This window comes from uncultured Lamprocystis sp. (assembly GCF_903933125.1).
In the GTDB taxonomy this organism is placed as follows: domain Bacteria; phylum Pseudomonadota; class Gammaproteobacteria; order Chromatiales; family Chromatiaceae; genus Thiodictyon.
The window spans coordinates 1-57671 of the sequence record NZ_CAIZIZ010000477.1; the positions used below are offsets into that span (position 1 = coordinate 1).

Below are 57671 nucleotides of genomic sequence, written 5' to 3' on the forward strand. Positions count from 1 at the left end.
ATAAAACACTAATTTTATGGTTTTCCTGAGAGTAAGATGTGCGTACAAATATTTTAGTTGAAGTACTTAGTCGTTACCGCGGGCCACCGAACCCGCCCAATCAGGCAGCACTTCAAGTCCGGCGCGCGGCAACCGAGGCGTTGACTGTGAAAACGCTCATAACCATCAAAAGCGAGCAAAGGAACCATGGCCATCAGCATTGCGAAGATCAAGTTCATACTCTTGAAAAGCGGTTTTTCAGAAATGGCGGACAAGAGCAAGCATAAGGAGTTCATCCACACAAGAACAAGCGAAAGCGTCTACTTGAACAAGGCCGAACCGAAGGTCTACTCACACTTGATCGTGCATCCCAGACATCTGAGCGAACGTACGCAACTGATAAACTCTGGCGTCGGCATCGGCAGCAGTAACGATTTTCTATTTGGCGCCGGTTATAGGGCGTTCCCAGAAAGAATCCGCAACGGCACAAAACCCTGCAAGTACGGCGTTCCGTTTGGATTCGATTCAATAGTGAGCTTGAACGCGTTTCTGGGACACATCTTCCCCTAGACACCGTTTCTTAACGCACCGACCACCCGGCAACTCAGGCCGGGTGTCAGGTACAACCATCTAGAGAGAGACACAATGGCCAAGATCATCGGACGGAATGCCTTCAAACGACGTGGCTTGGAACTGCACATCGGCAAGCTCTTTGCGCTGCGTCGTGAACATCACGACGACTCTTTCTTTGAGCCTAGTGGCGCGATTCGTGGATATGCAAGGGAGTATCTGCGCGCTTGGATCCCGATGTGGGAGGGCTATGAAGCGCCAAGAGCAGCTAAGAAACACTTAAGTGCCACCTTCCTCGGTCATGTTACAGAACGAACTGACTGGGAAAACCCGGAGGAGTTGCTATTTCGTGAGGTCCTTGGAGTCCTTCAAGACGACTACCCGCGCTATTATCTATGCGTGGGAGACGGCGATTTCAGCGAGGCACAAGTGGATGAAATACTTGATGCCTACCCCCTGAGCACCGACGTCGTATGGAAAGAAGCCGACGACAACCTGGCGTTTGATAACGTCTATTTTTTCAGCAAGCCTATTATTTCGAGAGGAGAGATCTGATGCTAAACGTACGAGATTACGTGAATGAGAACAACTGCCTGATCTCAGTCTCCGCAGAATACAGCCCATTTGACGGAAACCTGACTCCGTACCCCTACGTCACAAAAGAGGACAATTTTGCCGTCTCGCTCAGCGGCAAGTCAAACGAGTCCAAGAACCGCGAGTCATTTGAAGAATTCGTCAAACTTCTCGTTAATCCGTCAAAGCATCCGTATGCCAAAGTCCGGTGCAAACCTAACTATCCAGGAGTCAAGATTCAAGGGGGACGTCTCGTGAGGGAGCTTAATTGGGAGCCGCTTCGGCGCAAACTGATCGAGGATGGTTTTGGGTCACTGGTCGGTGAAACCCCATCCAATGTAGTGACCCCGGCGATCGGAGAGGCTATCGGCGCCATCAGTCCGCCAAAGGCGTCGGGGCATCCAACAGACTACTACACCGTCGATCCTTCCCGTAACGACGAGCGCAAGCGGGTTCTCCGCGAGCAGACAACGCGCCCAGGTCAGCAGCGCTTTCGCCAATCGATTATCGACCTCCACGGCGAGGCGGTGTGCGGGATATCCGGATGCCGCGTCGTCGAGGTCGTACAAGCCGCGCACATTATGCCCTACCTCGGCGATGAAGATAATCACGTCGCAAACGGACTGCTGCTGCGAGCGGACTTGCATATTCTGTTCGACCGCGACCTGCTCGGTATCGATCCCGTCACACTCCAAGTCCACCTGGCCCCGACTGTGCAATGCGATCCGGGATACGCAGCGTTCCACGGTATGACGTTGGGAGTGGCGCACGAAGTCTCGCGACCAGCCCTCCAAGAACGGTGGAATTGGTACCGAGAGCAACTCGACCATTGAGCGGACAGCTACTCCAGTTCGGATGGGGTATTCGCCCCGTCCGCAACCATTTCGCGGAACTCGCGGAGAGCGGCAAGGCCGGGGACAACTTGCGCGGCAAACGCATTCCGGAAGCGCCCGGAGTCAGATGATCGAAGCCGTCTTAGGCCGGCCGCCGCAGCGGCCGTTGGCGTGCGCTGCATCAGCCTTGGCCGTGCTTGTTGTAGCCCTGCCGCCCTGCTTACCGAGCTGGGCCGCCATCCATTGGCGACTTCCGAGAAACCCTTCCAGCAAAGCGGGCAGGTAAAGGTCAGCATCCAGCGTCGGGAAATGCAGGCCCAAACCGGAGGGGCTGATCTCGATGTGCGCCAGATCCGCCGGCTGCGCCGCTTCGAGCCCCTGCGCATCCTGCGGGATGAACGACAGCTCGATGCCGGTGGAGAAGGCGATCACCACGCGGCGCAAAGCCTCGTCGTAGCGAGCGGATATCGCGACCGGGTTGGTCTCGCGGCACTGCATGGCACGGACGTTGGCCTGCTCGAATTCTTCAGCATTGACCATGAATTTCGCTCCAGCGGCTGCAGGCCGTAACCAGTACCGCCGCGATTGCGGCCTTAATGCGGGTCAGCTCTTGCCGCGAGAAACCGTAATTTTCACGCAACTCCGGCGGACCATCTGGGCAGTGTAGGTTGTAAACCGCCTCGCAGCCTCCGCCGACGACATGAACGTGCGCGGGCCTATGGTCGTTCGGATAGATCACCACGCGGAGGTGGTCGAGACGCAGGACCGTGGGCATAGCTACAGTCTATCAAGAACCAAAGCACTTGGGTTGATCCCGCGGGTCGAAAATTACGATGGCATGCGAGAAGGTTAGCCACAAAATCGGGACCTTGATCATCGTTCCGGCCACTGGAGGTCGAGGCTTTAGCCGGTCCGGCGTGCAGGCACCACTGATTTTCTTTAAGATCCGGGGAATCGCCACCAGCTGAAGCCTCGACGTCCAGTTGCGGATAGGCCGCTGGCCGGCACGATGATCAAGGCCGCGCAATCAACCGAGGCGGCTTCTCATTTCCGGATGATGATCAGGTCATCCTGACTGGGGACTGTCGCTGGATAGTTCAACCCCGGGTAGGTTGAATCCAGGTAATTGGAGATAAAGCCGTCGAGCCTGATCGTATCGCAAGGGGCCGCGGACAACGGATTGATGAGACACATTCTGAACAGGACAATCAGATCTTCGCGGCTCGGCACCCGGTCCAGCGGGGTGTCGATGGTATAGATGGTGACTTCCGCTTGTCGACCGGCCAGTGCCTGATAAAAACGCGACTCGTGGCAGCACGCGTGCAAGTCCAGATTTGTCCTCGCTTCCTCCCGGCGCCCTGCCGCCTTCTGGAACCCGATACCGATCAGCGCCATCGGCGCCGCGGGCTGGTTGAGGATGATCGCCAGATGCCCCCCGGGCTTCAGCAGGGTGAGTGCCAACCGGATCTTGTCGCGAATATCATCGAGCCCGTTGAAGTGATACAGCACATGCGAGAGTGTCATCAGATCGAATCCCTGAGGATGATCAGTGGACACCCGATACCGGGCGGACGCGTCCCAGGGGCACGCATACACATCGCTAAACTTTTTCGCCAGGACATCGCAACAGCGAGGATTTGGCTCCAGCACCATCAGCTTTTCGGCATAGGGCCGCATCAAGTCCGGCAAATGGCCTTGTCCGGCACCAATATCCAATATGGAAAAGCCGGCGCGATACACGATGGGTAGCGCGCCCTTGTCCTGCAGTTGCCGAACGGCTTCACTATTTTGAAGTGAATGGCGATGAAACAGGGTGAGCGCTTGCTCAAAAACCTCATAATCCAATTGCATCTTATTGGCGGTACCAGCTCAGCAAAGAGAACACTGTGCGGCCTCGATCAAGATTCCGGCCACCTGGGCTCGTCGGGTGCGTAGTCAGGCCATCCTGGCCTGATACCGTCAGGGCTGGAAGCCCTGACTACGCACGCCGCTGGCCGGGATTACGATTAAGGCCCGCGGTGCGGCGGTTAACGCGGCGAGCGGAAGCATTCTGTCAAACAACCGCCTGCGACGACCAGCCTACCCGGGAATTGAAACTGAACTCAGGAGTCAAGTACCGGCGACCGCCCCAGACGACCGTCCGGATGCCGATAGAGGCGGTCCAGTGTCAAACCCGCGGCATCCTGTAACTCGATATCCAGGGGCATCCGCCCCAGCGCATGGGTGGCACAGGAAAGACAGGGGTCATAGGCGCGGATGGCCACCTCGATCTGGTTCAAGAGCGGTTCGGTCAGTTCCCGCCCGCTAAGGTAATCGGCGGCCACCTGGCGGATGGCGGTGTTCATGGCTTGATTGTTGTTGGTCGTGGAGACGATGAGGTTGGCGCGCGTCACCAGTCCGTCGCCGTCGATTTCATAATGATGAAAGAGCGTGCCGCGAGGAGCCTCCACGACACCGATGCCCTTGCTGCGCATCGCCCCGCTCAGACGTAAGTCCGTGCCCTGCAGGTCCGGATCCGCAAGCAGTTCGCGGATCAGCTCGGCACAGTGCAGCAACTCGATCAGCCTGGCCCAGTGGGTGGCGAGCGCCGCCTGGAGCGGGCGGCCCTCGCCGGCGGCGGCGAAGTCCTGGCGTTCCTGCTCGGCCAGCGGGGTGTGGAAGCAGTCGCAATTGTTGACGCGGGCAAGCGGCCCTACCCGGTACCAGCCGCACTCCGGCCCCAGTTGGGTCAGGAAAGGGAACTTCATGTAGCTCCAGTCCTTGACCTCCTCCTGGATCAGTTGCTCGTAATTGTTGCAGTCCTGGTGATCCATGAGCGTGTCGCCCTGCGGGCCACGCACACGCAGACCCCCGTCATAGAGTTCGAAGGCCCCGTCCGGTCGGATCAGGCTCAGGGTGTTGGCGTCCACGGCCCCGAACCGATAGTGATACTCGGGGTTACGCAGGATGATCCGTTTCATCAACTGAACCGCGCCCTCGGCCCAGTTGCACACCTGATCGATATCGGCCTGGAGCAGATCCCGCTCCTGTGCACTCACATGCTTATTGATCCCGCCGGGCAGCGCACCGGTACCGTGAACCCGCTTGCCGGCCGTGATGCGGATCACCTCCTGTCCGAACTTACGCAGCAGCACGCCCTGCTTCGCGATCTCCGGATGATCCTGGATCAGACCGACGATGTTGCGGTGAGCCACCGGGTCGTCGACACCGAACAAGAGGTCCGGGGATGAGAGATGAAAGAAGTTCAGTGCATGCGATTGCAGCACCTGACCCAGATGCATGAGCCGCCGCACTTTCTCGGCGGTCGGCGTGAGCACATCGACGCCAACCAACTGGTCACAGGCCTTGGCCGCCGCCAGGTGATGGCTGACCGGGCAGATACCGCACAGACGCTGAACCAGCACCGGCAACTCCCAATAAGGCCGGCCCTGGATGAACCGCTCGAACCCGCGAAACTCGACGACATGCAGTCGCGCCTGCCGCACCCGGTTGTCGTCATCCAACAACAGGGTGACCTTGCCGTGCCCCTCGACCCGCGTCAGCGGCTCGATGCAGACTCGCTTCAAGGTCTCCGGATGGCGGGCGGTTTCGAGTGAATCGGTCATGGTTAAGCCTGCAGCGCGCTAATCGTAATGAATCTGCGTATAAGGGAACGCGATCGGCTGCCCCGACAGCCAGGCGGTCAGGAAGGTCCAGAGGGTATCCGCGGAAGGCGGACAGCCGGGCAGAACATAATCGACCTTCACGACCTCATGGATGGGATGAACCCGGTCGAGCAGGAGCGGGATTTCCGGGTCGCGCGGAATGCCCGGATGATAGACCCCGACTCCACGCACATAGCTCTCTTCCAGACACTCACGCAGCGCAAGCGCGTTGCGCATCGCCGGAACTCCGCCGTTGACCGCGCAGGCGCCAACCGCCACCAGGGTCCGGCAGTGTCGGCGGAACGCGCGCAGGACCTCCAGATTCTCGGTGTTGGCCACCCCGCCCTCGATCAGGCCCAGGTCGCAGTCGCCGACCGTCTTGATATCCGTCAGTGGCGAGCGGTCGAAGTCGACCAGATCGACCAGTTGCAGGATGCGCTCATCGATGTCCAAGAGCGACGTGTGACAGCCGAAACAGCCGCACAGTGAAGCGGTCGCGACGCGAGGTTTGGCGGACACGTCACTCACCTCCCGGCTGAGCACGCAGGTCCCCGACCACGCTGATCGGCGCCTGATCATAGAGTCGTTGACCGATCGGCTGCTCATAACCGCGATGCTTGGGGAGAATGGCCCCGGTCGGGCAAACCTGGGCGGCGCGGTCGCTCGCGGCGAAGTGCGAGTCACCGAGCAGGCCGCTGGGCGAGTCGATCACCAGATGGCTCGCCAACCCGCGACCGCTGACGGCAAAGACCCGCTTGTGATCATGATCGCGGCTGGCACGCACGCACAGTTCGCACAGAATGCAGCGGTTGAAGTCGATCATGAAATCCGGGTGCGAGGCATCCACCGGACGCTGGGGAAAGAACTGCGGGAAGTGCGGGCTGAGCATCCCGACGTAATAAGCGACCGCCTGAAGCTGGCAACTGCCGCTGCGCTCGCAGGCCGGGCAGACATGATTGCCCTCGACGAAGAGCATCTGCACGATCGAGCGGCGCGTGGATTGAATCGTCTCGGTGTTCGACTCCACCGTCATGCCATCCAGCGCCGCCGTGGTACAGGCGGAGACCAGCCGTCCGCCGACGCCGACCATGCAGACCCGGCAACTGCCATGGGGTGCATAGTCCGGGTTGTGGCACAGGTGCGGGATATAGATACCGGCGGCCAGCGCCGCATCCATGATGGTCTGGCCGGGAGTGAAGGGAATCGGCCTGCCATCGAGACTCAGGGTCGTGCTCATGCCTCTTCCTCCACATGATCCGCGACACCGTCGCGGCCGGTGAGGGCCCGCGCGGACGCCAGTGCGGCATCCAGGTCGAACGACGGGCTGTAGTCGGCGCTGCGCAGACGCCGCCGATAAATCGCGGGGAACTTGTCCAGTGTATTGAGCACATGGTTCGGTGCCGTGTGCCCGAGGCCGCAGTAACTTGTCTGCCGCATCACCGCGCCGATGTCACGCAACTCCTGAAGATCATGGGCGGACGCCTGACCGGCCGCGACCTTCTCCACCAGATTCCGCAACAGTGCCGTACCCACCCGACAGGGCGTGCAGAAGCCGCAGGACTCATGAGCGAAGAAGGCGGCAAAGTTGCGGACCAAGTCCAGCAGGTCGCGCGAACGGTCGAAAATCATGAATGAACCGGCGGTAGGCAGATCCTCGAACGCGAGCAGACGGTCGAATTCAGCCGGCGCCAAGGTGGTCCCGGCCGCGCCGGACACCTGGACCGCCTGCACCTCCTCCGCCCCGCAGTCGGTCAACACCCGATGCACCGGAGTTCCGAAGGGGTATTCGTAGATTCCGGGCCGGGCACAGTCACCGCTGACGGACAAGATCTTGCTGCCGGCCGACTGATCCGTGCCCTCACCGCGCAGCCAGTAACCGCCCCATTGGACCACCCGGGCGGCGGCCAGAAAGGTCTCCACATTGTTGACCACGGTGGGCCGGTCCTGGTAGCCGCTGATCACCGGGAAGGGCGGACGCTTGCGGGTAACGCCGCGCTTACCCTCCAGCGACTCGATCAGGGCCGACTCCTCACCGCAGATGTAGGCTCCGGCGCCCAGATGAATGGCGATATCGAAATCGAAACCCTGCTGGCCGAGGATGTCCTTGCCGAGCAGCCCCTCGGCACGGCGGCGCGCCAGGACCGATTCCAGATGCGGCACCAGATAGCGATACTCGCCGCGCAGGTAGAGGAACCCCAGACGGGCACCGATCACGCCGGCGCACAGGGTCATCCCCTCGAACACCAGATCGGTATAACTGGTCAGCAAAACCCGATCCTTGAAGGTGCCGGGCTCACCCTCATCCGCGTTGCACACAACGAAGCGCGGCACCGTCCGGTCGCCGCCCTCAGCCTCGCGGCAGAAACGCCACTTCAAGGCCGTGGTGAATCCGGCACCGCCGCGCCCGCGCAGACCCGAGCGCTCCAGTTCAGCCAGCGCCGCATCGGCCCCGCCGTCCAGCAACCGGCGCAGACTCGCCCCGTCGGTCGCCGGATTGCTGAGCAGGAGCCCGCGACGGCGGATATTGTCCTCCACCCGGAAGAATGCGCCCGGCCAGCGCTCCAGCGGCACGCCCTCCTCCACCAGGTCGGCGATGCGATCCACCCGCGCCGCGGTCAGCGCGGTCACCGCTTGACCATTGACCAGGAGCGCCGGTCCCTGATCGCACATGCCGGTGCAGGATGTCAGTCCGATCGTCACCCTTCCATCGGCGCGAGGCGCATCCAATCCCAGACCCAGGCGCTCGGCGAGCAGCCCGACCAGTCGCTGGTTGCCGAGCATCCGATCAGTGATATTGTCCGAAAACAGGATATCGAAGTCGCCGCGGGGCTGATCGTGCAGAAAGGCATAAAAAGCGACCGCCCCGCGCACCTGGGCGTGCGCCACGTCCAGTGCCGCGGCCAGGGCATCGACCGCCGTCGGCGGCACCCAGCCGAATTGCTGCTGGACCGCAATCAGGTGCTGGAGCAGATACTCCGGCGCTTGACCATACAAACCGAGCGACCGGGCGACGAAGGCCTGAACTTTCGAGTCGACGGGTTCGCCCATCACAGCCTCCAGTGGTTGCGGAATGCGTCGGCGTACTCAGGCGATCCCCAAGAATAAAGATCCCGACGGCGCACGCCTGCAAGATCCGTAGAGGCTGTAGGGGCGACTTTAGTCGCCCCCACCCGTCGGTAGACCCTTTCCCGGAAATCACCTAATAGAGTATAGAACGCCGGTCGCTCTGGCGCCCGGCGGCGCGTCGGGGGACAATCAGGATTCCGATTCTCCCAGTACGACCGGCACCCCGACCCGATGGACCCAACACAGCTCGATCATCCAGAGAACACAGATCCCCCTGCGGTGCAGATCGTCTCGTTATGGCGCCGACTCGGCGCCCTGCTCTATGACGGCGTCCTGCTGTGGGCGCTGCTGATACTCGCCACCATCTGCCTGATCATCCCCTATGATCTGCTCGCCACCCGACCCTATCCCCGCGCGGACTGGCTGTATCGGACCCTGTTACAGGCGTATCTGCTGGCGGTGATCGCCGGCTTCTACGTCTATTTCTGGACGCACGGCGGGCAGACGCTGGGGATGCGCAGTTGGCGCGTGCGCGTGGTCCGCGCGGACGGCGGACCGCTGAGCGCCGCCGACGCCCTGCGCCGCTTCGCCTGGGCCGCCCTGAGCCTGCTGCCGCTGGGCCTGGGCCTGTGGTGGTGCCTGATCGACCGCGAACATCTGGCCTGGCATGACCGGGCCTCGGGGACACGGCTGTTGCTCGCCCGGCCAAAGGCCGCGAACCGCTCAATCAAATCTGAGCACGATACGGAACGATTGTCTGTTTCTCGTTTTTCGTTGATGTTTCTCAAGCATCAGGTTACGAAAAACAAGGCAAAAAACCAATAACGACGGTTAAACCACAGTATTCGCGCCAAGAGCAGGAGCAAGTCCATGAGTTGGGGAGAAGGCTATGTCACCGAGATCGAGTACGCGACGGGCTATTTCGCCAAACTGGCGCCCCGATTTACGCAAACCGTCCTGACTCTCCAGGGGGTCGAGACCCGCGGCCTGGAGGCCCCGACCTATCTGGAACTGGGTTTCGGCCAAGGCCTGTCACTCAACCTGCACGCGGCAGCCAACCGCGGCGAATGGTGGGGTACGGACTTCAACCCCTGTCATGTGCTGGGCGCCGCGACGCTGGCGCAGGCCGCGGGCGGCGATCTGCATCTGTTGGACGAGAGTTTCGAGCAGTTCGCGCAACGCGAGGACCTGCCGCAGTTCGACATGATCGGGCTGCACGGCATCTGGTCCTGGATCAGCGAGCGCAATATCGACAACATCGTCGCGATCCTCGCGCGCCGGCTGAAGCCGGGCGGCACCGTCTATCTGTCCTACAACAACCTGACCGGCTGGGCCGCCCTGGCGCCCCTGCGGGAACTCCTGGCGCGGCGCCGCATCCTGCTCGGGGCGGCGGCGAACCCGGTGGCCGACATCAAGGACGGACTGCGGTTTGCACAGACCCTGGTCGCGGCTCAGGCCCACTATTTCGAGGCCGTCCCGATTGCCAAGACCTGGCTGGAACAGTTGACGAACCAGGATCCCAACTACCTGGTTCACGAGTATTTCAACGCCAACTGGAAGCTGATGTCCTTTCCCGAAATCCTGGAGCGGCTGGGCGACGCCAAGCTGGGGTTCGCGGGCACCGCCGATCCACTCAAGGCCATCGAGGAAGTAGCCCTATCCGACGAGGCCCGCAACCTGATGGCGGGACTGGCCAACAATCCGACACTGCGCGAAATGGTGCTGGACTATTTCACCCTGACCCACCTGCGCTCGGACTATTTCCAGCGCGGCGTGCGCGGCATCCCGGCCTGCGATCTCAGCGAACGCCTGGGCGCCTTGCGCTTTATCCCCTGCGCTGACCCGAGCGCAACCCCGATGAAGGTCAAGACGCAACGCGGCGAGGTCCCACTGAATGAGGCCCTCTATGCACCGCTGATCGAATTGCTGGTGAAAAACGGCTGCAGCCCGATCACCTTCGCCGAAATCGCCGCGGCGCTGGCCGGTCACGCCAACGAGATCCAACTCCGTAAGATGCTGCTGACGCTGATCGGGACCGACCGCCTGGCCCCGGCCCACCCCGCGGACATCACCACCGCGGTGACCGAGCGGACCAGGCGCCTCAACAGCCATCTCCTGGAACGCGGCGGCAAGTGGTCCGGCGGCAGCCACCTGGCCTCCCCGGTGACTGGCGGGGGCGTGGGTGTGACGGTCCTCGACCAAGCCTTCCTGAACGCCCGGCAGCAAGGTCTGACCACACCCCGTGAATGGGCAGACGAGGTTTTGACCCGCCTGGAGGCCGCCGGCAGGCGCATCGTTCACCAGGGAGAGGAACTCACGGATCGCGACCGGACCCTGGGCTATCTGATCGCCGAGGCTAACAGCCTTGCCGCCGAGCGGCTGCCGATCCTGGCAGGTTTGGGGATCACCTGATCGCCCACAGCGGGGGCAGCCTCAGCCCACCCGCCGCAACAGCAACATCGCCGCACCGACGAACAGGAGCGGCGGGGCCAATGCCGCTGCCAGCGGACTCAGACCATAAATGAGCGCGAGATAGGAAAAGGTGCGACTGATCAGATAATAGACGATGCCGACCATCACCCCGACGAACATCCGTACGCCGGTCCCGCGGCTGCGCGCGGACCCGAGCAGGATGGGGATGGACACCAGAACCATCGAGAGGGTCAGCAAGGGATAGACCACCTTGCCCCAGAAGATCACCTCATAGTTGCCGGCATCCTGCGCGTTGATGCGCATGAAGCGGATGTATTTCCAGAGCCCCCACACCGGCAGGATGCGCGGATCGACGACCACCACCTCGAGGATTCCTGGGTCCAACATGGAATCCCAGCCGGCGTTCGGGAGGCGTTCGATCCGCACCCCCTCCTGACTGACATGACTGCGCGAAATGCCCTCGAGCACCCATTGACCGTCGACATAGCGCGCGCCCTCGGCGTAAGTCGCGATCAGGGTTCCCGCGGTATTGTCGACCCGGTAAGTCGAGATGGCGCGCAGACTGGTACCGGACAGAATCTCGCGGATGTTCACATAGGCGCCGTCGTCGATCGCCCAGAACCCGGAGTCGGTGCTTTGCGCAACCTCACCGGAGAGCGCCGTGCGCTTGAGCTCAAGCCCATGTTGCTCGGCGACCGGAGCCACCACCTCGCCGACGAACATGGCGATCACGGCCAGCACGATGCCGCCCATGACGCCGGCCCAGGCGATGCGCAAAATCGAGATGCCGGCCGCCCGCATCGCCACCAGCTCCGAGCGGTTGGCCAGTGCCCCCAAGCCGAGCAAGGCACCGATCAGGGTCGCGATCGGAAACACCTGGTAGGCATAACGCGGCAGCGCGAGGACCATGAACAGCAGGGCGTCCTGGATGCGATAGCCGGCCGTACCCACTTGCTCCAGCTCATTGGCGAGGATGAAAAATCCCAGCAACGGCAGGAGCACCCCCAAGGTCAGCAGGGTGCCGCCGATCACCGCCCCGGCCAGATAGCGATCGAGAATTCCAGGGATCATGTAAAGCTCAACGCGGTGGTAGACTCAGAGCCCTTAGGATACTCACCCCGATCGCTCAACGCAGACTGATTCAGACCCGATCCGTCCCCCGAGGTACCCGCTGATGGAGTTCAAGATCAAAACCGGCGATCTCGCCAAACACAAGACCCCCTGCCTGGTGCTGGGTGTCTTCGAGAAACGCAAGCTCGCCGAACCCGCACAGGCCGTTGATCAGGCGAGCGGCGGCCGACTCACCGAGATCCTCAAGCGGGGCGACCTGGACGGCGAGACCGGCCGCACCCTGATGCTCTACGATGTGCCCGGCATCGCGGCAGAGCGAGTGCTGCTCGTGGGCTGCGGCAAGCAAAAGGAGTTCACCCGCGCCAACTACCGTCAGGCGCTGGCGGCCTGCGTGGACGTGCTGCAGCGCACCCATGCCGGCGACGCCATGAGCACCTTGGCCGAGTCGCTTGCGAACGGTCTCACCCCCTATCTGGCGCTACGCGACGCCGTGACCACCACGGCCGACCGGGTCTACCGCTACAGTCAGACCAAGGAAGACAAGCAAGCCCCCAAGACGCCGCTGCGCACCCTCACCCTCTGGGTCGCGACCCGGCAGCAGGTCGACACGGCCGAGCAGGCGGTCCGGCACGGCGCGGCCATCGCCGCCGGGGTGACGCTCGCCAAGGAACTCGGCAACCTGCCGGGGAATCTCTGCACCCCGTCCTATCTGGCCGATCAGGCGGTGGATCTGGCCAGCCGCTTCGAGAAGCTGACGGTCGAGGTCTTGGAAGAGGCGCAGATGGAGGAACTGGGCATGGGCGCCCTGCTCTCGGTTTCCCGCGGCAGCCGACAACCGGCCAAGCTCATCTGCTTCAAGTACCAGGGCGGCATGGAAGACCAGAAACCGGTCGTGCTGGTCGGCAAGGGATTGACCTTCGACGCCGGCGGCATCTCCATCAAGCCGGCCGCCGAAATGGACGAGATGAAGTATGACATGTGCGGCGGTGCCGGGGTCTTCGGCGCCGTCCAGGCGGCCTGCGAACTCGACCTGCCGCTCAACCTGGTGGGCCTGGTCCCGGCCTCGGAGAACCTGCCGGACGGTGCGGCCAACAAGCCCGGCGATATCATCAAGAGCATGTCGGGCCAGACCATCGAGGTCCTCAACACCGACGCCGAGGGCCGCCTGATCCTGTGCGACACCCTCACCTACAGCGAGCGCTTCGACCCCGCGGTGGTGATCGACCTGGCGACCCTCACCGGCGCCTGTGTCGTCGCCTTGGGCAAGCACCCTTCCGGGCTCTTTACCGCGGACGACCGACTCGCCCAGGAAATCCAGGACGCCGGTCACGACGCCTGGGACCGCGTCTGGCGGATGCCCTTGTGGGAGGACTACCAGACCCAGCTCGACAGCAACTTCGCGGACATGGCCAACATCGGCGGGCGCGATGGCGGGGCCATTACCGCCGCCTGCTTCCTGTCACGGTATACGAAAAAATACCGCTGGGCGCATCTGGACATCGCCGGCACCGCCTGGCTGACCGGCAAGGAAAAGGGCGGCACCGGCCGGCCGGTGCCGCTGCTGGTGCAGATCCTGTTGCAGCGTAGCGGCCTGCTCGCGGCGGCCGGCTAGCCCGTGATCGGGGACAAAGCAGATCAGTCGCCGATCAAGGGCAATCGATGGGCCGCCGTTCACGGCACATTCAAGAGCGGATGGCATCCGCAGTTCGGGACACAGTGCGCCCGGCCTCTGCTTATTGAAGCTCGAACGCCCGATTTTTTGGTACTCTCGTCCAAGCCGCCAAACACAAGGGCGTTGACGCCGAGCGGCTGTCACTGGTAAAAGTCCCCGGTCCGTAAAATCGGCCGTCGATAGGGATACGTGTTCGGTCGCTTCGTGTGCGTGCGGCCTTGGATAGACGAACAATCGCTATCGGTCCGATGATTGTGGAGACCCTCGGGTCTGGCGAGGATGCCGTTCGCAAATCGGTATCGCCCAAACAGTAGCCCTGGCATCGCGTCGCGCGCTGCAGAACGCCCGGGACGGCGGATCTGGACGAAAGTTATCGCGGGGACTGCTGCCATGATCGCGCCATCCATCAGGGATCCAGGAGAGCAAAGTCGATGGTGCCCCCGCTTTCGCATCGGGTTGCCGGATGTGTCGAGACGGCGAGCCAGCTGTATCACCGGCTGGTCATCCTCGCGGGTCCACCGCGCTCGGGAAAGACGCGCGCCTTCCGCACGCTCCACGGATCGATGGCTTGGCCGATGGTCAATATCAACTTGGCGCTCTCTGAGAGACTGCTGGAGCTAACCTCGCGCCAACGAGCACTCCGCGCCGCTCGGCTGGTCGACGATATCGTTCGGGAGACTGCCGGGGAGATCGTTCTGCTCGACAACATCGAGATGCTCTTTCATTCCTGCTCGACAACATCGAGATGCTCTTTCATTCGGAGCTGAAACAGGACCCACTGCGGCTTCTCCAGAGTCTCTCGCGCAACCGTACGATCGTGACGACGTGGCGAGGCGTTTACTCGGGCGCGTCACTCACTTACGCGGTACCCGATCATTTTGAATATCGGCGCTATGACGATCCACAGGCGCTCATTGTTTCGTCCGTGGGGACTCACCCCGAAATCGGCGGCGAGACGCTTGCCCAGGAGCATCCGGTTTGAAATACGCGGACCTTATCCAGTTCGACCCCATCGAGACCGTCGTTCAGCTCCGCGAGGCAGATCATGCGGCCAGCGCCCGCCGCCTGGTCGAGACCTTCGTCATCTCCGAGCGCATGGGCGAGCAGCTCGCAGACCTGGTGTTCCCGCAACTCCAGTTCGACACCCCGGCCGATAGCAAGGGTCTCCTCGTCGTCGGCAACTACGGTACCGGTAAGTCGCACCTCATGGCGGTGATCTCCGCGATCGCCGAGCACGCCGAGCTGGCCGACGCGGTGACCAACCCGGCCGTGGCCGACAAAGCAACGCCGATCGCCGGTCGTTTCTTCGTCATCCGGGCGGAGATCAATTCGTCGATGCCGCTGCGTCAGTTTGTCATGGAGACGCTTCAGGATCAGCTTGCCGAACAGGGTGCTCACTTCGATGTGCCGCCCGAGGACCAGGTGAAGAATCACAAGGACGTGCTCGCCTCCATGATGGCTGCGTTCACCGAGCGGTTCCCCGACAAGGGCCTGCTCTTCGTACTCGACGAGCTGCTCGACTACCTCCGCTCCAACCGGGAACAGGAGCTGATGCGCAACCTGAACTTCCTCCGCGCGGTCGGAGAGTTCGCCAAAGGCTCGCGCTTCCGCTTCGTCGCCGGCGTCCAGGAGAGCTTGTTCGACAACCCGCGGTTCCAGTTCGCCGCCGACAGCCTGCGGCGCGTCAAAGACCGCTTCGAGCAGATGCGCATCGCCCGTGAGGATGTGGCTCACGTTGTCGCGGAGCGTCTCCTCAAGAAAGATGCCAAACAGCAAGCGCTTGTGCGCGAGCATCTGATCAAATTCGCGCCGCTCTATGGCACGATGAACGAGCGAATGGACCAGTTCGTCAGGCTCTATCCCGTGCACCCCGCCTATATCGACACCTTCGAGCGCGTCTACGTCGCCGAGAAGCGCGAGGTGCTCAAGACGCTCAGCGCCGCCATCCGCCGCATGCTCACCGAGCACGTCCCGGACGACGCGCCCGGCCTCATCGCCTACGACTCGTACTGGCAGAACCTCAAGGACAACGCGTCCTTCCGCTCGGTCCCCGAGATCCGCGATGTCATCGAGAAGGCCGATGTGCTGGAGGCGCGCATCCAACAAGCCTTCACGCGTCCCCAGTATCGGCCCGCGGCGCTGCGCATCGTCCATGCGTTGTCCGTGCACCGCCTAACCACCAGCGACATCTTCGCCCCGATCGGCGCGACAGCAGAGGAGCTCCGCGACGACCTCTGTATCCTCCTCCCGCTGCCCGAGCGCGACGCAGAGTTCCTCAAAACCGTGGTCGAGACCGTCCTGCGGGAGATCGTCAAGACCGTCAGCGGCCAGTTCTTGTCCTTCAACCGAGAGAATGGCCAGTACTACCTCGATCTGAAGAAGGACATCGACTTCGACTCGCTGATCGAGAAGCGGGCCGAGTCGCTCAGCGACTCCCAACTCGATCGCTACTACTTCGACGGGGTCCGCCGCGTCGTCCTGGAAGACCCCGAAGCGCCCCCCTACGTGTCCGGCTACCGCATCTGGGAGCACGAGATCGAATGGCGGGAACACAGGGCCGGCCGGAGCGGCTATCTCTTCTTCGGCGCGCCGAACGAGCGCTCGACGGCTCAGCCGGCACGCGACTTCTACATCTATTTCATTCAGCCGTTCGAGGCCCCCTATTTCAAGGACGAGCGCAAGCCCGACGAGGTGTTCTTCCGACTCGCCCAGCGGGACGAGGAATTCGACCACGCACTCAGGCTCTACGCCGGTGCCCGGGAGCTCTCCGCCTCGGCCTCGGGCGGGAACAAAAAGAACTACGACGACAAGGCGGGCGCGCATCTGCGGACCATGACCCGCTGGCTGCAAGAGAAGCTTACGACCGCCTATGAGGTTACCTGTCAGGGGAAGACAGGGTCCCTCGGCGAGCTGCTCCAGACGCTCTTCGCCCGCGCGCCGTCACGGGGCGGCGTACGCGACTATATCGACGTGGCGGCCGCCGTGTCCCTGTCCCCGCACTTCGCGGATCAGGCCCGCCACTATCCGATCTTCGACACGCCCATCACCCGGGCCAACCGGGGGCAGGCCGCCCAGGATGCGCTCCGCTGGATCGCCGGCAGCGTCAAGAGCAAGCTGGGCGCGTCGATCCTTGATGCCCTCGAGATGCTCGACGGCGACCAGCTCCGGCCAAGGAAGTCCCGCTATGCCAAGCACATCGTCGAGCAGCTCGGCACCAAGGGTGAGGGCCAAGTGCTGAACCGCTCCGAGCTGGTGCAGGAAGAGGCAGGCGTCGAGTACTGGACCCGTTTCCGGCTGGAGCCGGAATTTCTCGCCGTCGTCCTGGCCGGACTGGTTCACAGCGGCGATCTGGTGCTGAGCATCACGGGGAAGAAGATCGACGCCGGCGCCATCGACCAGTTCGCGAAGGCCCCCATCGACGATATCGCCCGGTTCAAGCATGTCGAGCGCCCCCGCGACCTACCCCTTGGCGCGCTGCAGGAGCTGTTCGACCTGTTTGGGGTGCCCAAGGGTCTGATCGTCAACCCCGCGAATCGCGACGACGCGGTCACGCAGCTGCAGATCAAAGTGGCGGAGCTGGTCAACAAGGTCGTCCTTGCCCACGCTCGTGTGGGGGACATGATCCTCTGGGGAAAGCCCATCCTCGCCGAGCAGGAGCAGGCAGAGTGGCGCAAGCGCCTCAACGACCTGAAGCGATTCCTGGAGTCGCTCCAGGCATTTAACACCGCGGGGAAACTCAAGAGCTTCCCGCACGATGTCGCCGCCATTCAGGCTCAGGAATCCGGACTCGCGCTGGTGCGCGAGGTCGAGGACCTGGTCGAACTGGTCCAGCAGGTTGGCCCAACGACATCGTATCTGGGGAAGGCGGAAGCCGTACTTCAGGCGGGCCATCCCTGGGTTGACCAAATGCGCGAGCGACGCGGCGAGCTGATGGCCAAGATCACGAGCCCGAAGCACCGCGCAGACCCCAGCTTCCAGCGCTCGCTCGGCCAGGCATTGGCGGAGCTCAAGACCGCCTATCGGGATGCCTACCTGGCCAGTCACGCCCAGGCCCGCCTTGGCGCCACCGACGACCAGCGCAAGGCGCGGCTTGCCCAGGACCCCCGTCTCAAGCAGGTCCAGCCGTTGTCCACCGTGGAGATGATGCCGGCGCAGCAGCTGCGGGACTTCCAGAACGCACTGTTCGGGCTCAAGACCTGCTTCGGTCTGACGAAGCCGGACCTCGACGCGGACCCGATCTGTCCCCACTGCTCGTTCCGGCCGGTCGAGGAGCCGTTCGCGGGGACCAAGGCGGGCGACCGGATCGCGGAGCTGGACCGCGACCTCGACGACATGGTGCAGAGCTGGACCGGCACGCTGCTCGGCAACCTTCAGGATCCGACCGTCGCGGGGGACATCGACCTCCTGGGCGCCGGCGAGGGCCGGGACGCGGTCGATGCCTTCTTGAATGAAAAGCGGCTTCCGGACCCCGTGAGCCCGGCCTTCGTGAAGGCGCTTGCCGAGATCCTGAGCGGTCTCGAAAAGCTGGTGGTCAACGAGACACGGCTGCGCGCAGCCCTTACCGGGGGCGGAATCCCTTGCACCATCAACGAGTTTAAGGATCGATTCGAGAGCTACATTACCGGCCTGACCAAGGGCAAAGAAGCCTCCCGGGTGCGTATCGTCGTAGAGAAGTAGAGGCCAGCGATGGACCGAGAGACCCTGCTCGACTTCGACGCCAAGCTCGTCGACAGCGCTGGGCCCGGCGACCTCGACGCCGACTCCCTGAACTGGCTGCGGGCGCGGGTTCGTTCGCCGATCGGCGCGACGGACTGGGCCAAGCTGTCCGACCAGGAATGGCTCCAACGACTCGGACTGATGCGGGGCGACCGCCTGACGCGTGCGGCGCTCTTGCTGTGCGGAGACATGGGTCCGCTCAGCTTCGTCAACCCAACCCCGCGCGTCGACTTTCGACGCATGAACTACCCCTCCACCGACCCCGTTCACGAGGAGCGCTGGAGCGACCGCGAGGTGGTCGACGGCAACATCGTGCAGGCGCTGCGCCTGCTCCTCGACCGCTTTGAGCGCCTCGTCCCCAACCCCTTCGCCCTTGAGGTCGACGGCTTCACCCGTCGCGCCGTCGGCCCACACTTGGCACCGCTGCGCGAGGCCCTCGTCAACCTGCTGGTCCACCAGGACCACGGCGACCACCGCATCGCGCGCGTGCTCTGGTACTCGGACAAAATTCTTTTCGAGAACCCCGGGGACTCCCTCGTGCCGCTGCAGGAACTGCTCGCCGGCGGTGCGACCGATTGCCGCAACCCGACGGTTCAGCGGGCCATGCGCATGGCGCAGCTCGCCGAGCAAGCCGGCAGCGGAGTTGTGGGGCTGTGCGAACGCTGGGAGGGACTCACCGGCCAAGTCCCGGTCATCGCGAACGACCCCGCGGGCAAGACCTACGCCATCGAACTCCCGTGGCCGCAGGAACAAGCGACCGAACGGGTCACCCCGCAAGTGACCCTGCAAGTACCCCCGCAAGTGACCCAGCAAGTCAGCCAACTTGTGGAAGCACTCGATGGGGAGATGACTCGGGGCGATCTGCTGGAGCGCCTGGGGCTCAAGGATCGCATGCACTTCGTATCCGCCTACCTGACACCGGCTCTCGATTTCGGCGTCGTCGAGATGACCATTCCTGACAAACCGCGCAGCTCGCGGCAGAAATACCGCCTTACCGAGAGCGGCAGGGTACTCGCCCAGCAGCTTTCCAACCAGCCAAGAGAGCGGGAGGAGCCGAAATGACGGCCTGGCAAAGTGAGACGGGTATTACCGACCCCGCTAACGTTGGCGGGCTTGCCTGCCCGATCGGCGAGCGTGAGGCGCACTTTCGGGGCATCGTTTGCGATATAGCCAAGCGAAAGGACGGCTCGCGCGTGTGCGTCCCAGCGGACACGCGACATGGTTAAAGTGATCGCCGATCAGTGGCCGTTGCGCCGAGGGAGCCTCATCTACCCTATGCCCGTCGCGATCGCTTGCGGTCGGGTGCTGCGCGCAAGAACGGCCGCAGAGCGCGTCAACGCCAGCCTCAAGGCAGCAGAGGTGCTCACGCGGTACCTCGCTGCGGTTGCGGTAGCCTCCTTCGCGTCCCGGAACGACGAGGCGGAAGCCAAGCTCAGCGAGCTGAGCGGCAAGTTGTCTTTCGGCCACTTTCTAAGGACGGTGCAGGAGGTGGCCGGTGCCAAGGGAAATCACCCCGCAGCACCACTGCTGGCGCAAGGATTCAAAACGACCAAGCGGAACAACCTACGCGGCAAGACGGACGCCGCGCTGGTCGCGCTGCTCGAACTGCGCAATGGCGACGGGCACGACCTGCGCAACCTGGACGAGGCGAAGGCCATCGCGATTGAGGCGACCGCCGCGCCCGTAAGTGAACTCTTGGCAGCTCTCGACGGTGTAGACGCCATCCTATCGAAGCCACTTTTTGTCGTTGAAAACCAGGAATGGACGCGTGACGCGCTCATCCTACATCGCCTCGTGTTGATGGGGGAGTCAGATCCCACGCCGGAATCCATAAAGGTCAACCTCGGGGCGGGCGTCGGAGAGACCCATGTCCCGTACATCGCCATCAATAGTATTTGCCTTCAGCTTCCCCCTTGGCTGCTGTGGGGTATAGACCGCGAGCGCCAAAACTTCTCGCTGCTCTTCCTCGACGCTGTGGATGGCGCGCGAACTCGGTACCGTACGCTCGACGGTGGTACACAATATCACGATGACGGCCTAGCTAGCTCGGTTCGCGAACTCTGCTCCGGGAGCAATCGGGCGCCCGACATGGTCGTTCTTCTGGATGGCCGACACCTCGCGAACGAGTGGGGAGAAACCCGCAACCGCATCGAGGAAAGCGGTCGACGGGAAGCTGGACGCATCGATTGGCACGCCTTCGACACGGCGACTGTGCGCTGGTACGCCGCGCGTTTGGGCCCCGATGCCGCTGATCCTCATGCACTCATCCGAGAGCGGCTCCTCGACGGTCGCTTCTTGGTCGAGCCGGACGAGTTGCGGCAAATCCGGTTGCTCTTCGGTACACCGGCGGCGGTTCGCGGTGAACTGCAGCGAGCCGTGTTGGACCTGCGGGTCATCGAACCCAAGACGATGCGACCTGCAAAAGATAAGCGAGACACCGTCGAGTCGGCGAACCTCATTCAGGCACTCATGCGGGCCGTGCGCTTCTTCGCGGAGCAAACCGGCCTGAAGGATGTGGATCTCGAAGACCTCAGCAAGACTGAAGGCACGATCGACTACCTCACGCTACGCGAGATCTTCGTCAACCAGACTATCCATCAAGACTACCGAGATTCAAGCGCAGCCGCCCAGATCGAGATCCACCCAGACAGGGTGACCGTATTCAACACGGGCTACTCGCTCGTGCCGACGGACAAACTTCTCGACGGGGGCAAGAGCCAATCGCGCAACCCCCTTATCGCGCGGGCGCTGCGCTTGATCGGGTTCGCCGAGATCTCGGGCTCCGGCATCCGCGCCGTGCACCGTGCCTGCCAGCAGGCGCACCGGCGAGCGCCGACCTTCGAGAGCAAAAAGGACACCAACACCTTCTCGCTGACCCTCCATTGGTCCGAAGGTGCGGCGGACATCGACGCCTACTGGCAGACGCTGGTCGGCCGCATCTAACGGGAAAGCAGGCCGCCGTTCTGAACGCAATCGCCGAAGCTGCGAGCGTTACGGTCCCTCTTATCGAGTCTTCGACAGGGCTGAACACGGATGACCTCGCCGAGGCACTCGATTACCTCCTGCTTCAGGTCCTGGTCGAGCAGGACGAGTCGAACTACCGCCTGGCGCAGCACATCAGAGAGAAGTTGGGATGAACAATCAGCAGGATCTTGCTTTCGAATCGCGGCAACCGGCCAACGGTCCCGTCGAGTGTCTTGGGATGACCTTCGAGAGCGATGAGGCTCGGCGGTCGCACTTCCTTGGGCTGCTCCAGGAGAGACTCCAAGATCCAGAGTTTCGCAGGACACCCGGCTTCCCACAGGGGAGCGACGAGGCCATCCTGCGGATGTCCGATCCACCCTTCTACACGGCCTGCCCGAACCCGTTCCTTAAGGACTTCATCCGGGTCTACGGAAAACCGTACGACCCGGACGAGCACTACGAGCGCGAGCCCTTCGCCGTCGATGTCAGCGTCGGCAAAACCGATCAGCTTTACAAGGCGCATGGCTATCACACCAAGGTGCCCCACCTCGCCATCGTCCCATCCATCCTTCACTACACGCGACCCGGAGATCTCGTCCTCGACGGCTTCTGCGGCTCGGGCATGACGGGGCTCGCCGTGCAGTGGTGCGGGACCGCTCCAGCTAGCTACCGCCAGCAGGTCGAAGTAGAGTGGAAAGCTGCCGGGCACCCCAACCCCGAATGGGGCGCTCGGAAGGTCGTCCTGAACGATCTTGGCCCTGCCGCGTCGTTCATTGCTGCGGGGTACAACCTACCTTTCGATGCGGAGCGCTTCGAGCAGGAGGCAGAGCGGATACTGAACGAAGTCAGCGATGAACTCGGATGGATGTACGAGTGTTTGCATACGGATGGCAAGACGAAGGGGCGCCTTAACTACACGGTCTGGAGCGAAGTCTTCTCGTGTCCGCAGTGTGCCAAAGAGGTCAACTTTGTTGAGGAGGCTTTCGATAAAGCGTCCGGAGATACCAGCAGTAAGTTTCCTTGCCCGCACTGTAAGATCGAACTCACGAAGAAGCGTCTCGATCGGCTTTACGTTACTCATTACGACCAAGCGATCGGCGTCGTCGTAAAGGTCCCAAAGCGTACGCCTGTGCTCCTCAACTACAACGTGGGAGCGAAAACGCATCAGCGTGCTCCTTCGCAGGCGGACATTGATCTACTCGCAAGGATCGAAGAGCTGGCGTTGCCGCCGGACGTTCCGACTTCCGCTCTACCGTACATGCACATGACGCACGAGCGTGCCCGGATGGATCTGGTTGGCGTCACCCACGTGCACCATTTCTTTATTCCTCGCGCTGCTCACGCGGTCGCAGCCCTCTGGCGTAAGACAAATGCGGTGCCAGATCGGAGTCTCCGACGCATGCTGCTCTGGTTCATGGAGCAAGCAATCTGGGGGATTTCTCTCCTCAACCGATATAAGGAGAAGCAGTTCGGCCGGATTGGTGGGTCTCAGGTCAACAACTACATGTCTGGAATCTACTACATCTCCTCCGTCATCGGAGAATGCAGTCCGTGGTACATCCTGCACGAAGCGACGAAGCGCTCTACTAAGTTAAGCCGCCTTGCAACATCATTTCTTCAGGCTCCAGCGGTTGACGGGCGTGCAATCATCCAAACCGGTGACTGCGCATCGATTCCGACGCCCGATGCATGCATCGACTACATCTTCACCGACCCGCCATTCGGCGAGAATATTTATTACGCGGATCTGAATTTCCTGGTGGAATCATGGCATGGCGTGATGACGGATTCGGCAAATGAGGCCATCGTCGATCAGGCCAAACGAAAGGGCGTCCATGAGTATCAAGCGCTGATGCGACGCTGCTTCGAGGAATACCACCGCGTCCTCAAGCCCGGTCGCTGGATGACCGTTGTCTTCAGCAATTCCAGCAATGCCATTTGGCGCGCGATCCAGGAAGCCATGGGAACAGCGGGCTTTGTGGTCGCCGACATGCGAACCCTCGACAAGCAGCAGCTCGCTTATAAGCAAGTCATCGGTCACTCCGTTAAGCAAGATCTCATCATCACGGCCTACAAGCCGACCGAGATGCTCGCGCATCGATTTGAGCTGGGCCAAGCCACCGCCGAAGGCGCCTGGGCATTCATCAAGGAGCATCTGGGAAACGTCCCGTTGTTCGTTGGGCGCTCTACGGCGAGCGAGGTGGTTGCCGAGCGCACCGCGCAGATGCTGCTCGACCGGATGACCGCCTTCCATGTACAGCGCCACTTACATGTGCCGCTCTCCAGTCCGGAATTCCTCCAGGGTCTCGCGCAGCGCTTTCCCGAGCGTGACGGGATGTACTTCCTACCAGATCAGGTGGCGGACTACGACCGCAAGCGCACGAGCGTCAGCGAACTGCGCCAGCTCAGTCTCTTCGTCAACGACGAGGCCAGCGCCATTCAGTGGGTGCGCCAACAGTTGCAGGACAAGCCGCAGAGCTTTCGGGACCTCACTCCGCAGTACATGCGCGAGCTTCAGGCTTGGGCGCAGCACGAGACGACGGTCGAGCTGAAGGTCATCCTCGATCAGAGCTTCCTTCACTACGATGGCCGGGGCCCGGTCCCGAGCCAGATCCACCGCTACCTCTCTACTAATTACAAAGACCTACGCAACATCGACAAGGAAGACCCGAAATTGATCGAGAAGGCCCGTGATCGCTGGTATGTGCCCGACCCGAGCAAGCAGGCGGAGCGCGAGGCCATCCGAGAGAAAGCACTGCTGCGGGAGTTCGAGGAGTACAAGACAAGCACCCAGCGCAAGCTCCAACTCTTTCGCACCGAGGCGGTACGCGTCGGCTTCAAGGCGTGTTGGCAGGAGCGCGACTACGACACCATCGTGAAGGTTGCGGAGAAGCTCCCCGAAGCGGTGCTCCAGGAGGACGAGAAGCTGCTCATGTATTACGACAACGCGCTGACGCGGTTGGGGGATGACTGATGCCGGACCCATCGACTTGCGAGGCGTGGCTGGGCGTTGCCCGGGAGCGCGGACTCGACGCAAAATCGATGCTGCCTTCGCGAGCGACGTCCGTCGGTCCCGTCTACATGGCGGGTTACGCGGTCGAGTCTGCGCTGAAAGCATACCTACAGGCAAGAGGAATCCCCCGCCCGACCTCAGGATCTGCGGGTCATGATCTACGTGCGCTTTGGAAGGCCAGCGGTTTGCAGCTACGTGACCTCCGCGACTCGGATGGAAGTGCTACCTTCTTCATCGATGAGTGGACGACCGCGCTTCGGTACGAGGCCCGGCCAGCGAGCGGCCAGCGGGACTCGCAGAAGCTCATCGACGGGGCAGGACGGCTCGTCGGATTCGTCACGGGATTGATTAGGAGGAGCTCGTGAACAGCCAAGACATCAAGACGGCACTTCGACAGCGCTTCCAGGACCTCGGCTGGGACGCAGAGGAGCCTGACATCAAGATCCAGCGCGACCCTTACCGTGGCTGGAACATCGCCATCATCTCGACGCAGTTCGTTGGCATCGGACAACCCGAGCGACGTCAAGTCTTAATGCTTGCCCTCGCTGGCGTTGAGTTGGCATGGTTAGACCTTCTGACCCCAGAGGAGGTGGAGTGGGCAGGGCCCCTCCCAGGAGACCTAGAGCCGGAACAGCTTCCCCTGTGGCCGGAAGCCCTGGCTCGCGGGTCCCTGGAGCAGACACCCTCGATCCTGCTCGCATCCGATCTCGATGAGGACTTGGCGCCACCGCTCGTCGCCACATTTTACTCGTTGCGGGGGGGCGTCGGCCGGTCGACAGCGCTCGCGCATACTGCACGGATATTGGCGGCGAGGCGCAAGAAGGTGGTTTGCGTCGATATGGACCTCGAGGCCCCAGCACTCCCGATTCTTCTTGGTTGCGATGCCGAACTCAGGGCAGACCAAGGCGTCGTCGACATCCTGATGACGCTGGACCAAGGCGCAACCCCGGACTACGCCGCTCACATCCTGCCCGCGCCGGGCAGCGACGGACTCTTCGTGGTGCCTGCGGGGCGGATCAGCGCGGACTATGCGCGCAAGCTGCGATTCGTGAACCCAGGGGCTTGGTATCGCGAGGAGCGCAATCCGTTGCAGGACATGATGGAGGGCCTAAAGAGCCTGCTGCCGTTTCGCCCGGACGCAATCCTTCTCGACGCCCGCACCGGGATCACGGACCTCAGCGGGCCCCTGCTCTTTGACTTGGCCGACATCGCGGTCATCGTGTTCTTCCCACACCCGCAAACGCTCTCGGGAACCGAGCTGCTCGCCCGGAGCATCCTCCGAGCGACCACCGGGCGCTCTATCGGCAATGGTCAGCGCCTGGTACCAGAGGTGCGATTCCTCGTCTCTCCGATTCCGGCGACCACCGCGCCGGAGCTGAAGAGACGATACATGCATCGGCCCCTGGAATGGATCAGCGGATGGCTGGAGGATTTCAATGACGCGCGTCAGCAAGGTGGCCTTGACCCGGTCGACGCCAACGACATCACGCACTTTGTACAGTATCGCGAGGATCTCGCCACGAGTGATTCCGTCGTAGGGTTCCGGGCGACGCTCGACGCCTTCGAGCCTGTCGCCGACTGGCTGCAGCGCTTCCTGCGCAGTGCCGGCGAAGCGCAGGCAGACTCGTCAGTGAAGGCGGCCAAGCCCCAAGTGCTGGCAGATCTGGACTTCTCGGCCGGCACGGCCGAAGAGCAGGCGGGACTTCTCGAAAGCTTCGTACGAACTGAAAGTGTCGACGAAGCGCTCTCCATGGATATTCCACTCGTGCTGGGTCGGAAAGGAACGGGGAAGACCGCCCTGTTTCGCTTCCTGCTGGAGCGTGGGGCGCCCCGCGCCGTGGCAGTTCACGCGCCGAGAGCCTTGAGCGCGGACCGACAGTGGCAGCTGACCCCGGACGGCTTCGCAGCAGCAGAGGAAGTGATCGCGCGCGGCGGCATCGGCTGGCGGCACTTTTGGACGCTGTACGCGGCAATTGCCCTCGACGCCCGGGCGGACGCTGACAACGCCGCGGTGCGTCCGGCCTATCTCGCGGACAACGATTTCTCAGGTCAAGGCGCGATCATCGATGCACTCGAACGAACCCGCGCCACCAGCCGGGGGGCTCTCGACATCCACGATTGGCTGCGTCGAATCGACGCTGCGGTCGATGCTGAAACGCTGATGCTTTTCGATGGTCTCGACACCGGCTTCGGCAGCACGGCGGAGGAGCGCGAGCGGCGTCGGCGGAGCATCGAGGGACTGTTCGAAGCCTGGATGGACGTAGGACAGGGGCTTGCGAGCCTGCGATTCAAGATCATGCTTCGCGAGGATATTTGGCGACAAGTCAACTTCGCGAACAAGAGCCATCTTTACGGCAAGACGGTTCCCCTGAAATGGTCGAACCAAACGAGCTTTCTCAAAGTGGTGATGAAGCAGGCGATGCGCGCCGAGAGCTTCAGAAAGCTGCCATTCATCGCGAGCGTTGCTGGCGAGCCGGTCGACCGGTGGTCGGATGATGTGGTCTACCAGGCATGGAACCTGCTCGTCGGCGAGCGAATGAAGGGAGGACAGACGACCTTCACGCGCAATTGGGTGTGGAATCGGCTTGCGGACGCCAATGAGGACCATTTCCCTCGTTATCTACTGCAGTTGTTTCGGGAGGCAGTGGCGTGGGAGCGGCGAGAAGAGCGCAGGTCACGCTATGAGCGGAGCTTTGTCCGGCCGCGCGCACTCACAGAGCCCTTGGTGAGCGTTTCAGAGCAGGCCGTCGTGGCCCTGCAAGAGGAGTTCCTCGAGCTCGACCCCCTGTTCAAGGCGCTCCGGCAGGCTGGACGGACGCCGATCGACGCAGCAATGCTTGAACCGTATCGAGAGCTCATTCCACTTGCTCGCGAGGTAGGGTTACTTGGCGTTTACGAAGAGAGCGCCGACGAGGTCATCCGCTTCAAGATTCCTGATCTCTACCGCCTTGGTCTGAAGATGACGCGCAAGGGTCAAGCTTGATGTCACGCGACCGCGATGCGCAGCGCGTGACCCGGTGTAGGTCATGACGCCGGGCGACTGGTACTACAGCCCCGACCACGATGAGCCCGCCCGGGTCATCGGGGTGGACGTCGTATGGGGGGAAGAGACCGCCCAGGTCTGGCTGGCCCGGCGGGATGCCGTGGTGCGCCTGCATCGAAGTCGCTTGCAGCCACTCGCCGAGACTGCCGGTCCGTCGCTCGACCAGCTCTGCTACGTCGCCGCCGCGGCCCGCATCCTGGATGCGCTAGAGCGCGATGCCCTGATTGCCCCGCTCGAAGGGTCGGTCATCCCGTTGCCGCACCAGCTCTACGCGCTCCAGCGGGCGATGGCGGGGGACCGGGTCCGGTACCTGCTCGCCGACGAGGTGGGCCTGGGAAAAACCATCGAGGCGGGCCTCATTCTGCGCGAGCTGAAAGTCCGCGGCCTTGCCAGGCGCATCCTGGTGGTCGCACCGGCGGGGCTCACGAGCCAGTGGGTCAGCGAGATGAAGACCCACTTCAGCGAAAACTTCCGGCTGGTTCAGCCCGGCAATTTTCAGGCGTGGCGCCAGGTGGCAGGGGTCGACGAGACCGAGAACCTCTGGCGCCTGTACGACCAGGTGGTCTGCCCGCTGGACTCCATCAAGCCCATGGACGCCCGCCGCGGCTGGTCGCGGGAGCAGGTGGCCCGCTACAACCGCGAACGCTTCGAGGATCTGGTCTCCGCCGGCTGGGACCTGATCATCGTCGACGAGGCGCATCGGCTCGGGGGCAGCTCGGAGCAGGTGGCGCGTTATCGGCTCGGCGAAGCCCTGGCCCAGGCGTCACCCTACCTGCTGCTGCTCTCGGCGACTCCGCACCAGGGCAAGACCGACGCCTTCCGCCGCCTGGTGGGCTTCCTCGACGCCGACGCCCTGCCCGACGACGAGTCGGTCACGCGGGACAACGTGGCGCCCTATGTCATCCGGACCGAGAAGCGATGTGCCATTGATGCCGAGGGGAAACCGTTGTTCCGCCCGCGTTATACCCAGATCGTCTCGGTGGCCTGGGAGGCCGCGCGCCAGGAGCAGCGCGCACTCTACGAGGCAGTGACCGAATACGTCCGCGAAGGCTACAACCAGGCGGTGCGCGATAAGCGGACGGCCATCGGGTTCCTGATGATCCTGATGCAGCGCCTGGTGACATCCAGCACCACGGCAATCCGCACGGCCCTTGAGCGCCGCCTTAAGGTGCTGGAGCTGCCTTCCGGACAGCTTTCTTTGTTCGGGGAGGATGTGGACGATGAATGGGTCGAGCTCGACGGCCAGGGCCTGATGGAGTCGCTGCTTCAGAGTAGGCTCGCGGGCCTGAAGAACGAGCGGGCCGAGGTCGAGCTGCTGCTGTCCGCCGCCCGCCGCTGCGAGGCCCGGGCGCCGGATGGGAAGTCGGAGGCGCTTCTGGCCTGGATTCAGAGGCTGCAACGCGAGGAAAACGACCCGGCACTCAAGGTGCTCGTCTTCACCGAGTTCATCCCCACCCAGACGATGCTCGCCGACTTTCTGGGGCAGCGCGGGTACACGGTTGCGTGCCTGAACGGATCGATGGATCTTGATGCGCGCAAGTCCGTGCAGCGAGCCTTCGCGGGGGAAGCCCAGGTGCTGATCTCCACCGATGCCGGCGGCGAGGGGCTCAACCTCCAGTTCTGCCACGTCATCGTGAACTACGACCTGCCGTGGAACCCGATGAAGATCGAGCAGCGGATCGGCCGCGTCGACCGCATCGGGCAGAAGCACATCGTTCGGGCGCTCAACTTCGCCCTTGAAGACACCGTCGAGCTTCGCGTAAGGGAGGTGCTGGAGGAGAAGCTGCAACGCATCCTCGAAGAGTTCGGCGTGGACAAACTCTCTGATGTACTCGACTCCGAGGAGGGCGGACTGGACTTCGAGAGGCTCTATGTCGAGGCGGTGCTCTCGCCCGAGGAGGCGGAGGCTCGGGCCGAGGCGCTGGCGGACTCCATCCGGGCTCGGGCGCGTTCGGCTCGCGAAGGTGCTTCCGTACTGAGCGCAACGGAAGCGCTCGATCCCTCGGCCGCTCAGAAAGTGGCGGGCCACCAGATGCCGTATTGGACGGAGCGCATGACGGTGTCGTGGCTGCAAAACCAGGCGACCCGGGGCGCCCGGGTCCGGTTGCGCTCCCCGGGCGTCTACGATCTCACCTGGCCCGACGGGCGGGAGATCGCTTCCGCATCGTTCGCCCGCTCGGCGGCGGACGATCCCGGCAAGACCCTGCTCACCATCGAGGATCCCAATGTCCGGGGACTGACCATGCGGATACCGCCCTACGCCCCGGGTCTGCCCGTGGCGCGGATCGTCGTCCCCGGCGTATCGGACAAGGTCAGCGGCTTCTGGTCATTGTGGCGCATCGGGCTGTCGACGTTCGACGGCCGCGAGCAACGCGCGATGCCGATCTTCGTGACCGGGGAGGGGCAGGCCCTTGGTCCAACGGCGCGGGCTGTCTGGGACCGGATCGTCGAGCTGGGCGACGGTCTTGAGCTGCTGGCAGCTCCGGCATCGACCGGTGAACGCATCGATTGCGCCTTCGAGCAGGCGCGTGCGGCGGCCGAACAGCAGGGTAAGACGGTTTTCAACGAACTGATCCAGCGGCACCGAGAACGCATCGGGCAGGAGACCAGGAAGATGACCAACGCATTTGCAGCGCGCCGCCGGGCAATCGAGCGGCTCGGCTTGCCGGAGGTACGAGGCTTCCGCCTGGCCCAGCTCGCCCAGGAGGAGGCGGGCTGGCGACGGGATCTTGCGCAGCGGGAGCATGGCCTGCCGGACCTGACCCCCCTCCTGTTGGTCGCGGTCGCGCGGACCGGAGATGCGCCATGACAGAGCGAACCGGAGGATGGCGGGCCCCGATCCTTCAGCACTTCAGTGCAGCGAGCGCGGCGGCAGGGCGGCTCACGATCGTAAGCGACCCGGACGCGCTGCTCACCGAGCCCGGGGTAGTCGAGCGCCTCGGAGAGAGCGGCTTCGAACTGATCGGGTTCGGCGATCCGGTCGCTTTCCGGTACGCCTACGAGACCCGGTTTCGCCAGCACTGGGACCGAGGCGAAGCCACACATCTGGTGGTGGTCATCCGAACCAGCCACAGCGACTTGAGGCAGGTCCCCCACGACTTGCTTCAAGATGCCCGTGAGAACGGACGGGTGTTGTCATTCAGCCTCGTTCACCTCTTCCCGATGCTGGCGCCGAACATCGTCGCCGAGTTGGACCCGCAGCACTTCGACGCCCTTGCCAAGGCGCTCGCGAAGGTCGCCCCGGGCAGCCTCGGAACGAACGCCACCCGCGACTTCATCCTGCGGCACGTCTTCGAGATCGCCCCAGAGCTGATCAAGCAACCTGCCGATCTGCTGCGTGTTCTACTGCGCCGGCATTACCGCTCGCGGATCATTCCTCCAAGCCTCGACGAGCGTTTCGTCGAACTACTGAGGCAGGATCCGGTTTGGCAAAGCTGGCCTCTCGACCGGATCGTGCCGGATCGGGATGCCTTCCTGGCCTTCCTCTCGGAGCGCTGGCCGCACTTCCTCATCGCAAAGGGGCTCGATGTCGTCCCCGGTCGCGAGCCGGCCGCGCCGAGCATACTCGGGCCGGGGGTCCTGCCGTTCGACCATGACGATGTCCGCGTCTACATGGACAACCTGTTCGCGGACGGTATCCTTGAGCCGACCCCAGCGGTGCGGCCCATTGCAGACGATCGGTGGTTCGGGGTCGGTATCGCGGATTCGCCGGCATCGAGCCTCGAAAGCCGATTTCGCCATCTTCTGGAAGAGCTTGGCACGACGATTCCCAAGGCTGACGAGGCCACCCACGAACAGTGGCAGGAATTCAGCCTGCGCTGGGGAACCTGGGTACGTCTGCGCTGGCAGACTGAGCCGAACCGTGACGCCACGAGCGAAGCGGAGGCCGAGGCGCTTGCGCTTGCTGTGCAGGCCGCGTTCTCGACCTGGCTGTTGCGGCGATTCGCTCCGATGTCGTCGCTCCCCTACTTGCCGCGGCCGGTGCTGGGACATCACGTTCCCCATTACCTTGCGCACCACCTCGGGCAGCCCGGCACCGAACGCATCGCGCTGCTTGTGATCGATGGAATGGCCATTGACCAGTGGCACATCCTTCGCGATTCGCTGGACGGACTGCGTGTTGAGGAGCACGCAATCTTCAGCTGGATCCCGACGCTCACGCAGATCGGACGCCAGGCCATCTTCTCCGGCCGAATCCCGCTCGAATTCGCGGCCAGCATTGACGGCACACACCGTGAGCAAAAGCACTGGTCGAGCTTCTGGCAGGACCGCGGACTCGGCGAGCGCGTGGTGCGCTACCTGAAGCCGCAGGGTCATAAGGAGTCTTTCCAGTCGCTGGCGGACGGCATCCTTGGTGCGGCGGATGACAACATGGTGCGCGTCATCGGGGCCGTGATCGGCATGATCGACCAGAGCATGCACCAGGTCGGCCTGGGCACCCCGGGCCTGCACGGGCTGGTCGAGGTGTGGTCCCGCACCAAGCAGCTCGCGGGTTTGGTCGACGCCTTGCTGCAGCGAGGATTCGCGGTATTCGTCACGGCGGACCACGGCAACGTGTTCGGGCGCGGATTCGGAAAGCCGGATGTCGGGCTCACCGCCGAGCAGCGGGGCGAACGGGCCCATATCTTCCGAAACCAAGACTTTAGGAGCAACACGATGCCGCACTTCCCTTCCGCCATTGCGTGGCCGCAGATTGGGCTGCCGCAAGACTATTTCCCCCTAATCGCACCTTATGGCGCGTGCTTCATGCCCGTCGGAACGGAGTCCGTGAGCCATGGGGGAATCGCACTCGAAGAGGTGATGGTTCCCTTCGTTCGCGTTGCGGAGAAGCGATGACACGGCGGGCGAGCATCGGTTTCGACCGGCGCATCGATTTGGACTGGCTCGACGCCGCCGCGGCTCAGGCGGCCGCCGGGGCACCACCAGAGGCGATGCGAACACATCTGTCGAACCTGCTCAATGACGTGCTTAAAGGAGACACCGCCCGCGGCAAGACCGTTACGGTCTTGAGCCACATATGGGGAGCGGTTCCGGAAGACGCGGCGGCCCTGCACGGCCGGGCCAGCGCGGAGCTTTGCCGCTGCACGCCCGAGGAGCGGCTCGCCCTGCATTGGGCGATGATGCTGGGCACCTATCCGATCTTCTCGGACGTCACAGCGGCAGCTGGTCGCCTGCTCATGCTCCAGGGCCAGTTCACGCTCGCGCACCTGACCCGAAGGCTCGTGGATGCCTGGGGAGAGCGCTCGACGCTGGAGCGCGCAGTGCAACGCATCGTGCGCTCGATGATCCAATGGGAGGCGTTGCGGGACACCGCGACACGGGGGATGTACGAAAAGGCAACGGTCCACCGAAAGGTAGGCCCTGCAGTGAGCAAGGTGCTCATCGAGGCACTGCTGTTGGACGCCGAGGAGACATCCATTCCGTTTGCCCAGCTCGTCGGGCACCCTGCGCTTTTCCCCTTCGATCTCGACCTGAGCGCAGGACAAATCCGTGACGCACCTCATTTCAGGGTGCATCGGCAGGGGCTCGACAGCGATGTCGTCGAAGTTGGCCCAAAGTAAGCGAAGCTGCTACGAGGTGCAGGATCAGGTTTCGCGATCCGCCCGATGATCGAGCATCCGCCCCACGACGCCGCGCAGGCGTTCGATCAATGCCGCCCGGCCACTGGCCTGGAAAAGTTCCACCAACTCGCCCACCGGCCGCAGTTGGGCGGTGGCGGCGGCCAGCAAGGCGGCCTCGTCCGCGGTCACGTGACCGCAGCGCAGGGCAGACCCCAGCCATTGACCGGTGGCCGCGGCAAGCGCGGGCAGTGCGGCCTCCAGGGTTCGATGCCCGGCGGTGAACGACTGTAACTCCGATTGCTGCTCCGATTGCTGGTTAGGGTCCGCGCTCCGCGGCGGCCTGTCGGAGCTCGGCGTTGCGGCGATCACGGCCGCGGCAACCGCGGGGTCGAGGCGGCGCAATGGACCCGGCAGCAAGACCGGGAGCCGCGCCTCCAACCGCCGACCGGCCGCGCCGAGGAAGGCCGCGCCCGACCGGCTGACGCGGCGCAGCATCACCAGCGCGTGCTCTGCGCTCGCGGCATTGCGGCTCAGACCGATCTGCACCGGACGGTAGCCGCCAGCGGACCAGAAGCCGATCAGGCCCGGGGTGGCCCCGAAACTGGTGCCCACAAGATCGATCCCCTCCCCTCGCGCGGCGCGATAGAGCCCGCGCAGCAGTCGGCGGCCCAGACCCCGACGCGCCAGCGCCGGGTGTACGGCGATGCGCACCACCCGCAGGTAACGCAGCCGCGGGGCCTCCAAGAGGCCACCATGTGCGGAAAGTGTCTGCGGCAGCAGGTGACCCCGCGGTCGGCGGCGGCCGTCATAAACCGCCTGGAGCAAGTCCGGATCGGTCATGCCCCCCTCGGCCACGGCGATCAGAGTCCCCGCGACCAACCCCTGATGGCGCAGCACCAGGACGCGCACGCCGGGTCCGTCGAGCAACAGCCGCAGATCGAGCGGCCGGGTCTGGTAATGCGCGAGGACCAGCAGCCCGAAGACCTGCCCGAGCAGGGCGTCATCCACCGCCAAGGCGTCGCGATTCAGCCGCTCGGGCTGCCAGACGGCGGGATCGATCGATTCCAGGTCAGCGGTGCCGGCAGTGGCGGCATCCAGCAACAGGGCGCGAAACACCAGTGACTCCAAGGGGTCGTCGGCAGCCCAGCGAATCGGTGACTCCAGGGTCAGGCCCCGCCATTGGGGCGTCAAGCGGTCCAGGGTCTCGCGAAAGCGCAAGTCGAAACCGCGACCGGTCCCCTCATAACCGTGAACCGTGGTCGCGAAGACCACGCGTGAATACTGTTCCAGCAACGCGGTGAGCAGCGGGGCGGGGATGCCGGCCGCTTCATCCACCAGCAGCAGATCCGCGTCCGGATGCGCCTCACGGCAGGCATCGGGTGCCATGAAGACGATGGCCCGATCACCCGCGCGCAACCCGCTGCCGTCCGGTCGCGACCCCGACCAGGCCAGGGCCGCGTGGCGAAACAGGGCGTCGCACGACGCGCGGTTGGGTGCCGTCACCAGAATGCGATAGGGCCGCGCCGCGGCGGCCCCGGTCTCCGGAGCGAGCAATTGGGCGGCGGCGAGCCCCAGCGCCGCGCTTTTACCGCGCCCGCGGTGCGCGGTGAGCACCAGCGGCCGGCGGGGACGGCCGCGCGCGTGCCGCAGGATCGCCTCAATGGCCTGCTGCTGATCAGGGGTCGCCGGGCGAGCGAGGTCTGCCGCCGGCCAGGGGATGTTAATCGCCGTATCGTTGACGCATGGAAACGGCGAGTCCGTGACCGAACCGGCAGCACCGTCCCGTTGCGTGCGGATCACCACACCTGACTGGCGACTCAATACCCGGACCAGACGCGCGATGAAGCGACAGCCCGCGGCATCGGCACCCAGCGGCCATGGTGCGATGCGCCCCGCCTGGGGATCCGGCAAACTGGGCCAGCCGTCAAACGGCGGGGTGAGGAGCACCAGGAGACGGCCCCCGCGCAGGGTCCCGGTGACTGCGCCAAAGCCGTCCGGATCAAATCCGGACCAGGCGTCATAGATGAGCAGACCACACTCACCGCCAAGCAGACGCGTCGCCGCTGCCAGAGGACGAACCCCTGGGTCGAGCGGACGATCGGAAATCCAGAACACCGGGCTCTCGCGTCCAACCGCCGCGACCACGGCGCGCGCCGCGGCAGCCGTCCAGTCCGGATCGCCACTGAGCACCAGGGTGAGTCGATGCCGCGGCGCCCGGGCTTCGACCAGCGATCGGGACGCCGGGATAGCCACGACGATGTTATGACCGCGCCTTTGGTTCCTGTTCTCCGCGGATGTCGGGCGTCGGCGTGGGCGGCGGCGGTTCCGGATCGGCGTCCGGGAAGCGGCGCGGATCCACCTCGTCCTCATCCATGAGAATGCGCCGACCGTCGCCATCCAGGTCATCGAACTGGCCGTTACGAGCCGCCCAAAACAACACGGCGACCGCGACCAACCCGAGCGCGAGCATTCCGGGAATCAAACCGTAGATGACGTCCATTCGCTATCCTATTAATACGTTAAACCGCGCCAGCTCCGGCAATCGTCGCGTCTGCCGAGGCTGATCGTATCCAGCAACATCGCATACCGCGCCGGGCGCGGTTTAGTTGAACATGCCGCGAATCCGCGCCGAGTTGCCGATCACCGCCAGTGAACTGATCGGCATGGCGATCGCGGCGATCAGGGGCGTGATGACGGCGGCCATCGCCAGCGGCACCATGATCAGGTTATACACGAGCGAGATGGCGATATTCTGCCGGATGGTCCGCAGCGTCCGCCGGGACAACTCGGCGGCTTCGAGTACCCGCTCCAAGGTGTCGGACATGAGGACGATATCCGCGCTGGCGATCGAGACATCGGTCCCGCTGCCCATGGCGATGCCGACGTCCGCGCGCACCAGGGCCGGCGCGTCGTTGACCCCGTCACCGACCATGGCAACCCGCTGTCCAGCGGCCTGCAACCGCGCGATCACCTGGTCCTTGTCCGCCGGCAGAACCTCGGCGATGACCTCGACATCGCCCACTGCGGCAGCGATCCGGCGAGCGACGGCCAGTCGGTCACCGGTCAGCAGGGTCACCCGGATACCCTGGGCGCGCATCCGCCCGACGACCTCGGCCGCCCCCGGCCGCAGCCGATCCTCGGTGGCCAGGACCAGGGTTCCCAGACCCGCGACCGCGCAGTGAATCAGACCGGCGTCCGCCAGCCAGTTCAGGTCATTCGTGCCATCGTCGACCGGGCTCGCCCCAAGACCCTGCCGGTCCAGCCACTCGGCGGTGCCGACCGCCACCAGGACCCCGGCGACGTGACCGCGGATACCCTGACCGGGGACCACCTCGACCGCAGCGCAGTGAATCCCATCGAGCCCGATTTCGGCACGCGCGCACAGGTCCAGTACGGCCGCCGCCGCCGGATGCTCGGAGAGTCGCTCCAGGGCGCCGACCTGCCGCAACAGCGACCGCTGCGCGGCGCTGAAATCCAGCCCGTCCGCGTCCAGCCGCCACCACGGACTGGAACCAACCCGCCACCCGGTCACCTCAGGCCGCCCCAACGTCAGGGTACCGGTCTTGTCGAAAACGAAGTGATCGATGTCCGACAAGCGCTCCAGCACGGCGCCGTTCTTGACCAGGATACCGCGTGCGGCGCCCAGACCGGAGGCCACGGCCACCGCCATCGGGGTCGCCATGCCGAAGGCGCAAGGACAGGTGATGATCAACACCGAGGTCCCGGCCATGAGGGCGATCTCGATGCCCACGCCGACCCAGAGGATGAAAGTCAGAGCGCCGAGCCCCAGGGTGAGCGCGACGAACCAGGGCACGATGCGGTCGGCCAAACGCTGGATGGGCGCACGGCTGGACTGGGCATCCTCCACCAGACGGATGATGCGCCCCAGGGCAGTGTCGCGGAGCGTCGCCGTGGCGCACACCCGCAAGACCCCGGCGCGATTGATGGTGCCGGCGGACACCGCGGCACCCGCCGTTTTGGGCACCGGCCGGGACTCCCCGGTCAACATGGACTCATCGACCTCGCTGGTGCCGTCGATGACCTCCCCGTCCACCGGCACCCGCTCACCGGGCCGGACCAGCACCAGATCCCCCAGCGCGACCGAGCGCAGCGGGACCACGCTCTCGGTCCCGTCGCGCACGACCGTCGCCACCTTGGGCTGAAGGTCCAGCAGTCGCTGGGTCGAGGCCACCGCCTCGCGCTTGGACAGACCCTCCAGAAAGCGCCCAACCAGGATCACGAACAGGAAGTTGACCACCGTGTCCCAGTAGACCTCGCCGGTGCGGGTGCCGCTGACTGTCACGTAGCATGAATAGCACCAGGTGATCGTGGCCCCGACGGCGATCGGCAGATCCATGCTGAGGTGCCCGGAGCGCAGCCCCCGCCAGGCACCCTGGTAGAAAGGATAGCCCGAGTAGAGGAGCGTGGGAGTGGCGAGCAGCAGACCGATCCAGTGAAAGAGCCCGCGAAACTCGCCCTGATCCGCGCCGCTGTACAGCGCGATGGAGATCCACAGCAGGTTCATCATCGCGAACCCGGCCCAGGCCATGCGATAGAGCAGATTCCGGCCCTGACGCCGCAGAGCACCCTCGGCCGACTCCGGATCGAAGGGCACCGCAGCATAGCCGATCGCACCCAGGCGCCCCAGAATGCGCGAGAGTTGGATGCGCCCGTTGTCCCAGCGCACGCGCAGCCGCCGCCCGGTCAGATTGACCCGCGCCTCTTCCACCCCCGGCAGCGTCTTGAGCCCGTTCTCGATCAGCCAGACACAGGCGGCGCAGTGGATCCCTTCCACCAGCAGATTGATCTCCCGATCCGCGCGGGCGGTGTCGACAAACTCCTCCTGCACCGCATCCAGATCATAGAGCGCCAAATCCCGCGGCAACTCCGGCGGCGGACCCAGCGGCTCACCCGCGGTGGTGCGGCGATAGAAGCCCTCCAGTCCGGCGGCATGGATCGCCTCGCAGACCGCCTTACAGCCGGTACAGCAAAACGCCTGAGCGTGGCCGCGGATGACGGCGTGCGCATCCGTTGCCGGATTCAGCGGTAAACCGCAGTGAAAGCACCCGGTCCGAGACGCGTCGTCAGGCGACTGGAGCGCAATCCCGGCTGCCGTAACCGAGACCGGATCGGACACCGCGTTACCCCCAACCGAGCGCCGGATCGACGTCGTCCTAGTTTTCCGGGCGATCGGGACGGGTCACGATGATCGCATCGCCGGTGGTGAACTCATCCTCGCCCTGGCGCACGGCAATCAGGCCGTCCCAGGCGCCGAACAGCGGAAACACGACCTGGGCCGCGTAGCGTCCCGGCCCCTCGGCCGTCATCGGCGCCGAAAAGTCCCGCGACTTGTCCGAGGGCCGGTAGGCGAAGAAGGTGACCTCATCGGGCGTCACCGGCTGACCGACCTTGTCCACCAGGACAACCCGGATGGTCGCAGGCTCCCCCGGCCTGAGGTCGTCGGGAAAGTCCGTGCGCATGGTCCAGCCCGGGTCTTTCGCCAGACGGGAGACCAGCGTCTGTTCATAGTGCTGCCCACGATTGTAAAAGTCTTCACTGACCAGGCCCGGATTGGTCGAGACGGCCAAATAGACCATGGTCAGATTGACCCCCAACACCACAACGATCAGGCCGATCCAGCCAAGGACCCACGGATTGCGCCAGGGCGAATTGGACCTGTTGGCCGTTACGGATGACTGCATCGAATTCACTCTCCTGACGACTGATTACATTGACCGGCCAGCTGGATCAGCGGTCCGGCCCGACAAAGACGCTGGTCCGCTCGGACTCGACCACCAGACCGTCCGACCGGGTCGCCTCCACCCGGAAGCGGATCGGCTCCTGCGCCTTTTTCAGATGGCGCTTCGGCACCTTGACGAAGACCATCGCGGGCGTCACCCCGCCGGCGTGAATGACCACCGGCGCTTCGGCCCCGATTAGTTTCAAGCCCTCCGGCCCAGAGACACTGATTCGCACCGCAAGTTCCTCCGGCATCTTATTGAGCATCTTGAGTGTGTATTTATTCTGGATCGAGCCGTCACTCAAGGTGACGAACAGCGGGGCACGCTCATGCAGCACCTTGAGATCAATGGCATCCAGCGCGGACATCCCGTAGAAGATGCCGGACAGGGCGACCGCCAGGATGGTCGCATAGACCCAGACCCGCGGACGCTTCAGCAGCGCCTTGGGGGCCTGTCCGGCGAACTCGTCCAGCGAGGCGTACCGGATGAGACCGCGCGGCCGGCCCACTTTCTCCATCACCTCGTCGCACGCGTCGATGCACAGGGCGCAGGTGATGCAGCCCTCCTGCTGCCCCTGACGGATATCGATGCCGGTCGGGCAAACCGCGACACACTGATTGCAGTCGACGCAGTCGCCGTTGGTCCGGGAGGCCGCCGTCTCGCCCTTGTTGACCCTGCCGCGCGGTTCACCGCGGCGCTCGTCATAGGTAGGGACAATGGTCGTCTTGTCGAGCATGACCCCTTGAATGCGGGCGTAGGGACAGAGCCAGAAACAGGTCTGTTCGCGCAGGTAGCCGGCCAGGACGTAGGTGCCGACCGTGAACAGCGCGACTGAGATATAGGCCGCGCTGTTCGCCTCCCCGAGGAAAAACGCACCCCACAGACCGGGGGCATCGGTGAACCAGGCCACGAAGCTGAAACCGGTAAAGAAGCCGATCAGAATCCACAACAGATGCTTGGTGAGCTTGGTGCGCACCTTCGCGCGACTCCAAGGCTCCTGATCGAGCTTGCGCCGCTGGGGCGGTGTTCCCTCCAGCCGCTCCTCGATCCAGGTGAAAATATCGGTCCACACCGTCTGAAAGCAGAAGAAGCCGCACCACACACGCCCGACCAAGGCCGTCGCCACCGCGAGCAAGATCGCGAAAAAGAGCAACAGCAGCGACAGCATCCAGAAATCCTGGGGCAGGATGGTCACGCCGAAGAGGTGATACTGACGGTTAGGGATATCGAACAAAACCGCCTGGCGCCCGTCCCAACGCAGATAGGGACCCAGAAAGAAGATCAGCCAGACGCTCGCCGTCACCCACTTGATGGTGCGCCAGCGCCCACGGATGCGCTTGGCATGGATGGTCTCGCCGCCGGTATTGACGTGCCAGTGCTCGGCCTCGTCGTAAAGCGCGTCGACAGCGGCCTGATGCTGACGTGTGTCACTCATACTCACGGAACAACTCCTGAACCCGACCTATGCCGAATACGTGCCAGGTCTCTCCACGGCGGGGACGAACAACTGAACTTCCGCGGGCGGGGGCGGATCATCGTAGCGTCCCGGCAACCTTAAGCCCATGTCTTTTCGCAATGATATACCCTTGATCCGGAGAAGACCCCAGACAGAAAAAGGGGGACATCGGCCCCCGGATAGGGTATCGCCGGAGCGCCGCTAGGGCTTCTGATGCTTATGGGCCGCGGCATCCTGCTTGATAAGTGCCGCGACCTTGAAGGCCAGAAAGGTGATGATGACGACGGCCATCACGACCATCAGGATGGACATCCAGGCGACCGGATCCCAATTCATCAGGTTGGAAACAACATTCATGACAACTCCCCTCTCCGCGCTGTATGGCCGGCGGACGGCGCTGCTGTTGCCGCCCGCCGGAGTCGTCCACGCCGCCGACTCGACCTATTGGCCGCCACCGAACTCGTGGACATAGACGACGAGCTTCTTGATTTCCTCAGGCCCCAACTTCGCCACACCACCACGGGTCGCGTCCGGCCCCCAAACCGGCATCACGGCATCGCGCGTCCCCGGAACATTGGGCTGATTGACCCCGTAGAGAATCGTGTGTTTGGCACTCTCGAAGCCGCCCGGCTCGAAGCGCCAGATCCCGTCCGCGAGATTGGCTGCACCGACCGAAACGAACTCACCGTTCGGCAGGTCGACCACGTGTCCGTTCGCCTTCTCGCCATGGCAGGCGGTGCAGCCCTTGCTCTTGAACAACGCCCAACCCTCCGGGCTCCCACCGGCCCCGGCCGTCTCGTTCATCTGCACGGCCCAATTGGCTAGGGTGTCCACCTCGACCGGGGCAAGGATCTTCTCGTGGGCCGTCATCACCCCCTTGCGCCCGCCCGCGATGGATTCCTGGATCTTGGCCGTGGTGCCGCCGTACAGCCAGTCGTCATCAGCCAGGACCGGAAAACCGGGATTACCCGCCCCGCCGCTGCCGTGACAGGCCCGGCAGTTATCGCCAAACAGCACCTTGGCGGAAGCCAGGGTGTATTCCTTGAGCCCGGGGTCGGCGATGATCTGATCGGCCGTCATCCCTGCCAGCTTTTCTTCGAACTGGGCGCGCTTCGCCGTGATCTGCGCCACGCCCTCGGCATACTCCTTCATCTGGCTCCAGCCGAGCACGCCTTGGGTCGGCTCCTGACCGATCGGCCACATCGGGTAGAGAATCGCATAGCCGATCCAGAAGGCGACGGAGGCCCAGAACGCCAGCATCCACCACCGCGGCGGCGGGTTCTTCAACTCACGCAGGTTGTCGTCCCAGACATGCCCCGTGTTGTTTTCGCCGGGGAAGGGGTTATTTTCCGCCATCTTTGTCTCCGCTGAACTCGTTGTCCTCTTCGAACGGGATGTACTTGCGGGCTTCGAGCCGCTCCCGGTTCTTGGGACGGAATACCTGGAAGTAGGCCACGACCATGAGCAGGAAGATGACGACGGTCAGGATCATGCCGATCCAGTCGTTGGTCGTCATCGCCTGCCAGTCGGTATGAAAATACTCGCTGAGGCTATTCACGATAGGCCTTCGCCTCATCCAGCTTGGCCATGGTACCAAGCACCTGGAGGTAGGTCACCAGCGCATCCATCTCAGTCTTTCCTTTGACGACCTCCGGCGCTTTCTCGATGTCGGCGTCCGCATAGGGAACGCCGATGAGTCGCAGGCCGCTCATATGCCTGCGCATCCGCTTGCCATTGACATAGCTTTCATCCAGCCAGGGATAGGCAGGCATCACCGACTCCGGCACCAGGTTCTGGGGCCGGCGCAAATGCTGGCGGTGCCAGTCGTTCGAATACTTGCCGCCCACCCGCGCGAGATCCGGGCCAGTGCGCTTGGAACCCCACTGCATCGGGTGATCGAACATCGACTCCGAGGCCAGCGAGTAGTGACCGTAACGCTCCTTCTCATCACGGAACGGCCGCACCATCTGCGAATGACAAAGGTAACAGCCCTCACGCTGGTAGATGTCCCGGCCGGCCAATTCCAGTGCGGTGTAGGGACGGACACCATCGCCCGGCTGCCAGTTCCACACCTGCTTCCCCGCCTCATCCACGGCGACGATGGGCTCGATGCCCGCCTTAGGCCAGACGATCTCCGGGAACTTATTATGCTCCATGGTGTTCTTCATGAAGAACAGCGGCACGATCTCGACCAGACCACCGACGGCCAAGGCCAGGCCGAGAAAGAACAGGAGACCCCAGATGTTGATCTCCATCCATTCCTGAAAGCTCTTCGCTTTGACTTTGCGATCAGCCATGTCTCTAAAACTCCAGTAGGTGGTTGATCAGGCGGGCGCCGGAACGCTGCGCGCCCGCACCAGGCTGCCGTCAGCGGCCGACTTGCGCAGGGTCATCAACACGTTGAACAGCATCACGATCGCACCGGCCAGGAAAATGGCGCCGCCGATGGCCCGCATCGCGTAGTAGGGGTGCATGGCATCCACCGATTCGACGAAGGTATAGGCCAAGGTGCCGTACTCATCATAGGCGCGCCACATCAGCCCCTGCATGATGCCGGACACCCACATGGCGACGATATACACCACGGTGCCAATGGTCGCGGTCCAGAAGTGGAAGTTGACCAGCCGCTCGGAAAACATCTCGGTGTGGAACAGGCGCGGCATCAGGTGATAGATAGCGCCGATGGAGATACCGGCCACCCAGCCGAGCGCGCCGGAGTGAACATGACCGATGGTCCAGTCGGTGTAGTGCGACAGTGCGTTGACCGTCTTGAGTGCCATAACCGGGCCTTCGAAAGTGGACATGGCGTAGAAGGCCAGGGCCATGATCAGGAAGCGCAGGACATAGTCGGTGCGCAGGCGGTCCCAGGCGCCGGACAGTGTCATCATGCCGTTCACCGCGCCGCCCCAGGAGGGGATGATCATCGCGATCGAGACCGCCGCTCCCAGAGACCCGGTCCAATCAGGCAGCGCGGTATACTGAAGGTGATGGGCGCCAAGCCAGACATAGCCGAACATCAAGGCCCAGAAGTGGATGACCGAGAGTCGGTAGGAGTAGATCGGGCGGCCGGCCTGCTTCGGCACGAAGTAATACATGATCCCGAGGAAGCCGGCAGTCAGATAAAAGCCGACGGCATTATGACCCCACCACCACTGGATCATGGCGTCCTGGACACCGGAGAACAGCGAGTAGGATTTGAACAACCCGACCGGGATAGCCAGGCTGTTGACCACGTGCAGATAGACGATCATCACCATCATGCCGAGGAAGAACCAATTCGACACATAGATGTGCGAGGTCTTGCGTACCGCGATGGTCATGATGAAATTGAAGGTGAACGAGAGCCAGACGACGGCGATCAGGATATCGATCGGCCATTCAAGTTCGGCGTATTCCTTGGACTCGGTGAGACCCAGCGGGAGGGTGATGACGGCCAGCAGGATCACGGTGTTCCAGCCCCAGAAGACGAACCAGGCGAGCTTGTCGCTCCACAGACGCACACCGCACGTACGCTGCACGGTGTAAAAAGCGGTCGCCATCAGCGTACAGCCGCCGAAGGCGAAGATGACCGCGTTGGTATGGACCGGACGCAACCGTCCGAACGAGATGTAGGGACTGTCGAAGTTGAGGAACGGCCACGCCAGTTCCGAGGCAATATAGACACCGACCGAGGCACCGACCACCAAGTAGACGGCTGCCATGACGGTGAACCAGCGTACAACATCGAAGTTGTACTTCTGCTCCAATCCGGATTCCATAAACCCTCCAGGGATTCTTTAGAAAAGCGAAGAAGGACACCAGGCGATCCAGCCTAACTTCTGTGCGCCTCAATCCCCAGGCGTAGCCTCAGCAATCAGACTGGATTGGACCTGGAAAGTCAACAGTGACAAGACAAACGGCACAGTTGACCGCGTGATTTGCCGCAACGGTTGTTGATCTGGATTCAGTGCGGCGAACACCAGGCGGCTACTTGAAAAACGACTCAATCGAGAAACCTTCCTTCTCGAGGATGTCGCGCAGACGCCGGAGCGCGTCCATCTGGATCTGGCGCACCCGTTCACGCGTCACACCGAGTTCCTGAGCGACGCGTTCCAGCGTCGCGTTCTCGTAGCCGTGCAGCCCGAATCGCCGTTCGACCACCTCGCGCTGCTTCTCGTTGAGCTTGCCCAGCCAATGCTCAAGATTGGATTGGATATCCTCGTCCTGGATCCGGTCGGTCGGGTCGTCCGCGGACTCGTCCTCGAGCATGTCCACCAGCGGTTTGTCCACGTCCTTGCTGAACGGGGTGTCGACCGAGGTAATCCGCTCGTTGAGACCGAGCATCCGCTTGACCTCGTGGATCGGCCGGTCCAGCAACACGGCGATATCCTCGGTCGTGGGCTCATGATCAAGCCGCTGCGCGAGTTTTCGCGCGGCCTTGAGATAGATGTTGATCTCCTTGACCACATGGATCGGCAGACGCACGGTGCGCGTCTGGTTCATGATCGCCCGCTCGATGGTCTGGCGGATCCACCAAGTGGCGTAGGTTGAGAAGCGAAACCCGCGTTCCGGATCGAATTTTTCCACCGCGCGGATGAGACCGAGGTTGCCTTCCTCGATCAAGTCCAGCAGCGGCAGCCCGCGGTTGAGGTAACGACGTGCGATCTTCACGACCAGACGCAGGTTGCTCACGATCATGCGCTGGCGCGAGGTGTTGTCGCCGCGCTGGGCGAGACGCGCAAAGTACACTTCTTCCTCAGCGGTCAGCAAGCGCGACTCGCCAATCTCGTTTAAGTAGATCCGGGTGGCGTCGAAGTCGCCCTCGCTGGACAGAAAGCGCTCGCTGACCGGCCCGGCCCCTTCCTCGTCGACCGGCTCTTCGACCGGCTCGACCGGCTCGGCGTCATCAATGATCTCGCTGATCTCATCCGGGTCCCCATCAAGCAGAATCAGAGACTCGCTGTCCGGGTCGATATCGGAATCGAGAATCTCGGGCTCAATGATCTCGAGGTCGACCCGCTCGGCCGCAACGATCTCGGTGTCCTCGGTGCTTAACATCCACATCTCCCTCCGTCCGCTCAGACGGTGTTACTCGCGCGGGGGCAGGTAGAGAATCGGATTGACCGAGGCACCGTTACGGCGTACCTCAAAATGCAGCAGGTAGGCCCCTTCCGGTCCCTCGCCACACTCCGACACCGCCTGGCCGCGCTTGACGCTGTCTCCTTCCTTGACGAACAGCCGACGGTTGAAGCCGTACGCGCTGAGATAGTTCTTGTTGTGTTTGACGATGATAAGGTTGCCATAACCCTTGAGTCCACTACCGCTATAGACCACCTGGCCGGAAGCCGCCGCCCGCACCTCCTCGCCTGACCGACAACTGATGCGCAACCCCTGGCGGGCGGGGTCGCCGGCCCGAAAGCCCTGTACGATCGCCCCTGACAACGGCCACGCCCAGGCGACACCAGAATCTTTCGTGCGACTCCCCGGGGTCGGCGCCGCGGCGGCCGCCGCACCCGACGCTGTGCGGGATTTTGGCTGAGCCACCTTTGACACAGCGCGCGCCGCGCCAACCCGCGCCCTCCCCGACGAACGGCCCGACGGCGCCACCCGCAGCAGCTTGCCGGCAAAAACGGTGTAAGGGGGCTTGAGGGCGTTCCAGCGAATCAGGTTCTTCGTGCTGACATGGCGCTTGGCGGCGATCTCACTCAGGCTATCGCCCTTGCGCACCAGATAATAACCCTTGGGGACTGGCCCCTTTCCCGACCAACCCCCGACCGGCGCGGGACCAGTAGACCCGCATCCCGCCAAGACCAGGGTCATCAGCCCCAGGATGAATCCAAGCAACAGCCTGGACAGGTGCCTCGACCTGGCACGGCCGCCGCGACACGACCGCCAACCGTTGGCCCGGCAGCCCTTGAAGCAGAGGTCAAAGCCGAGTTCGTCCACCACGGGGCACCCCAGCGTCCGACCAGACGGCACGCGGGCTGGACGCGCGACCCACGCCGGGGTACTCACGGCGAAACAACCCGCGGGAAACGCTCATGCAACCCCCCCCAGCAAAGGCACAAAGCTGACCGGCTCCAGTACTTGCTGCGCAAACCCACCCGGCACCCGGGTCACCCGCACCAGCGCCTGGCGATCACCTTCGCCCATCGGCAACACCAGGCAACCCGTGGGCGCCAATTGGTCGGCCAGGGCGCGCGGCACCGCCCGCGGCGCGGCGGTCACCAGGATCCCGTCATAGGGCGCATACTCGGGCCATCCCAGGAAACCGTCGCCGTGCCGGAAGCGCACATTGCGCACCTGCAAAAGTCTCAGGCACGCCTGAGCCCGGACTTGCAGTGATTGGATGCGCTCGATGCTATACACCCGCCGCACCAGGGCAGCAAGGACCGCTGTCTGGAAACCCGACCCGGTTCCGACTTCCAACACCGTATGCATCGGTCCGGCCGCCAACAGCGCCTGGGTCATCCGCGCGACCATGTAGGGCTGGGAGATCGTCTGGCCGTGGCCGATGGGCAGGGGCGAGTCCTCGTAGGCACGACTCGCCAGGGCCTCATCGACAAACAAGTGCCGCGGCAAATCGCGCATCACCCGCAACACGGCGGGGTCGGTAATCCCGGCCTCGCTCAATCGCGTGATCAAGCGCTCCCGGGTGCGCAGGGAGGTCATCCCGATCCCGATATGACTCAGATTCGACATCAACGGCCGAAACGCAGCCACTGCCCGAGCGACTCCAGGGCGGCATGGCGGGTCAAATCCACCTGCAGCGGGGTGATGGACACGAAACCGGCCCGTACCGCGTGAAAGTCGGTCCCCGGCCCCGCATCCGCCTCAGGCCCCGCCGGACCGACCCAATAAATGGCCCGGCCACGCGGGTCCTTGGACGCCACCACCGCCTCAGCCTTGTGGCGGTGACCCAACCGGGTCGCCAAAAACCCCTGCAGTTCCTCATAGGGTCGATCCGGGACGTTGACGTTGAGGATCAGATTGGAATCCAGGGGATCGGAACGCAACCGCTCCACCAGCAGGCACGCCACCCGTACCGCGGTCGACAGATGCAGAGGCTCGCGTGAGTCCATCGATACGGCGATGGCCGGCAGCCCGAGGAAGCGCCCCTCGGTCGCCGCAGCGACGGTTCCCGAGTACAGCACGTCGTCGCCCAGATTGGCACCGTGGTTGATCCCGGCGACCACAATGTCCGGTTCGCGGTCGAGCAAGCCGGTGATCGCCAGATGGACACAATCGGTCGGGGTACCGTCCACGCGGATAAAGCCGTTGCTCATCGTGCTGGCGCGCAACGGCACATCCAGGGTCAGTGAATTACTGGCGCCGCTGCGGTCGCGTTCCGGGGCCACCACCACCACTTGACCAAGATGGGCGAGCCCGGCGGCCAACGCGAGCAAACCCGGAGACTGGTAACCGTCGTCATTGCTGACCAGGATCTTCATCGGACTGATGGCCGTGTGGGGGAGAAAAAGCGGACGAACCAGACGATGATACTGGAAAGGGCCGTCGCGGGCATCGTCGCACGGCGACACACCGTACCGGAGCCGCCGCGGCCAGCGAGGCCAGCGAGGCCAGGCGCTTGATTGTTTGGCTGACGATGCGCTATGTCGCTCTATCTCAATGGAAATCATTTAATTCGGCAGTCGCCGCCCGCCGCTGACCAGTATACTCCCGACCTGACCCGCGCCGAGACGAGACCGACGATGAAAAAGCAAGTCCCCCCGGCTGACCTGGCGCTGTTTCATGAGCAGGTTCAGGACGCGCAGCCGCTCCGCGAGGAAGGCATCGAGCCCTATCGGCGGCGCCCCCCGCCCATCCCCCGACCGCGCCCGCTGGAACTGCCGGAAGATGCGGGTGTCACCCTGTCCGAATCCGAGGTCGAAACCCACGAGTTCCTGTCCTTCGCACGCCCCGGCGTCCAGCAGCGCGTGCTGGCCGACCTGCGCCGGGGTGCCATCGAGGTCGGGCTGGAAGTCGATCTGCACGGACTGACAGTCGAGGTCGCGCGGCGTGTCCTCGCCGAGTTCCTGATCGCGTGCGGACAGCGCCGGGTGCGGTGCGCCCGGATCATCCATGGCAAGGGCATCCGCTCCTCCAGTGCTCAACCGGTGCTCAAACAGAAGGTCAACTACTGGCTGCGCCTCCACGAAGAAGTGCTCGCCTTCTGCTCCGCGACACGCGGTGACGGCGGCACCGGCGCCGTCTACTGTCTGTTGCGCAACCCCAATAAGGCCAAACGGCCGTCGGGAAGAACCGCCCCGGCAGGGCGCCCATAACGACCAGCGACCCGAGACCCAGCCGTTGGAATCACAGGTTGACATTTTCCCCGGCGGGTTCATGATTTAGGCGAACAGGTGACTCGGCGTCCGCGCCACCGCCGAAACCGAGGTGCGCTATGCGTTACATTCCCGTGTTATTGATGAGTCTGCTTGTGGCCGGCCCGGCCCAAGCACTGCGCTGCGGCAACACCATCGTTTCTGAGGGCGATGACACCTATCAGTTGACCCAGCGGTGCGGGCAGCCGACAACCGTCGAGCGGATCGACGCCCCGACGGTTAACCAAATGGTGTATGATGTCTGGGGACGCCCGGCAGGCTACATGCCGGTGTCGGTCGGCGATAGCTATGAGATCTGGGTCTATAACTTCGGTCCCCAGCGGTTCGTCGCCAGAATCACGGTCAAGAACGCCCGAATCTTCAAAATTGATGAGGCCGGTTACGGCCACTGAGAATCGCGGGGGAGCCGCTGCGGGTCAGGTGTCTGCATGGAGCACCCGCTCAGACCCGTTGCCAGTTCGCGTTTGCCACACGCCGGTAGACGGCGCCATCGTCGCCGATGCGCAGCACATGCAGCCAGCCATTCTCCACCAACTGCCGCACCAGTTCGTGCCGCGCGATGATGTCGTCCATGGCCGCCTCCGGCGCCTCGATGAACACACTGAGGCGCAGCGGTTCGTGCATCCAGCGCTTGCCGTCATGCAGCGACTGCAGCGGCAGGCCCACGCGCAGATCGCCGCCATTGCCTTCAAGCACGCCGATGGCACCGCCAACGACGTTGTGCAGCACCTTGTTGCCGCTGCCAAAGCGCGCATTGTCCACCACCGAGCCGTAGTACTGCATGTTGATCCAGTTCGCTACCACCATGGGCGCGGTCATGATCAGCTCCAAGATGGCGAAGTCGTCATCGTTGTTCCAGACATACTCGTGCAGGAAAGCGCGGCCTCCCAGGTCGATTCCAGCGGTTCGCGTACGCGGCGCGGCGATGAACGCGGCGTTGTTGGCCAGCGCCCATTCCGGGCGGACCTGCGACCAGTCGCGGCTGCGCCGGCGCACATTGGCTTCCACGCCATGATCCGTCAGGCCCGCGATGCCCAGCAGCGGCGCACGCTGCATGCGCGTCAAATCGGCGGCCTGGGCCAGCCACTGGCGTAACTGCGCGAGATCGGGCGCCAGCGCCGGGGGTATGTCGTCGGTGTCGAACAGGCACACCTCGTTGGTGATGGTGTCATGCAGGCCCGCGAGAAACCAGGTGTCCTCGGGGATGACGATGCCGCGCGCGATCAGTCCGCGGCGCGCCGCGGGCTGGTTGAGCAGTGCGGCCACCACGCGCGCGCTGGCCTCGCCGGTCTGGCCCGCGCAGGCACCGCAGTCGAGGCTCGTGGCATGGGGATTATTGACCGTGCTGCTGCCGTGTCCCGCCAGCAGCACCAGGCGCGCGAAATTGCCGGTCATGGTCATGGCGCGCAGGATGCGTTCGGCCTGCGCGGCCCAGTCCGCCTCCGGGATGCCCGAGTCCGCATGATGCCCGCAGCGCTGCGACTGCGGCGCGGGTGCTAAGGCCGGTGCGATGCGCTCGCCGTCCGGTCTGACCAGCCCTTGGGTGGCGGGCTCCGGAACCAGTCGGTGCCCGCCGAAACGGTTGCTGCGCAGCATGGAAGCAAACATCCGTTCCGCGGCCTCGACGAAGGCGAAGCCGTCGCCCTGCTTGCCCAGCCCCTGCGTGGCCGGATCGGGAACCGGCCGGCTCCAGCCGAAACTGTCGCTGAGCAGCTTCGGCGCATACATCAGTCCCGCGGCTTCAACAAAGGAGAAACAGGACGAGGCCGAGAGCTTGAAACCCTTCCACGCCTTGGCCAGGCCGATGCGTTCGCGGCGCTTGGCCGACAGTCCGGCGTCGCCGTCCTTCACCTGTTCATAGATGCGATAGTCGGGATTGAAGATCACTGGCACATGCGAGCGTCCGCCATCCGCGCCCAGCGGCACGTATTCGATGAAGATGCCGAAGAAGCCGGCAAAGCCCAGCGTCTGCACCGCGGGTGCCACGATCTCCAGGGAACGGCGGAACACCTCCGAGCGCACGTCGATGCAGAACGCGGCCTGCACCGCCGGGCGCACGGCGGGCGCGGTTGGCGATGCCTGGCTGTGTATCCCCGCGATCACGCTGCGCTGAAATCCGATTTCCATCGCGTTGAGTAAGATGCGATCAATCTCCGCCGCGGCCTGACGCTTGGCGGACGGCGGGCGCATGCTGGCGGCCAGCATCGCGCGCCAGCGCGCCACCAACGCCGCGCTGCTTTTTTCCCTGAACAGCAGCACATCCCACACCAGTCTGATCGCCAGCAGATCGACGATCGAATCGTCGCGCTGTCCGCCCAGTTCCGCCTGCCAGCGCAGATAGCCCGCCCAGGCCGCCCAGCCGCCGACGCTGAGCAGCGCCGCGTGCAGATAATGCTCCACCGCCGCGTCCGGTACCCCCAGCTCAGCGAGGGCCAAGGCAATGGCGGCACGTGGCTCCGCCGGCAACCGGGCAACGGCCTCCCGGAAACCGCCCAGTCCCATCATCGCCGGGCTGCGGTCGATCCCGGCCGCTTTGCGCCAGGATGCGTACAGGGGCAAATCCCGCCAGGACATGCTGACGATGGCCTGGCCGAGGTCGAAATAGGCCGCGCAATGCAGGCTGATGCGCTCAGTGACGAAGCTGGTCCAGATCCCGCCCTCGACGCGGTCGAGCACGTCGCTCACCGCGGCGATGCCCAGCTTCGGCTGCGGCACCTCGGTGGCAAGCGCCCGCTCCACCGCGGCGGGGTCGAGCTGGCTGCCGCAGTCCCCGATGGCCTGTTCGATATCCTCGCGGGTGATGCGACCTGTTGCGAGCTGTTCCCGGTAGTAGGCACGCGGCATGTACAAACTGCTGCCAATGACGCGCGCCAACCTGTCGGAGGCGTCCTGAAAGCTGTGGTCGCGCAGGCCAAAGAAGGGGTTCACCGCAACGAAGTGCTGCAGCGGCCACAGCGGCGCGATGCGCGCGCAGGCGGCATCAATGCGGCGGTCGAACTCGGCCGCGGATTCCTCGACGAGGGCGGTGTCGGTGATGTTCATGCTCAGGCTCCCTGGTGGTAGGCGGGTTGATGGGGGGCGGGCCAGACACGCTGCAAGAGCCGGGTGATGTAAACGTCGATATAGAGCCCGTTGTAGAGATGCATGTACAGGGTGTCGCGCAAGTTCGAACGCGCGCCCTTGATGAACTGTTGCATCACCAGCAGTCCGACAAACGCGGCGATGGTCAGCGGCACCAGTCCGGACGGTAAGGCGCTCGCCGTGTCGCGCAGCGGCGGCAGGCTGCCAGCCAGGGCGTGATCAAACAACTGGTGCAGGGCGAAGTAGGCGCCGCACAACAGGGCACTGAGAGCGACGGCACGCCGCAGGGCGGCCCCGTTGCCGAACAGGGTCGCCGTCTGCAGCATGAGCTGGCTCACCGCGATGGCGACGATGGCGCCGGCAGCGATCAGGGCGGGCTGCTGTTCCCAGGGCATGCCGAACGCGGCACCCAAGACCACCGCCAAGATGCCCGCGATGACCAGCCCGAGGAGCAGTTGCACCGGCTGGAAGGCCTTTGGCGCGTAGCGGATGATCGGCGCACGGAAGGCATCGACGCCGCTGCCGGAGGCGAGGAAGGCATGCGCCTTGTACAACGAGTGCGCAACGAGGTGCAGCATGGCCAGGCTGAACAGGCCGAGACCGCACTCCAGCAGCATGAAGCCCATCTGGGCCGTGGTGGACCAGGCGAGCGACACCTTGATGCTGGTCTGCGTCAGCATCACCAGCGAGGCCAGCGTCAAGGTCACCAGCCCGATGGTCGCCAGCGCGGCCAGCGCCGTTGCGGAGTGCGACACGATCGGGCTCATGCGGATGATGAGGAAGGCGCCGGCATTGACGATGCCCGCATGCAGCAGGGCGGACACCGGCGTGGGCGCCTCCATCACCTGAATCAGCCAGCCGTGGAAGGGGAACTGAGCCGACTTGAGCGCAGCGCTCAGCACCACCAGCAGACTGGCGACCTGCAGCCCCGCTGACAGCGGGCCGTCCATGGTGGCCATGTGTTCGAAGATCTCATTGAACTCCAGGGTGTGCAGCGACGAGCCGATCAGTAACACCGCCAGCAGCAGGGTTGCATCCCCGATGCGGCTGGCGATGAACTTCTTGTGCGCCGCCAGCACGGCGGCAGAGCGCTCGCGATAGAACATCAGCAGCTGATGCAGGCACAGGCTGGTGGCGATCCACGCCAGCGCGAACATCAGCAAGTTGCCGGACACGATCAGCGTCAGGATCGACGCCAGCGTCAGTGTCAGCCACTTGTGGAAACGGCCCTGGTTCGGATCGCCGTCGAGATAGTTGCGCGCGTAGCGCGACACGATGGCACCGACGAATGACACCAACAGCAGCATGATCACGGTGACGCTGTTGAGGTAGGTGCCGATGGTAAAGGCGCCGATGTCGCCGGGCAGGGGGATGGAGAACAGTGTCCATGCCTGGGTCGTGCCGTCGAACAGGTATATGACCGCCGCCGCCAGGGTGCCGGTAAACGCCAGCCAGGCGGCACCTCCGTTCAGCCGCGCCATCAGGTGCGGGCGGGTATTTGCCAGGCTTGCCGGCGTGAGGCCAACCAGCCAAAGCAACACGGGTGCAAACAAGATCAGGACTGGGATGGGCAAGCTCAGTGTCGGTAGCATGGCCGGACTTCTCCTGGGTTGATGAGCGGGATGTCGTCTGGACGTCTTACCCTGGAGTCTAGGGAATCGTTGACAAAAAAAATAATGAATCGTTATCATGAAAATGATAGCCTTTAGGTAATACATTACCTGAGGGCCGTCTGATGATGCATGTCAGCCTGCGCCAGCTGCGGACCTTCGAGGCCGTGGCGCGACTGAAGGGTTTTTCCCGCGCGGCGGAGGAACTTCACGTCACGCAACCGACGGTGTCGAAGCAGATTCGCCTGTTGCATGGGGAGGTGGGGTTGCCCTTGCTGGAGCAGATCGGCAAGAAAGTCTTTCTGACCGAGGCCGGGGAGCAGCTCTACGCCACCTGCGCCGACTGGTTGGAGACCTGGGGGCGCTTTGAACAGACCGTCGCCGACCTCAAGGGCGTGAAACAGGGCCGGCTGAGAATCGCGGCGGTGACAACCACGAAATACTTCATGCCGCGGCTCCTGGGTCCCTTCTGTGCGCAGTATCCGGGCATCGACATCGCACTGGAGGTGATCAACCGCGACCGCCTGCTGGAACGTCTTGCGCGCAACCAGGACGATCTATACGTCATGGGTGTACCGCCGGAGCGGCTGGATATCGAGCGTGAGCCCTTTATGGAGAATCCGCTGGTGCTGCTGGCGCCCGCGTCTCACGCGATGGCGCACCGCAAGCACATTCCGTTTTCGGATCTGGCGAATGAACCCTTCATCGTGCGCGAACGCGGCTCCGGCACGCGGCTCACCATCGAACGTGTGTTTCAGGAACAGAAGATACCCCTGAAAATAAGAATGGAATTGGGTAGCAATGAAGCGATCAAGCAGGCCGTCGCCGGCGGACTGGGCTTGGCGCTATTGTCCCAGAGCACGCTGAGTCTCGACCCGAGTCAAAAGGACGTCACCATCCTCGATGTCGAGGGGTTTCCGATCAAACGCTCCTGGTACCTGGTGCGGCCGCGCGACAAGCAGCTATCGGTGGTTGCAAAGGCGTTTCTCGATTTTCTGCGCGCTCACGTGCAACTGCTTGCGCCACGGCGCTGAGGCTGACACGACCGGAAGGATGATCAAGGCCGAAGGCTTGGATCTGAGGCGGCACCGCTCCCACAAGGCCCCGACACCGGGTCCGCGTGGATGACAAGCGTTGCTGGGGCGCTCATCACTGCATCAGATCCACCATGATACCACGGGCGGCCAGCGCCTCGCGACGCGCGGCGAGGTAACGCTGAAAGCTCGGCTGAGCGATGTAGGCGCCGGTCGCCACATAGTCGAGGGCGCCGTGAATGTGGAATGACTTCAGGTATCCCTCGACACGAAAGACCTCGCGACCCGCGGCATCGAAAAAGACCAGGCTTGGGGTGTACTTGATACCCAATTCCGCGGCCCAGTCACGTGCCGTCAACTCACGTCCGTCCGGGGTCTGTACCGGTGCTTTTGAATAGGCATCAAGGATTGCGCCGTCGAAGCCGCTCAACGAGTAGGCGACTGCCTCCTTGCGCAAGGTGATCTGATGCAACTCATCGCACTCCTTGCAGACCGGCTGCTCGAACATCACCACCAGCGGGCGGGAGGAGGTATCCCGGTTGTGCGCCAAGCGGAGCGGATGCGGCAGAAATCCACCCTCGTCGTGCAGCTGACCCGTCGCCGCCGTGGGCGCCCGCCCGGCGAGGAAGTCCGCGAAACCCTTCCCCATCTGTTCCTGCCGCTCCGCGGCATAGGCCAGGGCCGCCGCAAACTGATGCGGCGGAAAATAGCCGTCGATGCGCAAGATCACCTGACCGCCCTCATCCAAAAACAATAGGGTCGGGGTAAACTGAACCTTGAGACCAGCACCGAACTGCTTCTCGGTCGTCGGCTCCCCCGAAAAACCGGTGACTTCCCGATCACCCCACAGATTGATCGCGACCAGATCGAAGCGCTGACGCGCCAGCGCCTCCGTGGTCCTGTCGCCGAATCCCTCGCGCAACAACTTGGCGCAGTAGGGACAGCCGTCTTGATAGAAATAGAGGATGACACGCTTGCCGGCCGCGGCGGCCTCGGCCACGTCCTCGCGAATGTCGAGAAATGAATTCTTGAACCAGTCGGGCCGCTCCTGCTCGCTCGGGATCAAGGGCACCGAATCGGCAGACCCGGACCGCGCTGGGGCCGCCGCGGCGGATGGAGCCAGCGTCAAAGACTGGCCTAAGAGCAGCGTCACCAGGAAGACAATGAACCGGAACATGACACTCTCCAACGGAAAAGCCTGCATCGATCAGCGCCGGGAACCTACCCGACTTATAGTTGAGAACAGTCGTGAACGCAACGGCACCAGTCATCCTGGACGCGGCGCGGCCAGTCGAGGTCGCGCCACGGACTCACACAGCACAACACGAAACGCAATGCACGCCGTTCTTCTTGGCGCATTCTAAGGGATACCGCAGCACCAAACCGACATCACTCGGACACAAAACAGTCAATTTCATCTGGTACCCTTCAATCATCGCTGCAACGCGTCAGTAGTCACAGTCCAAGCGTTGCAAGGTCGATCACAACATCGCATTCGACGATGACCTTTGCCCTCACTCTAAAGAAAGGTAACCGATGAAAAAATCACTAGTCGGCGTTGCTGTTCGCCAAGTGCTCTCCGCCGCTCTCATTGCGTCGTACTCGCTCGGCGTGCTCGCCGATCCAGTTCCGAGAGAAGCGAAGCACATCATTCTTCTCATTGGCGACGGCATGAACATCGAACATGAAATTGCCGCCAGCCGTTATCTGTTCGGCAATGATTTCGACCTGTCGTTCCACAATCTGCCCTACCAGGGTAACCAGTCGACCTGGGACGTCAGTACCTATAAATACTGGTCCGGCGGGACCTACGACCCAAGAGCCATTGCACCCACCCTCGGATATGATCCGGCGCAGGGCGGCAAAGCCCCCTATCCGCTGAGACCCGAACGGCCCGGCGCCGAGGCCTACCTCAAAGCCAAGGCGACCGACTCGGCCTCCGCGGCAACCGCCTGGGCCTCCGGCTACAAGACCGATGACGGCAATCTCAGTTGGCTGCCGGGAGACCCCGACACCGGCGGCAACCGCACTGGCGACGGTTCGCTCAAGACCATTGCCGAACACCTGCGCGAGCGCAAAGATTACGCCATCGGCGTCGTCAGCACAGTGCCCTTCACCCATGCCACCCCGGCCGCTTTCGTCAGCCACAACAAGAGCCGCAACAATTACGGCGCAATCGGACACGAGATCCTCACGACAGTCAAGCCCGATGTGGTCATCGGCGGCGGCCATCCTGGTTACGACGGTTCGCCGACCCATAACTACATCGCTGCTGAAGATTACGACAACCTGAAGAACGGCGTCTACGCAGACGAGTATGTGTTTGTTGAGCGCACTGCCGGGGTTGACGGCGGCTTAAGCCTGCTCACGGGAGCCCAGCAAGCCGTTGCTGAAGGCAAGAAGCTGTTCGGACTCTTCGGTAAGGAAGGGGACGGCAACTTCGAGTCGCTGAAGCCCAACGACCTGCCCGCCACGCCCACGGTGACTCAGGCGACCCGGGAGAACCCCACCTATACGGAAGCCACACTGGCGGCACTGAAAGTGCTGAGCCAGGATCCGGATGGCTTCTTCCTGATGGCAGAACAGGGCGATATCGACTGGGCCAACCACGCCAACGACTTTCAGCGGATGGTCGGTACCATTAAGGATCTGCACGATGGCGTCCAGGCCGTCATCGACTTCGTCAATCAGCCGAACGACGACATTGATTGGCGCAATACGTTGCTGATCGTGACCTCCGACCATAGCAACAATTACATGCGCAACCGCACGGTGCTGGGCGCCGGTGACCTGCCGGAGCAAACCCCGAACTGCATGGGTACGCCATGTTATCCGGGAGGTGAAGTCACCTTCGGCACCACTGGCCATACCAACGAGTTGACCCGTATTTATGCGATGGGCGCCGGCTCGCGGCGCTTTGAGTGGCATGAACTCCAGTGGTACCCCGGAACCCGTATCCTGGACAATACGCAGGTCTTCCGGGTGATGATGGAGGCCGCCGGCGTACCCCAGGTCTCGCCCCTGCGGATCCGCAAATAATTGCGTGATTTCCGGGGCGGGACGCCCCGCCCCGGATTCTCAAGCTGATTGCTGACCGCGATTTACGGGATCAGTCCGTCAGCCCGGTTGACCCGGGTGTTCAGCATCCGGCGCCGCCGGCAGTTCGACCCGGAACTCGGCCCCCGGCTCCCGATTGACTACCTCCACCCGCCCGCCCATGGCCTGCAACAGGCGCTCGACCAAAGCCAACCCGATACCGGTACCCGGAATCGCACGCCGCGCGGCGT

46 protein-coding genes and 1 pseudogene (1 of these 47 running past the window's edge) are annotated in these 57671 nt (G+C 63.5%); 21 read left to right on the plus strand and 26 right to left on the minus strand.

Going from position 1 to position 57671, the window contains the following annotated elements; genetic code table 11:
* Positions 1–186 precede the first annotated feature (186 nt).
* The 3 genes from QZY03_RS26110 to QZY03_RS26120 all read left to right on the plus strand — a co-directional run bounded on the left by QZY03_RS26110 (position 187) and on the right by QZY03_RS26120 (position 1955).
* A complete protein-coding gene (locus tag QZY03_RS26110) occupies positions 187–549 on the plus strand; it encodes a DUF2002 family protein (RefSeq protein ID WP_295586165.1) in 363 nt (120 codons plus the stop codon).
* Between the two features lie 75 nt (positions 550–624).
* Positions 625–1104 carry a hypothetical protein gene (locus tag QZY03_RS26115; protein ID WP_295586167.1) on the plus strand — a complete coding sequence of 160 codons (480 nt, stop codon included), beginning with the start codon at positions 625–627 and terminating at the stop codon, positions 1102–1104.
* A gap of 20 nt (positions 1105–1124) precedes the next feature.
* Positions 1125–1955, plus strand: a complete 831-nt coding sequence (locus tag QZY03_RS26120; RefSeq protein ID WP_295586170.1) for an HNH endonuclease signature motif containing protein — start codon at positions 1125–1127, stop codon at positions 1953–1955.
* A gap of 123 nt (positions 1956–2078) precedes the next feature.
* Here the strand turns inward: QZY03_RS26120 and QZY03_RS26125 are convergent, their stop codons facing one another.
* From QZY03_RS26125 to QZY03_RS26155, 7 genes are all read right to left on the minus strand, one after another.
* The gene (locus QZY03_RS26125; RefSeq protein ID WP_295586172.1) at positions 2079–2495 is read right to left on the minus strand and encodes a DUF2442 domain-containing protein; all 417 of its coding nucleotides are present in this window, start codon (positions 2493–2495) and stop codon (positions 2079–2081) included.
* Entirely contained in the window at positions 2482–2730 is a 249-nt protein-coding gene (locus tag QZY03_RS26130; RefSeq protein WP_295586175.1) for a DUF4160 domain-containing protein, read from the minus strand. Before QZY03_RS26130 ends, QZY03_RS26125 begins: the two co-directional genes overlap by 14 nt.
* Before the next feature lie 269 nt (positions 2731–2999).
* Positions 3000–3806: a methyltransferase domain-containing protein gene (locus tag QZY03_RS26135; RefSeq protein WP_295586177.1), complete on the minus strand. Its 807-nt coding sequence runs from the start codon at positions 3804–3806 to the stop codon at positions 3000–3002.
* A 251-nt stretch (positions 3807–4057) separates the two neighbouring features.
* A complete protein-coding gene (locus tag QZY03_RS26140) occupies positions 4058–5560 on the minus strand; it encodes a Ni/Fe hydrogenase subunit alpha (protein ID WP_295586179.1) in 1503 nt (500 codons plus the stop codon).
* An 18-nt stretch (positions 5561–5578) separates the two neighbouring features.
* Entirely contained in the window at positions 5579–6118 is a 540-nt protein-coding gene (locus QZY03_RS26145; RefSeq protein ID WP_295586182.1) for an NADP oxidoreductase, read from the minus strand.
* A gap of 1 nt (position 6119) precedes the next feature.
* Positions 6120–6836, minus strand: coding sequence for a 2Fe-2S iron-sulfur cluster-binding protein (locus QZY03_RS26150; RefSeq protein ID WP_295586184.1), 717 nt, complete (start codon positions 6834–6836; stop codon positions 6120–6122).
* Positions 6833–8647, minus strand: coding sequence for an NAD(P)H-dependent oxidoreductase subunit E (locus QZY03_RS26155; protein WP_295586187.1), 1815 nt, complete (start codon positions 8645–8647; stop codon positions 6833–6835). The genes QZY03_RS26150 and QZY03_RS26155 overlap by 4 nt, the downstream gene beginning before the upstream one ends.
* 249 nt (positions 8648–8896) lie before the next feature.
* Here QZY03_RS26155 and QZY03_RS26160 point away from each other — a divergent pair, with 249 nt between their 5' ends.
* Together QZY03_RS26160 and QZY03_RS26165 are read left to right on the plus strand one after the other, a co-directional pair.
* Positions 8897–9490: an RDD family protein gene (locus QZY03_RS26160; protein WP_295586191.1), complete on the plus strand. Its 594-nt coding sequence runs from the start codon at positions 8897–8899 to the stop codon at positions 9488–9490.
* Positions 9491–9535: 45 nt separating this feature from the next.
* On the plus strand, positions 9536–11077 hold the full coding sequence (locus tag QZY03_RS26165) for a class I SAM-dependent methyltransferase (protein WP_295586194.1): 1542 nt from the start codon (positions 9536–9538) through the stop codon (positions 11075–11077).
* A gap of 21 nt (positions 11078–11098) precedes the next feature.
* Here the strand turns inward: QZY03_RS26165 and lptG are convergent, their stop codons facing one another.
* On the minus strand, positions 11099–12169 hold the full coding sequence (lptG, locus tag QZY03_RS26170) for an LPS export ABC transporter permease LptG (RefSeq protein ID WP_295586196.1): 1071 nt from the start codon (positions 12167–12169) through the stop codon (positions 11099–11101).
* A gap of 103 nt (positions 12170–12272) precedes the next feature.
* On the opposite strand from lptG, the gene QZY03_RS26175 reads away from it, so the two are divergent.
* The 12 genes and pseudogenes from QZY03_RS26175 (at position 12273) to QZY03_RS26225 (ending at position 33138) form a co-directional block, all read left to right on the plus strand.
* Positions 12273–13781 carry a leucyl aminopeptidase gene (locus tag QZY03_RS26175; protein ID WP_295586198.1) on the plus strand — a complete coding sequence of 503 codons (1509 nt, stop codon included), beginning with the start codon at positions 12273–12275 and terminating at the stop codon, positions 13779–13781.
* 491 nt (positions 13782–14272) lie between these two features.
* Positions 14273–14455, plus strand: a pseudogene (locus tag QZY03_RS26180) (BREX-3 system P-loop-containing protein BrxF); the annotation flags it as partial.
* Between the two features lie 131 nt (positions 14456–14586).
* Positions 14587–14823, plus strand: a complete 237-nt coding sequence (brxF, locus tag QZY03_RS26185) for a BREX-3 system P-loop-containing protein BrxF (protein ID WP_295586201.1) — start codon at positions 14587–14589, stop codon at positions 14821–14823.
* Positions 14820–18518 carry a DUF6079 family protein gene (locus tag QZY03_RS26190; protein ID WP_295586204.1) on the plus strand — a complete coding sequence of 1233 codons (3699 nt, stop codon included), beginning with the start codon at positions 14820–14822 and terminating at the stop codon, positions 18516–18518. The genes brxF and QZY03_RS26190 overlap by 4 nt, the downstream gene beginning before the upstream one ends.
* A gap of 9 nt (positions 18519–18527) precedes the next feature.
* A complete protein-coding gene (locus tag QZY03_RS26195; protein ID WP_295586206.1) occupies positions 18528–19619 on the plus strand; it encodes a Fic family protein in 1092 nt (363 codons plus the stop codon).
* A gap of 156 nt (positions 19620–19775) precedes the next feature.
* The gene (locus QZY03_RS26200; RefSeq protein ID WP_295586209.1) at positions 19776–21500 is read left to right on the plus strand and encodes an ATP-binding protein; all 1725 of its coding nucleotides are present in this window, start codon (positions 19776–19778) and stop codon (positions 21498–21500) included.
* A 190-nt stretch (positions 21501–21690) separates the two neighbouring features.
* Entirely contained in the window at positions 21691–24495 is a 2805-nt protein-coding gene (locus QZY03_RS26205) for a DNA methyltransferase (protein ID WP_295586212.1), read from the plus strand.
* Entirely contained in the window at positions 24495–24899 is a 405-nt protein-coding gene (locus QZY03_RS32270) for a HEPN domain-containing protein (protein ID WP_363170087.1), read from the plus strand. The genes QZY03_RS26205 and QZY03_RS32270 overlap by 1 nt, the downstream gene beginning before the upstream one ends.
* Positions 24896–27517 (plus strand): hypothetical protein, encoded by a 2622-nt coding sequence (locus QZY03_RS26210; protein WP_295586215.1) that lies wholly within the window; start codon positions 24896–24898, stop codon positions 27515–27517. The genes QZY03_RS32270 and QZY03_RS26210 overlap by 4 nt, the downstream gene beginning before the upstream one ends.
* A 43-nt stretch (positions 27518–27560) precedes the next feature.
* On the plus strand, positions 27561–30386 hold the full coding sequence (locus QZY03_RS26215) for a DEAD/DEAH box helicase (protein ID WP_295586216.1): 2826 nt from the start codon (positions 27561–27563) through the stop codon (positions 30384–30386).
* Positions 30383–32413 (plus strand): BREX-3 system phosphatase PglZ, encoded by a 2031-nt coding sequence (pglZ, locus tag QZY03_RS26220; RefSeq protein ID WP_295586218.1) that lies wholly within the window; start codon positions 30383–30385, stop codon positions 32411–32413. Before QZY03_RS26215 ends, pglZ begins: the two co-directional genes overlap by 4 nt.
* The gene (locus QZY03_RS26225) at positions 32410–33138 is read left to right on the plus strand and encodes a hypothetical protein (protein ID WP_295586220.1); all 729 of its coding nucleotides are present in this window, start codon (positions 32410–32412) and stop codon (positions 33136–33138) included. The genes pglZ and QZY03_RS26225 overlap by 4 nt, the downstream gene beginning before the upstream one ends.
* A 24-nt stretch (positions 33139–33162) precedes the next feature.
* Here the strand turns inward: QZY03_RS26225 and QZY03_RS26230 are convergent, their stop codons facing one another.
* The 14 genes from QZY03_RS26230 to surE form a co-directional block, all read right to left on the minus strand.
* The gene (locus QZY03_RS26230; RefSeq protein WP_295586222.1) at positions 33163–35391 is read right to left on the minus strand and encodes a GNAT family N-acetyltransferase; all 2229 of its coding nucleotides are present in this window, start codon (positions 35389–35391) and stop codon (positions 33163–33165) included.
* Between the two features lie 7 nt (positions 35392–35398).
* Positions 35399–35638, minus strand: coding sequence for a cbb3-type cytochrome oxidase assembly protein CcoS (gene ccoS / locus QZY03_RS26235; RefSeq protein WP_295586225.1), 240 nt, complete (start codon positions 35636–35638; stop codon positions 35399–35401).
* A 102-nt stretch (positions 35639–35740) separates the two neighbouring features.
* On the minus strand, positions 35741–38275 hold the full coding sequence (locus QZY03_RS26240; RefSeq protein ID WP_295586227.1) for a heavy metal translocating P-type ATPase: 2535 nt from the start codon (positions 38273–38275) through the stop codon (positions 35741–35743).
* A 37-nt stretch (positions 38276–38312) separates the two neighbouring features.
* Positions 38313–38840, minus strand: a complete 528-nt coding sequence (locus QZY03_RS26245) for a FixH family protein (protein ID WP_295586230.1) — start codon at positions 38838–38840, stop codon at positions 38313–38315.
* Positions 38841–38886: 46 nt separating this feature from the next.
* Complete coding sequence (gene ccoG / locus QZY03_RS26250) at positions 38887–40314, minus strand: cytochrome c oxidase accessory protein CcoG (protein ID WP_295586233.1); 1428 nt, start codon at positions 40312–40314, stop codon at positions 38887–38889.
* Positions 40315–40536: 222 nt separating this feature from the next.
* Positions 40537–40692, minus strand: coding sequence for a hypothetical protein (locus QZY03_RS26255; RefSeq protein WP_295586235.1), 156 nt, complete (start codon positions 40690–40692; stop codon positions 40537–40539).
* A gap of 84 nt (positions 40693–40776) precedes the next feature.
* Positions 40777–41691, minus strand: a complete 915-nt coding sequence (gene ccoP, locus QZY03_RS26260; protein WP_295586238.1) for a cytochrome-c oxidase, cbb3-type subunit III — start codon at positions 41689–41691, stop codon at positions 40777–40779.
* Positions 41678–41893, minus strand: a complete 216-nt coding sequence (locus tag QZY03_RS26265; protein ID WP_295586241.1) for a cbb3-type cytochrome c oxidase subunit 3 — start codon at positions 41891–41893, stop codon at positions 41678–41680. Before QZY03_RS26265 ends, ccoP begins: the two co-directional genes overlap by 14 nt.
* On the minus strand, positions 41886–42632 hold the full coding sequence (gene ccoO / locus QZY03_RS26270; RefSeq protein WP_295586244.1) for a cytochrome-c oxidase, cbb3-type subunit II: 747 nt from the start codon (positions 42630–42632) through the stop codon (positions 41886–41888). The genes QZY03_RS26265 and ccoO overlap by 8 nt, the downstream gene beginning before the upstream one ends.
* A gap of 27 nt (positions 42633–42659) precedes the next feature.
* Positions 42660–44093 carry a cytochrome-c oxidase, cbb3-type subunit I gene (ccoN, locus tag QZY03_RS26275; protein ID WP_295586247.1) on the minus strand — a complete coding sequence of 478 codons (1434 nt, stop codon included), beginning with the start codon at positions 44091–44093 and terminating at the stop codon, positions 42660–42662.
* A gap of 208 nt (positions 44094–44301) precedes the next feature.
* Positions 44302–45378, minus strand: a complete 1077-nt coding sequence (gene rpoS, locus QZY03_RS26280; RefSeq protein WP_295586249.1) for an RNA polymerase sigma factor RpoS — start codon at positions 45376–45378, stop codon at positions 44302–44304.
* A gap of 24 nt (positions 45379–45402) precedes the next feature.
* Positions 45403–46260: a peptidoglycan DD-metalloendopeptidase family protein gene (locus tag QZY03_RS26285; protein WP_295586252.1), complete on the minus strand. Its 858-nt coding sequence runs from the start codon at positions 46258–46260 to the stop codon at positions 45403–45405.
* 93 nt (positions 46261–46353) lie between these two features.
* Positions 46354–47016 (minus strand): protein-L-isoaspartate(D-aspartate) O-methyltransferase, encoded by a 663-nt coding sequence (locus QZY03_RS26290; protein WP_295586254.1) that lies wholly within the window; start codon positions 47014–47016, stop codon positions 46354–46356.
* Complete coding sequence (gene surE, locus QZY03_RS26295) at positions 47016–47765, minus strand: 5'/3'-nucleotidase SurE (RefSeq protein WP_295586256.1); 750 nt, start codon at positions 47763–47765, stop codon at positions 47016–47018. Before surE ends, QZY03_RS26290 begins: the two co-directional genes overlap by 1 nt.
* Before the next feature lie 261 nt (positions 47766–48026).
* Between surE and QZY03_RS26300 the strand changes: the two genes are divergently transcribed.
* Together QZY03_RS26300 and QZY03_RS26305 are read left to right on the plus strand one after the other, a co-directional pair.
* Positions 48027–48599 (plus strand): Smr/MutS family protein, encoded by a 573-nt coding sequence (locus QZY03_RS26300; RefSeq protein ID WP_295586259.1) that lies wholly within the window; start codon positions 48027–48029, stop codon positions 48597–48599.
* 155 nt (positions 48600–48754) lie between these two features.
* The gene (locus tag QZY03_RS26305) at positions 48755–49051 is read left to right on the plus strand and encodes a DUF2845 domain-containing protein (RefSeq protein WP_295586262.1); all 297 of its coding nucleotides are present in this window, start codon (positions 48755–48757) and stop codon (positions 49049–49051) included.
* 49 nt (positions 49052–49100) lie between these two features.
* On the opposite strand, the gene QZY03_RS26310 is transcribed toward QZY03_RS26305, so the two are convergent.
* Together QZY03_RS26310 and QZY03_RS26315 are read right to left on the minus strand one after the other, a co-directional pair.
* On the minus strand, positions 49101–51701 hold the full coding sequence (locus QZY03_RS26310; RefSeq protein WP_295586264.1) for a YbcC family protein: 2601 nt from the start codon (positions 51699–51701) through the stop codon (positions 49101–49103).
* Between the two features lie 2 nt (positions 51702–51703).
* The gene (locus QZY03_RS26315) at positions 51704–53332 is read right to left on the minus strand and encodes an NADH-quinone oxidoreductase subunit L (RefSeq protein WP_295586266.1); all 1629 of its coding nucleotides are present in this window, start codon (positions 53330–53332) and stop codon (positions 51704–51706) included.
* Between the two features lie 143 nt (positions 53333–53475).
* Here QZY03_RS26315 and QZY03_RS26320 point away from each other — a divergent pair, with 143 nt between their 5' ends.
* Positions 53476–54384, plus strand: coding sequence for a LysR family transcriptional regulator (locus QZY03_RS26320; RefSeq protein ID WP_295586269.1), 909 nt, complete (start codon positions 53476–53478; stop codon positions 54382–54384).
* A gap of 115 nt (positions 54385–54499) precedes the next feature.
* Here the strand turns inward: QZY03_RS26320 and QZY03_RS26325 are convergent, their stop codons facing one another.
* On the minus strand, positions 54500–55561 hold the full coding sequence (locus tag QZY03_RS26325; RefSeq protein ID WP_295586271.1) for a thioredoxin fold domain-containing protein: 1062 nt from the start codon (positions 55559–55561) through the stop codon (positions 54500–54502).
* 359 nt (positions 55562–55920) lie between these two features.
* On the opposite strand from QZY03_RS26325, the gene QZY03_RS26330 reads away from it, so the two are divergent.
* Positions 55921–57423: an alkaline phosphatase gene (locus QZY03_RS26330; RefSeq protein ID WP_295586274.1), complete on the plus strand. Its 1503-nt coding sequence runs from the start codon at positions 55921–55923 to the stop codon at positions 57421–57423.
* A gap of 78 nt (positions 57424–57501) precedes the next feature.
* On the opposite strand, the gene QZY03_RS26335 is transcribed toward QZY03_RS26330, so the two are convergent.
* On the minus strand, positions 57502–57671 hold the final stretch of the coding sequence (locus QZY03_RS26335) for a cell wall metabolism sensor histidine kinase WalK (protein WP_295586277.1). Its footprint extends 1921 nt past the window's final position; only the last 170 of its 2091 coding nucleotides appear in the window; its start codon lies beyond the right edge, outside the window; its stop codon occupies positions 57502–57504.

What these genes read in the sequence shown, in the direction of transcription:
- QZY03_RS26325 (WP_295586271.1), bottom strand. Translation starts at nt 55,561, where the DNA reads ATGTTCCGGTTCATTGTCTTCCTGGTGACGCTGCTCTTAGGCCAGTCT.
- QZY03_RS26150 (WP_295586184.1), bottom strand. Translation starts at nt 6,836, where the DNA reads ATGAGCACGACCCTGAGTCTCGATGGCAGGCCGATTCCCTTCACTCCC.
- QZY03_RS26215 (WP_295586216.1), top strand. Translation starts at nt 27,561, where the DNA reads ATGACGCCGGGCGACTGGTACTACAGCCCCGACCACGATGAGCCCGCC.
- brxF (WP_295586201.1), top strand. Translation starts at nt 14,587, where the DNA reads ATGCTCTTTCATTCGGAGCTGAAACAGGACCCACTGCGGCTTCTCCAG.
- ccoP (WP_295586238.1), bottom strand. Translation starts at nt 41,691, where the DNA reads ATGGCGGAAAATAACCCCTTCCCCGGCGAAAACAACACGGGGCATGTC.
- ccoN (WP_295586247.1), bottom strand. Translation starts at nt 44,093, where the DNA reads ATGGAATCCGGATTGGAGCAGAAGTACAACTTCGATGTTGTACGCTGG.
- ccoO (WP_295586244.1), bottom strand. Translation starts at nt 42,632, where the DNA reads ATGGCTGATCGCAAAGTCAAAGCGAAGAGCTTTCAGGAATGGATGGAG.
- QZY03_RS26155 (WP_295586187.1), bottom strand. Translation starts at nt 8,647, where the DNA reads ATGGGCGAACCCGTCGACTCGAAAGTTCAGGCCTTCGTCGCCCGGTCG.
- QZY03_RS26135 (WP_295586177.1), bottom strand. Translation starts at nt 3,806, where the DNA reads ATGCAATTGGATTATGAGGTTTTTGAGCAAGCGCTCACCCTGTTTCAT.
- QZY03_RS26115 (WP_295586167.1), top strand. Translation starts at nt 625, where the DNA reads ATGGCCAAGATCATCGGACGGAATGCCTTCAAACGACGTGGCTTGGAA.
- surE (WP_295586256.1), bottom strand. Translation starts at nt 47,765, where the DNA reads ATGAAGATCCTGGTCAGCAATGACGACGGTTACCAGTCTCCGGGTTTG.
- QZY03_RS26320 (WP_295586269.1), top strand. Translation starts at nt 53,476, where the DNA reads ATGATGCATGTCAGCCTGCGCCAGCTGCGGACCTTCGAGGCCGTGGCG.
- QZY03_RS26245 (WP_295586230.1), bottom strand. Translation starts at nt 38,840, where the DNA reads ATGCAGTCATCCGTAACGGCCAACAGGTCCAATTCGCCCTGGCGCAAT.
- QZY03_RS26160 (WP_295586191.1), top strand. Translation starts at nt 8,897, where the DNA reads ATGGACCCAACACAGCTCGATCATCCAGAGAACACAGATCCCCCTGCG.
- QZY03_RS26175 (WP_295586198.1), top strand. Translation starts at nt 12,273, where the DNA reads ATGGAGTTCAAGATCAAAACCGGCGATCTCGCCAAACACAAGACCCCC.
- ccoS (WP_295586225.1), bottom strand. Translation starts at nt 35,638, where the DNA reads ATGGACGTCATCTACGGTTTGATTCCCGGAATGCTCGCGCTCGGGTTG.
- QZY03_RS26330 (WP_295586274.1), top strand. Translation starts at nt 55,921, where the DNA reads ATGAAAAAATCACTAGTCGGCGTTGCTGTTCGCCAAGTGCTCTCCGCC.
- QZY03_RS26140 (WP_295586179.1), bottom strand. Translation starts at nt 5,560, where the DNA reads ATGACCGATTCACTCGAAACCGCCCGCCATCCGGAGACCTTGAAGCGA.
- QZY03_RS26290 (WP_295586254.1), bottom strand. Translation starts at nt 47,016, where the DNA reads ATGTCGAATCTGAGTCATATCGGGATCGGGATGACCTCCCTGCGCACC.
- QZY03_RS26195 (WP_295586206.1), top strand. Translation starts at nt 18,528, where the DNA reads ATGGACCGAGAGACCCTGCTCGACTTCGACGCCAAGCTCGTCGACAGC.
- QZY03_RS26315 (WP_295586266.1), bottom strand. Translation starts at nt 53,332, where the DNA reads ATGCTACCGACACTGAGCTTGCCCATCCCAGTCCTGATCTTGTTTGCA.
- QZY03_RS26300 (WP_295586259.1), top strand. Translation starts at nt 48,027, where the DNA reads ATGAAAAAGCAAGTCCCCCCGGCTGACCTGGCGCTGTTTCATGAGCAG.
- QZY03_RS26130 (WP_295586175.1), bottom strand. Translation starts at nt 2,730, where the DNA reads ATGCCCACGGTCCTGCGTCTCGACCACCTCCGCGTGGTGATCTATCCG.
- pglZ (WP_295586218.1), top strand. Translation starts at nt 30,383, where the DNA reads ATGACAGAGCGAACCGGAGGATGGCGGGCCCCGATCCTTCAGCACTTC.
- QZY03_RS26310 (WP_295586264.1), bottom strand. Translation starts at nt 51,701, where the DNA reads ATGAACATCACCGACACCGCCCTCGTCGAGGAATCCGCGGCCGAGTTC.
- QZY03_RS26225 (WP_295586220.1), top strand. Translation starts at nt 32,410, where the DNA reads ATGACACGGCGGGCGAGCATCGGTTTCGACCGGCGCATCGATTTGGAC.
- ccoG (WP_295586233.1), bottom strand. Translation starts at nt 40,314, where the DNA reads ATGAGTGACACACGTCAGCATCAGGCCGCTGTCGACGCGCTTTACGAC.
- QZY03_RS26255 (WP_295586235.1), bottom strand. Translation starts at nt 40,692, where the DNA reads ATGAATGTTGTTTCCAACCTGATGAATTGGGATCCGGTCGCCTGGATG.
- rpoS (WP_295586249.1), bottom strand. Translation starts at nt 45,378, where the DNA reads ATGTGGATGTTAAGCACCGAGGACACCGAGATCGTTGCGGCCGAGCGG.
- QZY03_RS26200 (WP_295586209.1), top strand. Translation starts at nt 19,776, where the DNA reads ATGGTTAAAGTGATCGCCGATCAGTGGCCGTTGCGCCGAGGGAGCCTC.
- QZY03_RS26205 (WP_295586212.1), top strand. Translation starts at nt 21,691, where the DNA reads ATGAACAATCAGCAGGATCTTGCTTTCGAATCGCGGCAACCGGCCAAC.
- QZY03_RS32270 (WP_363170087.1), top strand. Translation starts at nt 24,495, where the DNA reads ATGCCGGACCCATCGACTTGCGAGGCGTGGCTGGGCGTTGCCCGGGAG.
- QZY03_RS26165 (WP_295586194.1), top strand. Translation starts at nt 9,536, where the DNA reads ATGAGTTGGGGAGAAGGCTATGTCACCGAGATCGAGTACGCGACGGGC.
- lptG (WP_295586196.1), bottom strand. Translation starts at nt 12,169, where the DNA reads ATGATCCCTGGAATTCTCGATCGCTATCTGGCCGGGGCGGTGATCGGC.
- QZY03_RS26125 (WP_295586172.1), bottom strand. Translation starts at nt 2,495, where the DNA reads ATGGTCAATGCTGAAGAATTCGAGCAGGCCAACGTCCGTGCCATGCAG.
- QZY03_RS26110 (WP_295586165.1), top strand. Translation starts at nt 187, where the DNA reads ATGGCCATCAGCATTGCGAAGATCAAGTTCATACTCTTGAAAAGCGGT.